Raw genomic sequence first — 57302 nt, 5'->3', positions numbered from 1 at the left:
ACATAGCACGATCAAAGCGTTAGATAAGCGAATCGAACGGCTCGGTAACGTCGAAAAACCACATACGACAAAGCCGATTAAAATCATCACCCCAGAAAATCGCTTAATCAAAAAAGGAAATACAATACTAAGCGCGAAAGAAACAACCTACGAAGTCGCTGGACGCAAACTCTTTGAAACAAACGCCTTTTCAATCAAAGCGGGTGACAAAGTAGCACTTATCGGTGAAAACGCAAGCGGGAAAACCACTTTTTTAAAAGAAATAATTCAAGAAAATCCAGCGCTCATATGCAATTCTCAAGCAAAAATTGCCTATTTTGACCAAGAACTGAAAGGGTTAGATTTAACAAAAACACTTTTAGAAAACATCACAGATAGAAGCGTCCAAACCAAACAAGTAAACCGAGAAGTACTTGGCAGTATGCATTTCAAAGAAAGCGACTTGCCTAAAAAAGTAAGCATGCTCTCTGGTGGGGAACGCGTAAAGCTATTTCTTAGCATGCTCCTTGTCAGTGATGCCAATTTCTTGATTCTCGATGAACCGACCAATTACTTGGATATTTATGCAATGGAGGCTCTAGAAACTTTAATCAAGCAGTTTAGTGGAACCGTCTTGTTTGTTTCCCATGACAGAACCTTTGTAAAGCAAGTTGCAGAGGAATTACTCGTCATCGAGAATAACGAAATGACGTTCCACCGCATGACGTTTGCAGAATATGAAGAAAGCAAAGCACCAAGTCGAATCACAGAAGAAGATAAATTAATTTTAGAAATGCGCATGTCAGAAATTGCAGCCAAGCTCATGCAGCCGAATTTAAAGCCCGCAGAAAAGGCTAAGCTTGAACAAGATTATCAAGAAATTATCACAAAAAGACAACAATTTAGTTAAATTGTTGTCTTTTTATTCAAGCAAAATAAAAAATATAGTCATTTATCTTTTACTTGATTTCTGCAAAAGATAGGCTTAGAATCAAATAGTTATTAAAAAGAGTACAGAAAGAAGGAATCCCATGTTTAGTCATCTACCGGATTCATTCCTACAAATGAATACCATTTTTATTTCGATTTTGATTGAGGCACTGCCGTTTGTGTTAATTGGTGTTTTTATTGCTGGCTTTATTCAAATGTTTATATCAGAACAATTCATTGCCCGAGTTATCCCGAAAAACAAATTTTTAGCCGTTATTGTCGGCTCGTTTATTGGTATATTTTTCCCTTCCTGCGAATGTGGAATTGTTCCTATCGTTCGTAATTTACTTGCAAAAGGTGTGCCGCTACACGCCGGAATTGCCTTCATGCTCACAGCGCCGATTATTAATCCAGTAGTCTTATTTTCCACCTATGTTGCCTTTGGAAGTACGTGGGAAGTTCCGCTGTTACGTGTTGCCGGAAGCTTAGTCGTAGCGCTCGTTGTCGGAAATATTATTGCTTATTTTTATAAAGGAACAGGCTTGAAAGATCGCTTTTTAAAATATGAAGCAGCCAGTGAAAAAGTCGCTGTTCCAGCTGGAAACCTAGCACTTTCTGGCGGCCCCACAGAAAGTACCACAACTAATTTTCAAGTATTAACAACTGAAGTGGCTCCCGCAGAAGTAGCGCATACAGACCATGCGCACCATCATCACGGCGAAGAGCACACACATGCAAAAATGACATTAAGCCAAAAAATCTGGCATACCGTACAACATGCCGTGGACGAATTCTTTTCAGTCGGCAAATACCTCGTTTTCGGAGCATTAATTGCCGCTGCGATGCAAACATATATTAAAACATCCACACTCGTTTCCATTGGGCACGGTCCGATTTTATCCATCTTACTCATGATGGTTCTTGCCTTTGTATTATCACTATGCTCCGAAGCAGATGCCTTTATTGGCGCCTCTTTCCGAAGCGTATTCTCCACACAATCCATCGTTGCATTTTTAGTGTTTGGCCCGATGCTCGATATTAAAAATTTAATGATGATGTTAGGAGCATTTAAAGCAAAATTTGTCTTATTAATTGTTACTAGTGTAACGATTGTCGTCTTTTTATACGCCCTAGTAATTTAACCGAAAGTAGGTGAGCAGATGTTTCGCGTATTTATTTTATTTGGATTTGGTTTTTATTTGATGCAGTTACATATTTCTGGTGATATCAGTAAATATATTAATATGAAATACGCTTATTTATCTTTTTCCGCAATGATTGCCGCATTTTTACTTGCGATTATTCAGCTAATTATGGTTTTTCGCGATGAAGATATTGGCGCGAAAACAGAACATATGGGGCATACCCATGACGGCGAAAATACGATTTGGAAAAAGATCATGGTGTACGGTTTACTTTCCTACGCCTTAATCGCTGGTTTCCTTTTTCCAGTCGCAACCCTTGATTCAACAATCGTTTCGGCTAAAGGATTTCATTTCCCAAAAAACAACGCGGCTGGAGATGACCCATACGCTCAAAATCAGTTTTTAAGACCAGATACGAGTGGCTATTTTGGAGAAACCGATTATGAAAAAATGATGGCGAAAGAGAAAGCCGAAATCATCGACCAAAATCCAATCAAAGTCAATGACAGTAATTATTTAATGACGATGGAAATTCTCTACAATTATCCAGGCGAGTTTACAGGCAAACAAATCGAATTTACGGGGTTTGTTTATAATGATGATGTCACCAAAGATAATAACCTGTTCTTGTTCCGTTTTGGAATTATTCACTGTGTCGCGGATTCAGGTGTGTTCGGAATGCTCGTTCAAATGCCCGAAAAAACCGATTTGAAAAATGATACATGGCTTTCCGTAAAAGGAACCATCACCCAAGAATACTATTCACCTTTCAAAATGAATATTCCATCTGTGCAAGTAGAAAGCTATAAAGAAGTAGCAAAACCAAAATCAGTTTATGTCTATCGTAAATATTAAATCGCTACTTGCGGATTTATGCAGCTTGCGTTATCCTTAAATAAAGCTGTTTACGTTTTCACGAATGAATTAAAGGATGGAACATTGAATGAATGATTACAACCACTACTTTCATTTCCAACGAGAAGAATGGCGCAAGCTGGAAGTGAGTAAGGACCAAATATTAACTGCAGAGGAACTAGAAGAAATACGTGGTTTAAATGACCGAATTTCTTTACAAGATATCTCTGAAATCTATTTACCACTAATAAAACTAATTGCGATTCAATACCATGAAGCGATTTTTATTCATGGCGAAAAAATGGAATACTTAAAGAAAAAAGAATCGCGTGCACCATTTATCATCGCATTAGCAGGAAGTGTAGCTGTTGGGAAAAGCACAACCGCGCGGGTTTTCAAATTAATGCTCGATCGCTGGTTCTCCAAAACGAGACAAGTTGAGCTTGTAACAACAGATGGCTTTCTCTACCCAAATAAAGTCTTAGAAGAGCGCGGCATCATGGACAAAAAAGGCTTTCCAGAAAGCTATGACCGTGACCGTTTTGCCAAGTTTTTAACCGACCTAAAAGCGAATAAAGAAGACGTCGAAGTGCCACTTTATTCGCATTTCACCTATGATGTTTTAGAAGAAACGCGGATGATGCATAATCCGGATATCGTGATTATTGAAGGAATCAACGTCCTTCAAGCCGACCAACATGAAAGTTTATTCCCAAGTGACTTCTTTGATTTCTCCGTTTACATGGATGCCAATGAAGCGGACATTAAGAAATGGTACTTAGAACGTTTCTTCATGCTTCGCGAAACAGCTTTCCAAGACAAAAGCTCCTATTTCCATCCATATACCAAAATCAGCAAACAAGAAGCCGAAACTTTTGCACTGGGTGTTTGGGATACAATCAACGGAGTCAACTTAAAAGAAAACATCGAGAAAACAAAATACCGAGCGGATCTAGTGCTTCACAAAGGTACAGATCACCTCATTTCAGATATTTATTTACGCAAATAACCGAATGCAGAAAGAAGGAAACTTCTTGCTGCGTTCGGTTTTTTCTTTACATTAGAGAAAATCGGAGTACAATGAGAAGTGAGTAATCACTCATTTAGGAAAAGGAGGGAAAGCAATGTCAGAAATAGCGATTAATGTAACGAATTTAGACGTGAAAATCGGCAAGAAACAAATTTTATCTGATATGTCACTCGAAATAGAAAAAGGGGAAATATTCGGCTTAATCGGTCCATCCGGTGCTGGCAAAACCACGCTCGTCAAAACAATCATCGGCATGGAAAAAGCCACAAGCGGCCAAACCGAAGTACTAGGAAAAGTAATGCCTAATCTGCCCGTCATTAGCAAAATTGGCTACATGGCCCAATCAGATGCACTCTACACCGATTTAACCGCCAAAGAAAACTTAGATTTTTTTGCTTCACTTTATTCTATTAAAGGTGCGGCCAAGAAAGAGCGCATGAACTATGCAGCCAATCTCGTTAATTTACAACAAGACTTAACCAAAAAGGTAACCAATTATTCGGGAGGGATGAAGCGGAGGCTCTCTTTAGCTATTTCTGTACTTGCAGATCCTGACGTCCTTATTCTAGATGAGCCGACAGTTGGAATTGATCCAGAGCTAAGAAAAACCATTTGGGAAGAACTAGCAGACTTGAAAGCAAACGGCAAATGTATCCTTGTAACGACACACGTGATGGATGAGGCCGAAAAATGTGACCGACTTGCAATGGTTAGAAACGGAAAAATAATTGCCGTAGGGACCCCACAGGAGCTCTCAAGCAAAACTTCGTCTGGTAAACTAGAAGATGCCTTTTTAGAGTTTGGAGGGAAGAACTAATGCGAATACTTGCTATCGTCAAACGAATCGTCAACCAATTTCGTCGTGACAAACGCACACTCGCTTTAATGTTTCTCGCGCCACTCTTACTAATCACACTGCTCACTTATTTATTTGAAGGCGATACAGTGAAGCCAGTCGTTGGCGTAAGTGGACTAACTGATTCCATGGTTCAAGAACTAAAAGCAAATGATCTAACCATTAAAACATACCCAGACAATACCGATGCAACAGCTAAAATTAAAGATGCCGACCTCGATGCCTTTTTCCAACAAAGTGGCGAGAAAATCGAAGTAACCTATGAAAATAGTGAACCAAGCCTAAGCAAAGAAATCGGCTTAAAACTACAAAAAGCATTGATGGCCGAGCAGCAAACACAAGTAAAAAATCAAGCAAAAGCAACCGGAGAAGCACTCGCTAAAGCTGGAATCGATCCAAGTACTATCCCGGCCCTTACACAAAGCCCAGAAAAACTAACCATTTCAACCGATTACGTTTACGGGGATAAAGACACAAGCTTTTTTGATACCATTAGTCCCATCTTCATTGGCTTTTTCGTATTCTTCTTTGTCTTTTTAATCGCTGGAATTTCGTTCTTACGTGAAAGAACAACTGGCACGCTGGAGCGACTGATGGCAACACCAATTAAACGGATTGAATTAGAACTAGGATATTTAATCGGCTTTGGAATTTTTGCCTTACTACAGTCCATTTTAGTCGCCGTATTTTCCATTCAAGTACTCGGCATGATGCAAAACGGCTCGTTATTCTACGTTTTGCTAATTACCTTGACACTCGGAATGGTTTCGCTAGCACTAGGAATTTTACTATCAACCTTTGCGAATAATGAATTCCAAATCGTTCAGTTTATTCCAATCGTTATTGTGCCACAAGTGCTATTTTGTGGGATTTTCCCGCTCGACGGCATGGCAGATTGGCTCGTTTGGATCGCGCACATTATGCCACTATATTACGGCGCCAATGCATTAACGTCCATCATGGTAAAAGGAGAAGGATTTGCAGCGTTTGCGAATGATTTCTACATTTTACTCGGATTTGTTCTCGTATTCGTCGTATTAAATATTTTTGCTTTAAAAAAATATCGGAAAGTTTAACTGGAAAGGAAGAGATACCACGTGGATGCAGAAGGAGATATCATCCGTCAAATGCTTGATTTAACGGAAAAAGAAACCAAAATGAGTGAAAAGCAGCGCCGAATTGTTGCGGCTTCCATCGAACTATTTGCTGAAAAAGGCTACGCTGGAACTTCAACGAATGAAATTGCTAAAAAAGCAGGAGTCGCTGAAGGAACCATTTTTAGACATTATAAAACGAAAAAAGATTTATTAATGGCAATCACGATGCCTACGCTCATTGGTGGAGTGATACCATTTTTAGCCCAAAGCTTTGTAAAAGAAGTTTTTGAAAGTGAATATCCGGATTTTCAGTCGTTTATTCGTGAAATTATCGTGAATCGTTTTGAGTTTGCTAAAGAAAATGGCAAGGTCATCAAAATTTACTTTATGGAGTTGTTTTATCATGATGAACTGAGAGTGCAATTTTCGGAAATTTTTATGACCCATGTAAAAGGGCAATTTGACCAAATGATTGACTTTTATAAAGAACGTGGCGAAATAGTAGATATGCCAAATAGCACGATTATGCGGGCGCTTATTACTAATATAGTTGGTTTTATGCTAACTAGATTTGTTGTTATGCCAGATGCTAATTGGGATGACCCAAAAGAAATTGATGATACCGTTTCGTATATTATGCGAGGATTAGCCAAATAAAAAATGAGTCCAGATATTCTGGACTCATTTTTTTTATTTATTCGTTGAATCAGTTGATTTTTTCTTATTGTAGTTGTATTTACTTGGATCTACTTTTTGGAAACCATCAGGAGCATAGAAACGTAACAAGTCGCCTTGTAGTACAGAATCGGAAAGCTCTAATTCTTTCGCAACTTTTTCTTTTGTTTCTTTCATTTCCTGTGTTTCAGTAGCAATTGGTTCACCTGTTTTTTGATTATACATGTTACCACCAATCATCGAGTAAGTAGGGGTTATATAATCACCATTTCGGAATGGAACCAGTTGTTTGTGATCTTTAGAAAGTAAATCTGTACCAAATTGCAAGTACTCTTTGTTATCAACACCAAGTAAGTGAAGTAGTGTCGGTAGTAAGTCAACTTGACCACCGTATTGTTCTTGAACGCCACCTTGAACCCCAGGAACGTGAATCATTAGTGGAACACGCTGCGCTTGAGCATTTTCAAAAGTGTTGTAATCTTTACCAAGAATTTTCGTCATTGCTTCTTCATGGTTGTCGGAAATACCATAGTGGTCTCCGTACATGATAATGACTGAGTTATCGTAAAGGCCAGATTTCTTCAAGTAATCAACAAAGCTCTTAACAGATTCGTCTAAATAACGAGCTGTTTGGAAATACGTATCTACAGATGAATCGCCAGTCGTTGCCGGAGCAATCGTAGCATCTTTTTCATCAATTGGATATGGAAAGTGGTTCGTTAATGTAATAAATTTCGTATAGAACGGCTGTTGTAAGGACGATAGATATTCTTCGGATTCTTTAAAGAATGGTTTATCTTTAAGGCCATAGTTAGAAACATCTGCTTCGTTCATATCGTAGTAACTAGCATCAAAGAATTTATCGTAACCAAATTGTTTATAAATTTCATCACGATTCCAGAAGCTCTTATAGTTACCGTGGAACACAGCACTCGTATAACCTTGTTGACCTAAAATAGCTGATGCAGATTCATACGTATTTTGCCCTTTAGTAGTAAAGGCAGAACCTTGAGGCAAGCCGTAAAGCGAGTTCTCAAGTAACATCTCAGAGTCAGCTGTTTTACCTTGACCAGTTTGGTGGAAGAAGTTTGTAAAGCTTAGCGTATTCTGGTCTTTAAAGAAAGAGTTAATAAACGGCGTTACTTCTTCTCCATTTAGTTTGTAATTCACTAGGAACTGTTGGAAACTTTCTAAGTGAATGTAAATCACGTTTTTGCCTTTCGCTTTACCGAAATATTCCGGATTTGGCGCGGCGTATTTGGATTTAGTATAGTTTAAAACTTCGGTAACATCACTACTATCAGCAAGTGCACGCTGCGTAGATGATTCGGTACTTTTTACTGCGTCATAGATTTGGTAGTTAGTCATACCAAGATATTTAACAATATAATTTCTATCAAAAGTTCTTGTTAACAGTTGTGGACGATCAATTTCTGCAAGTCCTAAGTTACCAAAGAACATCGCGATACCAAGCGTTAGAACACCAACAACTTTTCTCGCACGAATACGGGCAGTTTTGTCTGGTTTTACAAAGCGGAAAGCAAGTAGTGCAATTAAAATAATAATATCCGCGAAGTAAATAATATCGTGCCAGCTGAGTAACGCTGTGATACTACTTCCCATGTCGCCCATGTTTTGCATTTGTTTTGCGTTTAGATTCGGTAGCGTAATAAAATCACTAAAGAATCGATAATAAACAATATTTGCGTAAAGAATGAAACTCATTAAAAAGTCAATAACGATAATCCAAATGAATGAACGACGTCCTTTAGCAAAAAGGGCAAGACCGATAAAGAAAATGGCCCCGCTTAATGGATTAATGAACAGCAAAATTTGCTGCATAAGATTTTCTATGCCAAGTTTAAATTCAAGTTGATATGCAATATACGTTTTTAGCCAATAAAGAATGACGGCTAGAACAAAAAATCCATAATTCTTGCTTAAAAACGTTTGGATTTTTATTTTCCAATCCTTCATGAAACACCTCTCCTACACACTATTTACTCGTTTTATTTGTTGTTTTCCTGAAATGAAAAAAGCAGCTGTACTATGTAAAAAAACAATGTCATACAGCACCCACTTTAACATAATTCTAACACAAGATTAATAAAAGGCAAGCTATAACCTATCCGTCTGAAGTCGGATTTATTCGGAAATAGGCGGATATAACTAGTCAAAAAAGAACCATTTGGAATAGAATTCTGCTAAAATAAAAAGAAAACATTGAGGTAGAAAATGAAGTCAATTATTACGAAAGATTTTTTCGAAAGGAAGACGACAATTGAACTTGCAAGGGATATTATTGGCATGCGTCTCGTGCATCAAACAAGTAATGGCAAACTGTCTGGCTTGATTGTAGAAATAGAAGCTTACCTCGGAGTAACCGACATGGCGGCACATAGTTTCCAAAACCTTCGAACAAAACGAACAGAAGTGATGTTTGAGTCGCCCGGCACCATCTATATGTACCAAATGCATCGCCAAGTCTTACTTAATTTCATCACCATGCAAAAAGGTATCCCAGAAGCCATTCTAATTCGTGCAATAGAACCTGACGAAGAGTCACTTGCACAAATGGAATGCCATCGCCACGGAAAAACTGGTCGTGAACTAACAAACGGCCCTGGAAAATTAACGCAAGCATTAGGATTAAGTATGCAAGATTACGGGAAAACTCTTTTTGATAGTAACATTTGGCTAGAAGAGGCAAAAACACCGCATATAATAGAAGCAACTAATCGAATCGGGGTACCTAATAAAGGAATGGCAACTCATTTCCCTCTAAGATTCACCGCCAAAGGAAGCCCATATATTTCTGCCCAACGAAAAAGTAGCATTTTGTCCCGGGTTTGGGAGTAATTTTACAATTTTGTCACAGGTGAAGAAAATACTTTAAGCAAGTTACTGATTTTCTTTGCTTCAAAGGGAGAGCTACTATATAATGAAATAGTTACAAGGAGGAATTATATGTTAAAGAAAACAATCGCAATAATTATTTTAATCATCGGGTTACTATTAATTTTTTCCCCATTCATCAAAAACGGTATCGTGAAATACATGAGTGGTCATGAAACAATCGAGCAATATAATGCATCAGATATAAAGAAAAATAATAAAAAAGACGCTACATTTGATTTTGAAAGTGTGCAACTACCATCAATGACGTCCGTTCTTCAAGGCGCAGCGAATTATGACAAAGATGCAGTTGTCGGCGCGATTTCCGTTCCATCTGTAGACGTGAGCCTACTAGTATTCAAAGGAACAAATACAGCTAACTTGCTTGCAGGTGCAACAACTATGCGTTCTGATCAAGCTATGGGTAAAGGGAATTATCCGCTCGCGGGACATCATATGCGTAATGAGTCGATGTTATTCGGCCCAATCATGAAAGTCAAACAAGGCGACAAGATTTATCTAACAGATCTTGAGAACTTATATGAATACAAAGTCACTGAAACAAAAACAATTGATGAAACAGAAGTAAGCGTTATTGACAATACAAAAGACGCTAGAGTGACACTGATTACATGTGATAAGCCAACCGAAACAACGAAACGATTTGTTGTCGTTGGTGAACTAGAGAAAACCGAAAAACTAACAAAAGAACTAGAGGATAAATACTTCCCTAGTAAATAAAAATAATCCCCACAGAATTTATTCTGTGGGGATATTTTTTATGGAAAGAAAGCGAACCATTATAATCACTTATTAGACTATTGTATTCCTTTATTAATTTTTCTGGCGTTCCTTCTATTGTTTCAATAAAGATAGGATTTTTTAGCTCATCTTCAGGTATGGCTTGTTTCTTTTTCGCGCGGTCGAGTATTAACGTAGCTTCTGCTTTTGTGCTTGTCACTTTTTTTACTAAGAAAACAAGGTCATTACTCGTTAATTTTTCTTTTTCTAGTTGCGCTTCATCTGTACTTGCTTTGATGAATGCCTCATAAGTTTTTGTTAAATGGCTATATTGCTTTTCGTAAGCTGCAATATCTAGCTCCGTTACGTTAGTTGCATTTATTTGTTGGTTGCGAAGTTCTGCGACCAGCTTTTCACTAGCAGAAATAAAATTATTTAAGGCAAGGCACGTCAGACTGCCAGATTTTTCCATTTCTTTCGCTGCAAAATCTTGTTGCGCGGTGTTTAGTTTTTGCATTGCTTCATTAAATGATTGTATTTCTTTATTCGAATTTTGGATGGAAGTAGTTAATTCTTTATGGAGTGTGGCAGCTTTTGCATAATTATCATCCAAATAACTTTTAGAAGTGAAGTAAGTTTGTAATTCATTAAGTATGTGGATTTCATTAGTTATTTCGTTGGAAAGTTTTTCAAAATTTTTATCCATTGGAAGTGATGGTGCTTTACTCACGGAATCTTCCATAGCGATAATAGCATTGGCTGTTCCAGCAGGATTTCTAATAGGTGTTAAGAAATCGTTATTGCTCGGTATTTTAAAATTGCCATTTTCATCAGAATAACTTTTTAAATAGTTCGCTCTTGCGTTTACAAAATCATAATTAATAGCGTTACTTAGTTTTACATAATCGTTATACTTTACTAATTCTTCTTTGGTGTATAGGCCGTTATCGGTTGCGGAATTTTCTTTTTTATCACTACCACAACCAGCAAGTAAGCTGACGGAAAGCGCGATAATGAGTAAACATAGGCCGGACTTTTTAAAATAATTCAATAGTTGATCATCCTCATCTGTAAATTTAAAAAGGTGCTTTCTTAGTGTAGCATTTTTTCTGGATGATTTCTCCTTTTATTGTAAATGTTGTATCATAGACATGAGGTTTACTTTGAGAAAGGAAGTGCAGTGATGAAACTAACCGTTTTTGGACATTGGGGTGGCTATCCGGTAGCAAATGAAGGAACATCGAGTTATTTACTAGAAGAAGCTGGATTTAAGCTATTAATTGACGTCGGAGCAAGTGCTGTTTCGATTATGCAAAACTATATTGATCCTGATGATATTGATGCGGCAATTATTTCTCATTACCATCCAGATCATGTAGCAGACGTAGGGATTTTGCAACACATTCGACTATTATCACAAAAAAAGGAAAAACCGCCAGTCTTGCCGATTTATGGGCATAAAGAAGATAAACGCGGCTATTCTTTTTTAGAAATGGCAGGCGTAACAAAAGCAATCGAGTATAAAGCGGACGACACACTGGAAATTGGACCGTTTAAAGTAACTTTCTTAAAAACAGTTCATCCGGTGCCTTGTTATGCAATGCGAATTGAAGCTGGCGGGAAAGTTTTCGTATACACCGCAGATAGCGCTTATCAAGATAGCTTTATTCCTTTTGCGGAGGGCGCAGATTTATTAGTAACCGACACGAATTTTTTCCATGATTTAGCGGGGAAAACGAAAGTCCATATGGCAAGCACAGAAGTCGCGAAAATTGCCAAAGAAGCTAGTGTGAAATCATTACTACTAAGCCATTTACCCGAAGTTGGCGATTTAGAAGTATTGAAGCAAGAAGCAGCAGCCATTTACACTGGAGAAATCACGCTTGCATCAAAAGGTTTGACGAAAACATTTTAATATAGAAGAAAAGGGGTAGGGGTATGTATTTTGTAGATAATAATAATGAAAAAGATCCTCGTATTAATTTGGCTGTGGAGGAGTTTATTTTAACGGAATTGAAGCTAGATGAGCCGGTTCTGTTGTTCTACATCAACAAGCCTTCGATTATTATTGGGCGCAATCAAAATACTGTAGAAGAAATTGATACGGAATATGTTGAAAAAAATGACATTATTGTTGTGCGCAGACTTTCCGGTGGTGGCGCAGTTTATCATGATGAAGGAAACTTGAATTTCAGTTTTATCACAGAAGATGACGGAGATTCGTTCCATAATTTCGCGAAATTCACCCAACCGATTGTGGAAGCTCTTAAACGTTTAGGCGTCAATGCGGAACTAAAAGGGCGCAATGATTTGTTGATTGATGGCTTCAAAGTGTCTGGAAATGCCCAATTTGCAACAAAAGGCAAAATGTTCTCACACGGGACATTGATGTACGATTTGAACATAGATAACGTTGTGGCATCGCTAAAACCACGGAAAGATAAAATCGAATCAAAAGGTATTAAGTCCGTTCGTAGCCGTGTAGCAAATATTTCTGATTTTATGGATCAAGAAATGACAACCGAGGAATTCCGCGATTTACTATTACTTTACATTTTTGGTGTGGATAAAGTAGAAGATTTGAAAGAATACAAATTGACTGCGGCGGATTGGGAAAAAATCCACGAAATTTCTGCTAAACGTTATGGCAATTGGGATTGGAATTATGGGAAATCACCAAAATTCGACCTAACGCGCACCAAACGTTTCCCAGTTGGCGCAGTGGATGTTCGCTTAAATGTGCAAAAAGGGATTATTACCGATATCAAGATTTTCGGAGACTTTTTCGGCGTGAAGAATGTAACGGATATTGAGGAGAAATTAATCAATACAACTTACAAACGGGAAGCTTTGGCCGAGGCTTTAGCGGATATAGACGTTAAAGAATACTTTGGTAATATCACAAAAGAGGAATTTTTAGATTTACTTTATTAAAAAAAACGGAAAGCACGCATAAGGCGTGTTTTCCGTTTTTTTATTTGAGATTTTTTCCTGACATCCAACGTTCCAGCCGTTTTCCGACAAACCATAAAATGACGACGGAAAGAGCTAAGATGGCCAGTTTAAGCGGTTGGTGAATTAAGTCGACGAAATCATAGCCGATATAGCTAATCGCAAAAACTTTAATTAATTTCCCACCAACAAGCGCTAATATAAATTGATATACTTTTATTTTAGAGAGACCTGCAACGATATTTACGGCTGAAGATGGTGTAAAAGGCATTACAAGTAAAATGAAAATCGGACTAAAACCATGTCTATCAATCCATTCCATTACACGTTTGATTTGTTTATGACCCGAAATAAATCGTAAAAATCGTGTCTGCCCAAATTTCCGTGCGAGCAAGAATACACATAAACTACCTGCAATTGCTGCTGTCACTGATATTAAAAAACCGCCAAGTAGTCCGTAGGCATTTACATTAACTACAACGAATACTATAAATGGTAAAAATGGTAAAAACGCTTCAATAAATGGTAAGAAAAAAGCTAAAAGTGGACCTAAATTCCGATATTCACTTAGCCAATACATTAAGTTATCATAAGAAAAGAAATTCATCATATCCTGCCAAAATGTCATAAGCAAGCCTCCTGTAGTCTTTAACAACATACTTTATTTTCTCACATAAAAATGATAAAGCGCTAATAAAACAGCTTGAATATCGTTAAAATCCTAGTTTTAAACCAGGATTTTAACATTTTAACGATGAACTTCATTTTCAAAGGAATTATTTTAATTGATAAAGCGTTCCTTCCCCAGAGCCATTCATTCCGGGAGCGCCGCCGTTTGTATTTTGAGAAGCGCTTGAAGTAGTATCGTCGTCCGTGGAAGTGGAACTGCTCCATTCTGATTGATCAATCTCGGTACCATTTTCTTGAATCCATTTTACCACATCTGAGTCGGAAGCTTTACTATTTGATGGAAGATAAAAATATTTTATTTCGCCAGATTTAATCATTTGTTTTAGCTGTTTGACCGTGAGCGTTGGGTCTGTACCGTTGAATCCTCCGAGGGCCATAACAGCCTCTTTGGTTTTAATAATATAAGGGCCGGCTGTCGTGGCGTCCGTTGTGCCAAATAAATATGTTTCGCCGGTATTATTTTTTTGTAAATAACTAATCAAACCACTATCAACTGAGGCATCAGCAAAACCGCCGCCACTGGATTGTTTTAATTGTGGTCCAGCTTCAGGCAAGGAACTATTTCCACCGTATAAAAGGGGTGTCAAGGACCAATAAGTTGGTGCGATAAGCAGAATTGCTAAAGCTAGCGCTGTTATTTTCGCCGCGAATTTTGGCTGTTTTTGTCTAATTGCAATTAACAAGGCGGAAACCCCAAGTGCAGCAATCCCGATAACAGCTGCTAAAATTGGCAAGTAACTAGCCACAAAGAAAGCTTGAAGTGCGCCAGTTAGTGTAAGTGTAGTTGGTAAAAGAAATTTTTGCCAATTATCTTTATGACGATATAGGCGGAAGAGTGCGACCAAGCCTGCGCCGCTCAGTACTGCAATTGGTGGAGCTAGCATAATTAAATAATAATGATGGAAAAATCCAGCAACACTAAAGAATCCGGCGACTGGAATGAGCCAAGCTGCCCAGAAGACCATTTCTTTTTGCTTAGAGTTCAATTGATAAATTCGCTTGTTTTCATTTCGATAAGCTAGGAAAATCGCTAACATTCCGATGATAGCCAGTGGTAAAAACCAACTAATCTGATCACCAAGTGCGGTTTGGAATAAACGAAGCGGTCCAGCATTTCCTGTGCCAAACATGCCTGTGCTACCAGTCATTTTCGAGCCTGTTCCGCCATTTGCAGTGTTACCAGGACCTCCAGTTGGTGGCGTGCCGTTATTACCTTGAGGAGGCGTTCCAGCATCACCATCTGCACCGCCTTGCATATTTCCACTTGGAGGCGTTGGCGGTGTCGCATTGCTAGAATCCGTGGAATTATTGCTTGGTGGCCCACCCATCTCCATATTGCCACCGCTACTACCAGTACCAGTTTCCTGACCAAGTAGCCGCTCCATGCCGTTATAGCCAAATGCAAGCTCAAGCACTGAATTCGTTTGACTACTACCAACGTATGGGCGTTCAGACGCAGCAGTTTGATCCACCACGACTGCCCATGAAACAGACACGCCAAGCATTAAAATGAGCGCGACCACTAATTGAATAAGCTTTTTTCGCCAGCTTAATTTTACCGCGATAAAGTAAAATAAGAGGAATGCTGGAACAACCATAAAAGCTTGGAGCATTTTCACATTAAATCCAACGCCAATCAATCCAAAAGCAAGCAGAAGCCAACCAAATTTAGCACGATAAACCGCTTTAAAAAGGAAATAGGTTGCCAGTAATAAAATAAATACCAGAATCGCATCCATGTTATTCGTGCGTGTTACTGCTACCGCGATAGGCGTAAGTGCCATGATTAACGCGGTAATTCTTGCAGCCCAAGTACCAAATCTAGGTTTAACGAGCACGTAAAGCAAAATTACCGAACCGACACCAGCTAAGGCTTGCGGCAAAATAACGCTCCAACCATGCACGCCAAAAATCAGCGCACTAATCGCTTGAAGCCAAAGTGCAACAGGCGGCTTGTCCACAGTAATAAAACCAGCAGGATCAAAAGCCCCGTAAAAAAAGTTGTGGAAGTTTTGCACCATACTTGTCACAGCAGCCGTATAATAAGGATTTACCGTATCATCATTCCAAATACCATAAAAATTAAAAAAGATAGCAATAACAATAATCCCAACAAAATAAAAATCCCAACGTTGTATCCATTTCTTCATAGCTTTCACTTCTTTCCATTAGATAATACCTTTTATTCTAGAGTCAAAATATGAAAAAAACGTGAATAAATCTAGAAATAAAGTAGATATTTAATTTTTGGAAAGAAATTTCGGAAAAAGTCTTGTCAAAACTTACATAGAATGGTATTATATAAAAGTTGTTAAAACACTAAGAACTACTTACCGTGCGGGTGTAGTTTAGTGGTAAAACTACAGCCTTCCAAGCTGTTGTCGTGGGTTCGATTCCCATCACCCGCTTTATATTTTTTATAAATCCTGTTATCAACGCAGTGTTTCGACCTTTTTAAGCGAAGCATTGCGTTTATTTTATTGCCTGAAAATAAGGAGAGAGGGGATGAAGATAGTGAAGCCAGAATCGGATTATGCAACATTAAAAGAAGAGCTAATTGCCTATGCACATGAAATTGGTATTCAAAAAATTGGTTTCACCACAGCAGACCCTTTTTTATTTTTAAAAGAACGGTTACTGGAAGCCGAAGCATTAGATCTCTTTACAGGTTTCGAGCATCCGGTAATTGATGAGCGTGTTTACCCAGAGCTAATTTTCAAAGAACCGCAGTCGATTATCGCGATTGCTCTTGCTTACCCGTCTAAATTAAAAGAAGCACCCGTCAGCAAAAAAGAAGCAAGACGTGGCGTTTTCGCACGTGCTTCTTGGGGCATCGATTATCATACCGTTTTACGAGAAAAATTAGCATTATTGGAACAATTTTTAAGCGAACGGTTACCTGATGTGCGGATGAAATCGATGGTAGATACCGGTGAATTATCAGATGTTGCTGTGGCAGAACGAGCTGGCATTGGCTGGCGCGGAAAAAACACTTTACTAATAACGCCAGAATACGGCTCTTGGGTCTATTTAGGCGAAATGATAACCAATATACCTTTTGAGCCAGATACGCCAGCAAGCGACCTGTGTGGCAGCTGTAACCAATGCGTTAAAGCATGTCCAACAGGTTCCTTACTAGGTGAGGGCAAAATGAATCCGAAAATTTGTTTAAGCTATCTTACCCAAACAAAAGACTTTCTAGATGAAAAATATCGCGAAGTGTTGCATAATCGTTTGTATGGTTGTGATACTTGTCAGGTTGTTTGTCCTTATAATCGTGGACATGATTTCCACTTTCATGAGGAGATGGAGCCAGATGCAGAACTTGTTCGTCCAGAATTAAAGCCACTTCTACATATTTCCAACCGAGAATTCAAAGAGAAGTTTGGCGATATGGCAGGCTCGTGGCGCGGCAAGAAACCAATCCAGCGCAATGCTATTATTATTTTAGCGCGCTATAAAGATAAAACAGCAGTGCCAGATTTAATCGACTGCTTGCAAAATGATCCGAGGCCAGTTATCCGCGGAACAGCCGGCTGGGCGCTACGCAAAATCGGCGGGGCTGACGCAGAAGCCGCTGTCCAAAAAGCGCTTCAAACCGAACAAGATGAACAAGTACTACAAGAATTAACTGCGATACCAAATTAATAGAAACCAGGTGAAAAGAAATGCCAAATCATATCGTACTATACCAACCAGAAATCCCTGCAAATACCGGAAATATCTCCAGAACTTGTGCTGGAACAGATACTTATTTACATTTAATTCGTCCACTTGGTTTTTCAACCGACGATAAAATGCTCAAACGCGCCGGACTCGATTACTGGGATAATGTCAAACTTTCTTATTACGATTCTTTAGATGAATTTTTTGAAAAAAATGCTGGCGGAGAATTTTTCTACATTACCAAATTTGGCCGTCATGTTTATAGTGACATTGACTATAGCGATCCAAACAAAAACTATTTCTTCGTTTTCGGAAAAGAAACTACAGGTTTGCCAGATGAACTTTTACAAGATAATGAAGAAAACTGTTTACGAATTCCGATGACGGACCATATTCGCTCGCTGAATTTATCGAATACAGCAGCAATTTTAGCTTATGAAGCATTACGTCAGCAAAGTTTTGGCGCGCTTTTACAAGAACCAAATTATGATCGGAAAATATTTCAAGACTAAGGGGGAGTTAGGATGAATCAGGCGATCGATGCCATTCTAGGCCATTACTCTGTGCGAAAATTTGAAGACAAGGACTTAACGAAAGAAGAGTTGAGCTTACTTATCAAGAGCGCACAAGCCGCTTCTACATCCAGCTTTGTTCAAGCATACTCCATCATTGGAATAACAGATAAAACACTTCGCGAACAAATCTCAGCAATTGCGGGAAACCAACCGTATACCGTACAAACAGGACAATTATTTATTTTCGTGGCCGATTTAGCGCGCCATCATGCGATTTTAGAAGAACATCAAGTAAATACAGAAGCACTTGAAACCTCTGAGAAATGGCTTGTTTCTGTGATAGATGCTGCACTTGCTGCACAAAATATGGCTATCGCTGCAGAATCACTAGGACTAGGCATTTGCTTCATTGGCGGAATTCGTAACAATGTCGCACAAATCGCCGAAATTTTGGATTTGCCACCATACACCATGCCACTATTCGGCTTAACCATTGGCCATCCAGCGGCAGACAGCGAAAAAGCCAAGCCAAGATTGCCTCAAGACTTGGTATATCATGAAAATACCTATCAAAAAATGGACTCAACCATTTTAGCAGAATACGATGAACAAATTAAAATGTACTACGACGAAAGAACAGCTGGCAAACGCGTCGAAGGCTGGTCCGAACAAATCGCCCGCGGACTTGGAAAAACAAGCCGACTCGACTTAAAAGCATTTTTAGAAAAACAACATTTAAATCAAAAATAAAAAGAGCGGTTCGGCACATTGTAATAATGCGCCGAACCGCTCTTTTTATTTATTTCTTTTTATTCCTAGCCATTTGAATTAGATTCCAAATAACGAGAATTAAAACGATTACTAGCAAGATATTAATTAATCCACCCGCAATATGGAAAATAATTCCAAGTAACCAAACCGCTAATAAAACAACGATTATTCCCCAAATAATTCCTAACATGTAAAAAACCTCTTTCTGAACTTTTGATTGTACTCTTATATATTCCCGCAAGCCCAGTCTTTAAACATATTAACTATTATTTTTGTGTAATATAAGCTAAAAGTGCCGTTACACCTTCCGTTATCATCCGCTCTGTTTCATCAAAATCCCCTGTATAATAAGGATCCGGAATATCTTTATCCTCTTGACCAGGCACAAAAGACATCAGCGATCGAATGGCTACATTAGGATTACTATTAAGCTCATTTAAATCAGCTAAATTTTGCTGATCCATCCCAATAATAAAGTCTGCCTCATTAAAATCCGTATCAGAAATTTTCCGAGCGCGCATTCCCTGATAATCAACACCATGCTTTTTCAAAACGGCTTGTGTTCCGCGATGAGGTGGTTTTCCTAAGTTCCACGTACCCGTTGCAGCTGAATCAATTTCGATTTCATTCGTTAACCCAGCTTCCGTGACTTTTTTACGAAAAAGCCCCTCCGCCATTGGTGAACGACAAATATTTCCTAAACACACAAAAACAACTTTAACCAATTAAATTCCTCCTTAGTTCCATTCTTTATATAATGCAGCAACAGCTTCTTGATTTATTCCATCACTAACTTGAAGCAACTCGAAAATCTGCTCCACAAGATCCGGAACGAGTTTTCTCCGGAAATAAAGCAATTGATTTTCAAATAAGTTATACACGACTAAATTATAAGGGATTTCCTGCTTTTTAAGTAAACTTATTAGCGTTTCTAAATACCACTTTTTATCCGAATAATCCTCTAATAACTCCAGCAATTGCTTTGTTTTTTGAACATTACTCGAAGCCAGAATTTGTTCTAATTTTTTTACCGGAAATTGTTCCGCAAAATCAATTGGAAAAGGACTAAAATATAATTCCTCTAAAAATGTTGCCATATTTTCCGCAACAATGAGTGTTTGCAACGTTTCAAAGTCCACATAAATAATACTCGGCTGAGACGCATCATTTGGATAAGAAAAGCCGATATAGCGCGATTCATCTCGGTGAAAGTAAACTTGTTTTCCCGCAAGATCAACATCTTTTTGTTCCGGGATATTTGTTAATAATTCATCCAAGCTCGCCAAATAATAAATTTCAGCAAAATCAAGCCCATAAGAAGTTGGCTCTGTAGTCGGGAAATGATTTTTACGAATCAATCCACCATTTTGCTTCAATAGTAATTGTTTATATGCAGCTGGCAAAATCAAGCCAAGCGCCGTTTCTTTTTCATGTATAGCTTGTTCAGTCGCAGCTTTATTCCCATTTTCTACCCAAATTGTCATCATCTTCAACTCCTCCCTGTATTATCCTAAAAAAAGCGATTGAGCGCAAATAAAAGAACATAGCTAGGCGATTTTCCTAACTATGTTCCATACATTTATTTTAAAAGATCCTGATAATAACTATTTCCATTACGCGCATCAAACTTGGCTGTTAAAGTTTCTGTCATTTCCACCAAATCTGCTTCCGTTTCTCTATCAAAAAGAGGGTAGGCAGCTTGTAAGAAAATAAGACGGTCTAATCCACTTTCAGATTGAAGAACCATTTCCTTATTCACATCAAGAACTTCGCGTGCTTTCTCGGTTTGATTACTAAGCACTAAGTATTTAAGAAGATCGCCAAGTGGAGGAATTAACCCGCTTTGTTTTTCGACCATTGGATAGCCTTTATCAAAGCATTCTTGCGCCATTTTCTCCTCACCAAGTTCCAAATAAGTCAGCGCCATCAGGCCATACGTCAGATGAGGAACTTCCTGGCAACTTTGATTTCCTTCGATAATTGGTTTCGCTTTTTTCTTCGCATTTTCAAAATCTTTTATGAAACAATAATAGTGGACCTGATCCTGCGTTTCGCAAGCGGCACAGTCATTTAAGTAATCTCCTTGTGTCGAAATCCATTGTTCGAAAAATGCTTTGGCTTCGTCCACTTTTCCCATCCGCATTGCAGCAAGGGTGGAAACTTTATAGAAAGGGCGGAGAGAGTAATTTTGCTGCTCATATTTTACTTTCATATCGTTTAAAAGTTGATCAATTTGTGCTTTCGATACTTCTGCAAAAGTGGGAACATCTTCACTAATCCATTTATATTTCCAAAGAAGATCCTGTGTGTCGTAATTAGATGCATCATCTTCCCATAATTTCGCTAACCAGCTAAAAGCTTGTAATTGTTTTTTGGGGAATCCGACCGCGGAACATGTATCAATTAAGATATCGCGTGCTTCAATCGCTGTGTCCATATCATTATGCGCATCAGCCCCAGCAATTACTCGTTCCAATAATTTAATTCTTTCCGGTCCATCTTCTAAATCCCAAGACATATCAAAATCTACTAAATAATCCATTGTTGTTCCTCCTGTAGTATCTCTAAATTTTGTGAAACATTTTTAATAAGCATTCAAACAATCTTGATAATAACTATTTCCATTCCGATTGTCAAACTTCGCCGTCAAAGCTTCCGTCATTTCCACCAAATCAGTTTCTTTCTCCCGGTCTAAAAGGGGATAGGCGGCTTGTAGGAATAACAGACGATCCATTCCGCTTTCTGCTTGAAGAACGATTTCCAGATTGGTATCGATGACTTCGCGTGCTTTTTCTGTTTGGTTTGTCTTCACTAGATATTTAAGCAAATAGCTGAGTGGTTGGATTAAGGCGCTCTGTTTTTCCACAAGCGGATAACCTTTATCAAAGCATTCTTGCGCCATTTTCGCGTCGCCGAGTTCCAAATAAACAAGCGCCATTTCCCCATAAGTATAATGAGGAACTTCAGCGCATGCTAATTTTCCGTTAATAATCGGGGTAGCTGTTTCTTTAGCTTTTTCATAGTCTTGAATAAAGTAATAGTAACTAACTTGAGCACTCGTTTCGCAAGCACGACAATCATTTAAATGATCAGCTTTCGTGTTTATCCATTTATCAAAGAGTTGTTTTGCTTTTTCGACATCACCCATCCACATGGCACTAATTGTAGAAACATTATAATAAGGACGTAGTGAGTAATTTTGTAGCTCAAATTTCACCTTCATATCCTCTAAAAGATTGGCAATTTGCGTTTCTGATATTTCATCAAAAGTGGCAATTTGTTCACTAATCCATTTATAATCCCAAAGCAAATCAAAAGTATCTACCGAAGAATTATCGTCTTCCCATTTTTTTACTAACCAACCAAATGCTTTCAATTGTTTTTTTGGAAAACCTGCTGTTAAGCAAGTTTCTATCAATAATTCCCGGGCTTCAACAGCACTTTCGACATCATTATACATATCAGCACTAGCGATGGCTTGTTCCAATAATTTCACTTTTTCAGCATTATCATCCATTCCCCAAGCTTCTTCTAGTGCATTCAAATAATCCATGGTTCCCCTCCAGTAGAATCTTTACAAAACTTGTTAGTAAGATTCTAAAATACTTTGATAATAACTATTTTCATTACGCGCATCAAACTTCGCCGTTAAAGCTTCCGTCATTTCCACTAAATCAGCTTCTTTTTCCCGGTCGAAAAGGGGATAGGCTGCTTGTAAGAAAATAAGACGGTCTAATCCACCCTCGGCTTGGAGAACGATTGCCAAATTGGTATCAAGGACTTCACGCGCTTTTTCTGTTTGCTTAGTAAGCACTAAATACTTAAGCAATTGGCCAAGTGGCGGAATTAAGGAACTTTGTTGTTCCACAAGTGGATAACCTTTATCAAAGCATTGTTGTGCCATTTCCGCATCTCCAAGTGCTAAATAGGTAAGAGCCATAATACCATATGTTAAATGAGGAACCTCTGCGCAACGCTGTTTTCCTTCAATAATTGGTTTCGCTTTTTTCTTTGCTTGTTCATAATTTTTTACGAAATAATAATAATGTATTTGGTCTTGCCGTTCACAAGCAGGGCAATCATTTAAGAAATCTTCTTTCGTATTGCTCCATTTTTCAAATAGTTCTTTTGCTTTTTCCACATCACCCATCCGCATTGCCGCAAGAGTACACACTTTATAGTAAGGTCGTAGCGAATAATTTTCTTGTTCGAATTTTACTTTCATATCATTCAAAAGTCCGTCAATCTGAGCTTTCGATACTTCATCAAAAGTCGGAACATGTTCGCTAATCCATTTATATTTCCAAAGAAGATCTTCTGAGTCAATATAGACATCGTTGTCTTCGTCTTCCCATTTGCTAATTAACCAACTAAAAGCTTGTAGTTGTTTTTTCGGGAAGCCGACAGTTAAACAAGTTTCAATCAACATATCACGAGCATCTATGCCAGTTTCTACATCATTATGCGCATCTGCGCCAGCAATGATTCGTTCTAGGATTTTAATTTTTTCAGGCGAATCTTCCATGCCCCAAACTGTTTTCATATCTTTTAAGTAATCCATCATTTTTCCTCCTATAGCATCTCTAAGATTCGTAACATATTTTGATTCATTAATTCCATTTCTTTCCGTTTAAGCGGGTAATGCCCTAACAGTAAGGCTTGGATATAAAGTACATTCACAATCACGGACAATTCATCCACACTTTTTCCAGAGCTGAAAAGTCGTTTAATCAACTCATTATCTAAATTTAAATATAAGTGAGCGAGCGGGGCAGGTTCTTGTTCTTTTTGAATGCTCTCTAAAATATCACTGAATACGGAAGTTGTTTCTTCTACTGCGCGTTCTAGTTCGCGTAACTCTTGTGTTGCCGTAGAATGGATGAAAATAATTGGTAAATCTTTTGGCTCAAAATGTTTGATTAGCACATCGGTGTCAAACTCAGCCATCATATTGTTCATTTCTGTCAAAATAGGTTGGTACGCTTGTTTTTCATCCGCTGTCATTGGACGCAATTTATCCGTCATTTCTTCCGGTTGGATTAAAACAAATTCAGTTCCTTCCACAAAATAACTTAACTGCGCTAAAATTGGCGAGTCGTAGGAATAACCACCATTAATCAGTGTCATACCGCTCGATCTCGCAATATCTTTAATTTGTCTAAAATCATCGACCGAATAAGTGTAATAGATGACATCGTTTTTTGCGATAATATCACCTAATTTTTCTTCACCATTCAATGTTCGAACTGGAAGATAAGGATAGATTAATTTTAAAAATGGTGCATCTTCACTAGCAAGTGCTTTAAAACCAAGATAATGTGTAGCTAATAATTTCATCAGCGCTTCTTCTGGAAGTGTTTCAATTCCTTTTTTCAGTGCAACGCCAAGCTCATCGGCAACACTCGTTAACCGCTCATTTTTATAAAACGCTTCACGGGAGGCAACAGGTTGAAGCTCATCCGTCCAAATTATACATTTAGCAAAGAAAGACCAATCCGGTAAAATATTATTTGCTTCACTTGTGACATACATATTATTTAAAAATACCGTATTTTTCCGGATAGCATTCATTTGCACAGCATGAGGAATCATATAAGCAATCCCAAATGTTCTACCAGATTCATTTTCAATTAAGAAATAGTCTTGGAAATGCGTCCCAAGGATATATTCGCCGTACTGAATAATCTGCTCTTTAGACAGTTTAAATAAGGTTTCTTTATCAGAAAACTTTTTGGTCCAGCTATTGATTTCTTCCTCTAAACCATTAATTTCTACTATTATATTACTTTCCAAAGAAGCACCATATTTTTTCAATGTATTGATTAAATATTCGACTTCCTCGCATTCAGGATGATCTTCTAAACCAGCGCGCAAACGTAAATAAACTTGCGTACCAGGTTCGCGAGTATCCGTTTCTATTTTGCGAACGGAATAAGTACCATCCGCTTTTCCGCGCCACTCGGTTGTACCGCCATCTTTTTGAGAGGTGGAAATCATCACAATTTCATCACTCACGATAAAGCAAGAAAGTAAGCCAATCCCGAAACGACCGATAAAGTCATTGGAGCTCTCGCCATCAAAGTTTTTTTCGCCTTTAGATGAATTAGCAATAGTAGCAAGAAAAGCATGAACCTCGTCTTCTGTTAAACCAATTCCATTATCTTCTAAAATTAACGTTTTTTCATTAATATCCCCGATTAGGGAAGCGTGAATTTTACCTTCTAAAGTTGGATCTATTTTTTTTCGGGCGCGAATGGCATCGGTTGCGTTTTGCAACAATTCGCGAATATAAACATCTTTTTCGTCATAAAGGTGGTTTGAAAGAATGTCAATCATACCAGCCAAGTTCACCTGAAAGCGGTGAGAATAATTTTCCATAGTCCGGGCCTCCTAGTTGTGTAAATCTCTTTTTTATTCTATCATAAAAGGTGAGATAAATAATGAGAAAACAGTAATAGATGTTTAAGAAATTTTATCAGTGGTAAATACTTTGTGATGGTTTCCACACTGGACATTGTGATGGAAATAGATTATACTTATTATTAAGAGATAATCATTACAAAATAGGAGGAAGATAATTATGAAAACAATCAACTCAGTAGACACAAAGGAATTTTTGAATCACCAAGTAGCGAATTTAAACGTATTCACAGTAAAAATTCATCAAATTCATTGGTATATGAGAGGCCACAACTTCTTCACTTTACATGAAAAAATGGATGATTTATATAGCGAATTCGGCGAACAAATGGATGAAGTAGCAGAACGTTTACTTGCTATTGGCGGAAGCCCACTATCCACTTTAAAAGAGTTTTTAGAAAATGCGAGCGTGGAAGAAGCTCCTTATACTAAACCTAAAACAATGGATCAATTAATGGAAGACTTAGTTGGTACACTGGAATTACTTAGAGACGAATATCAACAAGGCATCGAGCTAACTGACAAAGAAGGCGACAATGTAACAAACGATATGCTAATTGCTTTCAAAGCAAGCATCGACAAACACATCTGGATGTTCAAAGCATTCTTAGGAAAAGCGCCATTAGAATAAAATAAAATAAAATAAACCCAAAACTGTGTAGGCTATTTTGCTTACACAGTTTTTTTGTGCAATTTCTGTTATAGTACAATATTCTTATTTTTGATTTGTTTTAACACAATGTGGTTTAAAGCAACATAGAAAGAGGTATATTATCTTCATAACAAAAGCAGAAAAAATGATATTCACTGTAAAATCTGCTATTCTTGAATAATAAGCATCAGGTACAAAAATTGGAAACGAGGAGTGAAAAGTATGAATATCGAGGTAACGGACCAAGCAAATAAATGGTTTCATGATGAATTTGATGTAGCTAATGGTAATGGAATTCGACTTTTTGCCAAGTATGGTGGTTCTAACAGTTCCTTGCATCCTGGTTTCTCTATCGGTTTAACTGCCGAAAAACCGCAAGAAGCAGCAGTCGCTGAGGAGAAAGAAGACTTAATTTTCTTCATTGAAGATCATGATTATTGGTATTTCAAAGACCACGACTGGAAAATTGACTATGAACCAAAAACGGAAGAAGTATCCTTTTCCTTTAAAGAAAAAGTGAAATGAATCCAACATAAATGACCGCGTGTAATCAATTTGATTCCAGGCGGTTTTTGTTTTAAAAACTTTACTGTTTCGCCTTCCTTTGCTATTCTACTAAGAGAGCAGGAGGAGAAAGATGACAAAAAAATTAGTAGTATGTATAAGTTTAATCGCGATTATTTTAAGCGGTTGTAGTTTTTCAGAATCAACAACAAAAACATCCAATATCACCGAAAAAACTCTAAATGGTGCAAGTTTTACCTTTTTTGATGTTGGCCAAGGGGATAGCACACTTATTCAGGCAGAGGATGGCACGACCATTTTAATTGATACCGGTCGGCAAGATGATGACCGGATTTTAACGTATTTAAAAGAAGCAAATATAAAGAAAATTGATTTGCTCTTGCTGACTCACCCACACGCCGATCACATTGGTAATGCCGATAAAGTAATTGCTACATATAAACCAAAAGAAATTTGGATGGACGGCTTAACTTTTTCTAGTAGTATTTATGAAAAAGTAATCGATGCAGCACTAGCTTCAGATGCGAAATATAAAGAACCAAGACGCGGCGAAAAAGCCACTTTTGGACCATTTAATATAGAAGTTCTCAGCCCCGATAAGTTAGAAAACGAGGCAAACAACGATTCTATCGCAATAAAAATGACCTATAAAGATATTTCCGCGATTTTCACAGGCGACGCAGAAAAAGGTCGTGAAAGGGAAATGGTCGATAGTGGCGCCCATTTAGAAGCAGATATTTTGGACTTAGGGCACCACGGTTCATCTACATCCAACCAACCATTTTTCCTAGATAAAGTAAAACCACAAGTGGCTGTTTACTCGGCTGAGAAGGCAAATAGTTATGGACATCCGCACGTGGAAGTACTGGAATGGCTGAAAGAACGGGATATTAAAACATACGGAACCGATGTAAATGGAACAGTTATTATCGAAACTGATGGCGAAAAAATTCACGTTCAAACGGAAAAAGAAGGTACACCAAAATCAGGAAGCAGCTACAGCAAAGGAAGTAGCACACAAAAAACCGAAGACGCTAGCTCAAAAGAATTACCTAAAAGCATTAATTTAAATACGGCTTCTAGTGAAGACTTGCAACTATTGCCACTAATTGGGCCAGCGCTTGCAGATAAAATTATTGCAGGGCGCCCATATCAATCAATAGACGATTTGAAAAAAATTAACGGCATTGGCGATGGCATTGTGCGCCAAATTAAAGAACAAGGCATTGCCGTAACAAAGTAGGTGATTAGGGTGAAAAAAGCAATTTTAGATCGGATAGAAGATGGAAAAGCAGTTTTTCTCATGGAATCTGACCACAAAGAATGGCTCATAGACCAAGAAAAGCTCGATTCAGGCATAAAAGAAGGGGATGTTGTCACTATTTCAGATACAAATGAAATAGTACAACACCCCCAAGAAACGGACGAAATGAAAAAACGAATTGCGGAAAAGCTGGAAAGACTAAGAGAAAGAAACTGAGAAAAACTTTTTTAAACTCTCATGAAATTATCATCTTTCTTTCAGCACATTCTTTTTTAGAAAAGTTATTATATGTATAAGCTAACAACAAGCAAAACATTTTCATTTCTTTCCCTTTTTAGAATGAAAATCCCAAACTCCCTTTTAGCTAGTGCGGTTTACTCCCTTTTTCCGCACTAGTTTTTTTGTGCGTAAAAATCACTTTTTCGGCGGGAAAAGGAATTTATTGCGTCCAGCATCTAGGCCGCAATACAACATAATTAGCGTAATACCGATTAAAACATACAAGGTCGGTTGCCAACTGCCGAGCGTATCGTGTAGTGTACCAAATAATATCGGACCAGAAGCAGCAAACAAGTAACCAATTGATTGCGCCATTCCAGATAAATCCGCTGATTCGGTCGCGCTTGTTGTTCGCAAATTAAAGAACATCATCGAAAGACTAAACGACATCCCCGAACCAATCCCATATAAAATAATCGCAGTAGATAAAATCGCCACATTACCAGAAGCAAACATAATTCCCAAAATCCCAATCAAAAATAACGAAACCGAAATTCCAACAAGAAGCTGCTGATTTTTCATCCGCCCAGCGATAATCGGAATAATAAACGTAATTGGCATAACCGCAAATTGCATCAAGGAAAGCATCAGACCACTAGAAGTACTAGATAATCCTTGGTCAGCCAAAATATTCGGCAACCAAGCAATCGAAATATAATAAATCGCCGACTGCGAACCCATAAATAATGAAATCTTCCAAGCAAGTGGCGATTTCCAAACCGAAGTAGTAACCAAATGTGTCGCAACTTTCTCTGTGCTACGTTGATTAAATTTCAACTGTGGCAGCCAAATAACTAACGCCAAAACTGCAAGCATTGCCCAGAAAACCATACTTCCATGCCAGCTAAAACGATTATTCATTGCGATTGGAACTGTTAAACCAGCCGCAAGTGTCGCACATAAATTCATCGAAATCGAGTAAATCCCAGTCATCAATCCCAATTTAAATGGAAATTCCTTCTTAATCAAACTAGGCAAAATAACATTCCCGACCGCAATGGCAAGCCCAATTAGAAACGTCCCAGCGAACAAATTAAGTTCGCCACCAAATGGACGCACCAAGCTACCAATCACCAGCGTCAAAAGAGCCACAAAAATTAATACTTCGATCCCAAGTGCCCGGCTTAACTTCGAAACAAACGGTGATAACCCCGCAAATGCAAGCAACGGAATTGTCGTTAGCAACCCAGCCATCGTATTCGTTAAATGTAAATCGGTTTGAATCATTCCAAGTAACGGACCAACAGACGTGATAGGCGTCCGTAAATTCGCCGCAATTAAAATAATTCCTATAATAAGCATCGCCTTACTTGAACGCGTAAGGATTTTTTTATTGGTTAAATCTGAGTTCATTTATTTTCTCCATTCTTGGCAGCAATTCGTTTGAAAAGAGTAATATACTCTGTAACTTCATTTGCTGCTTGTTCTTTGTTTCGTTTTTCGATTGCTGATACAAGCGCCGCATGCCCACCGTGTTGATTTGCTGCTGGTTCCATTTCCGTCGTACTTGTAATCGAAAACTGTATTTCTTCTAAAATATTTCCATACATATCTATCAACAAATCGTTATGAGCTGCCTTTACAATAGCTAAATGAAGGGCTGAATCAGCTTTGACAAAAGCCGCCACATCATTGTTTTCATTCGCTACATGACAAAGCTGGCGATATTTTTCCATTGTCGCTAAATCTTCTTTTGTACGTCGTTCGCAAGCTAAAATAACGGCTTCCCGGTCAAGCGCATGTCGAATTTCAAGGATTTCCTGAACAGACGATTCGCGAACACGTTTTTGCATAATCGCATGTAGCTCACTATTATTTCGAACAAAAGTGCCATCGCCTTGCTTTGTTTCTAGCAAACCAATATGCGCCAATGCACGAATGGCTTCACGTAGCGTGTTGCGACTGATACCAAACTCTGCCATCAAGTCAGCTTCTTTCGGAATACGTTCGCCAATTTTCCAAGTGCCGTTCGTGATTTCTGCCTTTATTTGATCGTAAACTTGTTCCGTAAGTGATTTCCGTTCAATTTTTTCTACCATGTTGTCACTCCATTTCTAAAGGTAGGATGATTGGTTCTATTTTACAGAAGAAATGATTTTTTGTAAACCTTATTTTACTAAGTTGTGATAAAATGGAGAAAGAAAAGGGCAGGTGACGAAATGAATTGGTTAGAGAAACTAAAAGAAAATGACACGGCGAGACGGGTGCTGGTGTTTATCCTGCTGGGTATCGTTTTATATTTACTCAGAAGCATGATTGATTTAATATTACTAACTTTCATTTTTGCATTTTTAGTGACACGATTAGAGAACGTTATTTTAAAAAGAATACGAATACCACGAAAATTAATTGTAATAGTCTTGTATTCGTTAGTTGCGATATTTTTATACATCGCGATTGTACATTTTTTACCAATTTTAATTGATCAAATCTCCCAGTTAGTAGATTCACTTGTAAAAATTTATAATAATCCTAGTGATAACACGATTGTGCAATGGATCGTTGGGTTTTTAAAAGAATCTAACATTCAAAAGTACTTACAAGCCGGCGTTGATTTTATTATTGCATCACTTTCAGGCATTGGCTCGGTTGGATTATCTTTCTTTTTAGCGCTAATCCTTAGCTTGTTTTTCTCCTTGGAAAAAGAACGCGTGACTTCCTTTACCGGACAATTTATGACGAGTAAAGTTGGTTTTATTTTTAAAGAAGCAGCATTTTTCGGAAAGAAATTTGTGGCGACTTTCGGTGTTGTTTTAGAGGCACAACTAATGATTGCGCTAGTAAATACGGTTATCACCACGATAGCGCTGTATTTGATGGATTTTCCGCAGTTGCTTAGTTTATCGATTATGGTATTTGTTTTAGGACTGATTCCTGTTGCGGGTGTAATTATTTCCTGTATTCCGCTAGTACTTATCGCTTATACTGTCGGTGGATTCCAAGATGTTGTTTATATTTTAATTACGGTTGTTATCGTCCACGCAATTGAAACGTACATTTTAAATCCAAAACTAATGTCATCGAAAACCAATTTACCTGTATTTTACACATTCATTATTTTAATATTCTCAGAAACATTCTTCGGGGTGTGGGGGCTCATTGTAGGAATTCCAGTCTTCGTATTCCTGCTAGATATTTTGGAAGTAAGAAATGCAGATGATTTAAAGAAACGTACGATATTTGGACGCAAGAAAAAAGTAGATTAGGCATATGCTTAATCTACTTTTTCTTTACCCCATAAAAAGTCGGCTACTTCCGCATCGACGTCTGTATTTTCGTGGAGTTTACTGTGAGCGGCATTTTTTCCAGTGAAGGTTTTTTCTTGATAACTCTCTGCTTGGCCTTCAAAAATGAATTTACCAGATAAGGCACTTGCGACAGAAACACTGCCGTCACTTTTCGTTCCATCTAAAGTATCACCTGCAATATTCAGCACACGTAAATGAGTAGGGATTTTTTGTTTGTTTTTCATAAATTCGCTATAACGGTCGGTGGATTGTTTGGGTCCTTTATCTGTAAGGTCGTACGCCGTAACACCATCATCCCCAATAACTAATCCATTGAGCGGGGAGCCGATTAACACTAGTTTTTCAAGAATAGGATAAGCTTTGTCGCTGCCGACTTTTTCAATATAACTTGTTAAACTAACGCCACCCATGGAATGACCGACTGCGTATACTTTCTCAATGTGATAATTATTCTTCAGCTCTTTCATCACATTTTGAATCCACTGTGCTTGATTATCCATTGAGCTCTTGTTATCTTCAAAAACGACTTGAATTGTTGGGTTATTACTAAATTTATCGTAGTTTCCGTCTGTACTTACTGTTCCATCAGCGGCTACGGTCATTACGAGTGATTTAGTCACATCGCCCTCATCGGCAAGACGATCAATCATTCCACCAAATGAATTCGCGGTTCCAGAATAGCCATGGACAAAAAGTGTAGGGATAGCAATTTCAGAAACAGGATTGACTGTTTTTTTCGTTGTTTTATTCGCTGTTATAGTAGGTTCTTTGGCTGCTTTTTTAGTCGGTTCAAATTGAAGGAAAATTATCCAGAAGCCAGCAACAATAATGGCTAAAACGATAATGGCAATTATAACTTTTTTCATTCGAAACATCCTTTAATATTTATTTCTCTCCCCATAAAAATTGGCCAACATACTTATCAACGACAGTAGACTCATGCATGCTACTGTGCGTTGCTTGCGGTCCTTTGATGACGTGTGTAATTACTTTTTGATGTGCAAATAATTTCTCGCCATATAAGACGCTATCTAATTTTACTTCACCATCACTATTCGAGCCATCTTCCAGATTACCACCAATAATCATAATTTCTGTATTATCGGGTAAAACTTTCGCCATTTTTTCAGCAAATTTTGCATGAACATTATTGGCATTTTTAATATCCACTTGCTGATCACCATTAACGTATTCTTCCGGATAAAATGGCACGGCAAGGAAAACAATTTTGTTTACTTGTGGATAAGATTTATTTTTTTCATAACTTGCTAAATACGCCACCCAAGCGCCACCACCCATCGAGTGACCAATTGCATTGAATTTTTTAATTCCATAATTTTGTTGTAAATAAGACATGACTTTTTTTGTCCACATGGATTGTTGGGGGAGCGTCGCCCGATTATCTTCAAAAACAATGTTGATAAGTGGATTTTTTTCATTTTTATTATAAGTTCCAGTAGTAGAAATATCGCCATCTGGGCTTACATTAACCGTTAATGATTCCGTACCCCAATCATACTTTTGATCAAAGCGACGTATCATTCCATGAAGCGAACGGTCTGTCCCGCGATAACCATGAATAAAAATGGTCGGAATGGAATCGTTGGCTGCTTTTGGATATGACGTGTTAATCGTTAGTAAAATAAATATAGCTCCAACTAAACAGCCTAATGGTAAGATAATGGAGAAGAACACGCGCTTTAGCATTATTTTACGCCCCTTTAAATTTCGTTATGAACAAATTATACATTTTTTTAAAGGAAAACGCACGATTGGTCTTCTTTTTCTAACAATTTAATAGTTTATTCTCATGAAAACATATAGTATACTGGAAAAATAAGCGAAGAAACGGAGGCATTTTTACATGATTAAACGAACTGGTGAGATAGTACTCGCTATTATAGGTCTTATTTTTAGTGTACTTACACAAGCAGCTATTGCTATTATAGGTCTTTTAATGACAAGTGGTTCAAAAGGAAAAGATGGTTTAGCGACATTTTACAATAATTACTACCAAACAATGACAGAACGGGAAATTCCAAAAAGTGAAATTCCTGACCCTGACCGTGTGCTAAATTTCGTCCAAACATTATCTTGGACAACATTAACAGGTGGACTGATTACGCTTGCTCTTGGCGGATTTGGTATTTATTACATAATGAAAAATAAAAAGCCAGCCTTTGCGGGATATTTATTCTTAGCAGCAGGTATTGTATCGCTACTTTCAACGGCACTGATTACTTTTATTCCTGCGATACTACTGATTGTCGCAGCAATTCTTTGTTTTGTTCGTAAACCTAAAAGCACTTTTTCAGGATTATAATTCGTAACGAGTTTGAATTTTTCAAGCTCGTTTTTGTTTTATTGGTCGTTTTTTAGGGAATAAAATAGTGGATTTCAAGAGGAGGTTGATAGTGTGAAAAATAAAGTAGGGATTATTGCCGGAGCCGTCGCTGGAGTTCTAACCTGCGCAGCAATTTACGTAGTGAAAAAACAGCAGCCACCTACGCCTTTTGATGAGGTAAATGATATTCGAACACGTTATGCGGACAAAGAAATTTCAGAAACAGAGCTGGAAGAGAACAACATGATTTCAGAAGGTGGCGTTTCTTCTATTCAATATGAAGAAAAAGTAAAATAAACGAAAAGCAGTTTGTATCTTGCGTTGTGCAGGAAGCAAGCTGTTTTTTGTTTGTAAAAAACTGCTTATTATAGTAGATATATGTTATCCTGTAGTTAGACAATAGGGCTCAAGTTGTAGGTGAATTTCCTTCTACAGCGGGTTATTATACTTGATACATAGCGTTATGATAGGTACAGTAATAAAAGAAAATATATCAGCGACATTTGGAAGTTAGGAGGTAGACGCATGAGAGCAATATTCCTTGGCATATTAATCGTTTTACTAATAGCGATGATACTTATCGTCTTATGGCCAGCAATCATGGCAACTATTGGCGCAGTACTCGGCTTTTGGTCACTAAAGAAATTACTTGAAGCAAGATCTGTAAGCGAAAAAGTTATTTATGGTGTTCTAATCGGCGTGGGTGCCTTAATAATTCTAGCTAACTTAAAAGGAATTTTGGTTGTTGCAATTATCGGAGCAATCATTTACTTCCTAACTAGAAATAAAAATAAACCAAGAAAAAATGATGACGTATTCGACTACCCATACAATAAATAATTGGAGGAGAAAAAAATGGCAAACCTTTTTGAAAAAATGAAACAATGGAATAAAGAAGTTAGTGAAAAAATCGAGAAACGTGAAGAAAAACGTCGTAATTCAGTAAGTTACTATATGGATAAAACAAAACAAGAAATGAAAGACGCAGAACGCATGGTAGAAAAACAACGCGAACTAAAATCTCTTTTCTATAAAGAATATAAAGAAATGGAAGTTTATGTTGAAAAACGTCGTCGCCAAGCAGAAATTGCTAAAGAAGCTGGCGAAACAAAACTAGCTGAGTTCGCTTTAGAAGAAGTAGCTCAATACGAAGAACAATTAGAAGCTACGAAAGGACACTATGACCAAGCGTCCGAACAACTAGACAAATTAGAACTACGCATGCACGAAATGCGCTTAAAATGGAAAAACCTTAAAACACAACATTTAGCTGAAATGGCTGAAAAAAATGCAACTGAAACATCCGAAAAAATGGATAAAGTTATCCATGATATGAGCTGGGGCAGCGTTAGCGACTATCATGAAGCGCAAAAACAACGTGACTTAGCGGAAGAAGCAGAGAAAAAAGCCGACATGAACAAAGAACTATCTCAATCATTCGATGACTTAATGGATGAACTTGAAAAGAAAACAAAGAAAAGTAAAGAAATCATCAAAGATAAAGCACAAAACTTTACTACAATGGTAGATGAAATTATCGAACGCGAAAAACAAAATTTCAAAAAACCAGAAAAAGCTTCGATGGAAGATCAATTAAATGAACTTGAAAAAGAAGCAGCAAAAGAACAACCAAAAGAAGACAAAGAAGTACTGATTCCAGAACTAGAGAAAAAAGAAGAAGAGAACGAAACAGATAAATAAAACCGTAAGCGCAGAATTAATATTCTGCGCTTTTTTAATGCGTTCACCATTTTTTTGGTTATTTTACTTTTTTTTGGGTAAAGAGGAAAAGATAAGTTGCATTTTAATAGATACATGCTATAATAATTGGTATAGACCGATTTAATGAGGAGGCAAATTGTAATGACTAACAAAGTAATTACTAACGCTACAATTTATACTGGTAAAGGTGTTCTAGAAAATGCTTTCGTACGTTTTGATAAACAAATTTTAGAAGTTGGCTCAATGGCTAATTTTCAAGCGGACAAAGCGGAAGAAGTAATCGATGCAAAAGGACAAAAACTTGTTCCAGGTTTCATTGATGTTCATTCACATGGTGGTTATAGTTTTGACGCAATGGATGCGGATCCAGACGCACTTAGAAAACAAGTAAATGGTATGTTAAATGAAGGGATTACTACTTACTTCCCAACAACGATGACGCAATCACACGAAAATATCGAAAAAGCGCTAAAAGTGATTAACGAAGTCGCGCAAACAGAACCTGTTATTGGCGGAATTCATTTGGAAGGCCCATTTGTTTCCAAAGTCTTTAAAGGAGCGCAACCAGAAGAATACATCCAAGCACCTGACTTGGAACTTTTCAAAAAATGGTTTGATATTTCTGGTGGCTTAATTAAATTAGTAACATACGCGCCAGAACATGATACTTCTGCTGATTTTGAAAATTTGTGTTTCGAACTAGGAGTTGTTCCAAGTATTGGTCACTCCAACGATGTGCGCGAACACTTGAAAACAAGTAAAGCGACACATGCGACACATTTATATAATGCATGTCATCGTATGACACACCGCGAGCCAGGCGTTCCAGGTCACGTTTTACTAGAACGAGGCATTAATGCAGAACTAATTGTTGATGGTATTCACGTTCATCCTGATATGGTGAAATTAGCCTATCAAATGAAAGGGCCAGAACATTTATGCATTATCACTGACTCCATGCGAGCAAAAGGTATGCCAGAAGGAAAATCCGAACTTGGCGGCCAAACAGTTATCGTAAAAGATAAACAAGCTCGTTTAGAAGATGGAACTTTAGCCGGAAGTGTACTTACTTACGACGACGGTTTCCGCAACATGATTAAATTCACAGGATGCTCAGTTGAAGAAGCAGTTCTTATGTCTTCTGGAAACCAAGCACGCGAATTTAATTTAACACAAAAAGGCACAATTGAGGCTGGTAAGGATGCAGATTTCAACTTACTAGACGAAGATTTACACATTACAGCAACATATTCATTCGGAAAAAAACATTCTTGAGAGGAAGATATTAATATGCAACTTATCACAACAGAAAATAAATTAGCAGGTTCCAAAAAAGCGTTAGAAATTATCGAAAAAGGCATTACATCAGGCGAAGTAAACACACTTGGCCTAGCAACAGGAAGCACACCAGAAACACTTTATGCTGAGCTTGTAAAAAGTGATGTTGACACTAAAAATGTAACAACAACGAACCTAGATGAATATGTAGGTCTTGCAGCAAACGACCCAAACAGTTATCATTACTATATGAACGACTTGTTATTCTCTAAAAAAGCATTTAAAGAAAGTTTCTTACCAAACGGAGAAGCGACAGATGCAGAAGCAGAATGCGCACGTTATGAAGAAATTTTATCTGAGCACCCAATTGATATTCAAGTGCTTGGAATTGGAACAAATGGCCACATCGGTTTTAACGAACCAGGAACTTCTTTTGATTCGTTAACACATAAAGTCGTTTTAACAGATTCTACTCGTGAAGCAAACAAACGCTTTTTCGAAAGAGAAGAAGATGTTCCAACACATGCTTATTCTATGGGAATTAAATCAATCATGAATGCGAAGAAAATTATCCTACTTGCTTTTGGTGAAAACAAAGCACAAGCAATCAAAGAAACTATTAAAGGACCTGTAGATGTGAATTGTCCTGCTTCTGTTCTTCAAAATCATCCAGATGTTACCGTGATTCTTGACAACGAGGCGGCGTCACTTCTATAAGAAGAGGGCGGGAAAATGATCGATAAACAATCAGGAATACCGATTTACATTCAGATTCAAAGTGAAATTAAAAAGAAAATGGAAGATGGCGTCTGGAAAGTTGGCACATCGATTCCAGCTGAACGTCAACTTGCGGAAATGTTTCATGTCAGCCGAATGACTGTAAGACAAGCTATTCAAGGCCTTGTTGATGATAACATTTTGCAAAGACGTGTTGGTGCTGGTACTTTTATTGCGGAAAAGAAATTAACGGAACGACTAGAAGCGGTTACGAGTTTTACGAATTTGATGTTACAAGAGGGCAAAGTTCCTTCGACGCGAATCGTAGCGTACGGTATTCGTCCGGCAAGTACGCAAGAACAAGAGGCTTTACAACTACCAGAAAACAGTAATGTAATGAAAATTGAGCGGATTCGTTACGGCGATCGCGTGCCAATTCTTTATGAAGTTGCTGCCATTCCAGAAAAAATTGCTTCACTGCTAACAAAGGAAGACATAATGGATTCCCTTTATAAAGCGATTGAATTAAAACTTGGTCAAACAATTGGAGAAGCAGAACAAATTATGGAGGCTTCTTTAGTATCAGAAAAAATTGCGCCATATCTTGATGTAAAACTCGGATCACCGGTTATGAAACTCAGACAAATTACAACATTAGAAGACGGTCGACCATTTGAATTTACTCGTTCCCAGTATGTAGGTAGTAGATTTCAATTTGTAGCTAGGATTAAACAATAAATTAAAAGCTTGAGGTAGCATGCGTGCGCTTCAAGCTTTTTTTGCTTAATGATTTTCGTTGTCTTTTTGCAAATAAAAAAGTATAATGAGATGAGTAAAAAATTTGCGGGGAGGACTAGCCATGAGCTGGATGATTATTTTTATATGTTTTGGCGCGTCCGTACTACTTACACCGCTAATTCGAAAAATAGCACTTTACTTTGATATTACAGATAAACCAGATCAACGTCGCATTAATGTTAAGCCAATTCCGAGCTTGGGTGGACTAGCAATCTTCATTAGTTTCGCTATCGGAATGTTTTTACTTCCAATTGAAAACGAATTCTTATGGCCGCTGTTGATTGCGGCATTTGTCATGGTTTTGACTGGATTATTAGATGATATTATGGAATTTAAAGCAAGATATAAATTAATTGGCCAAATCGCCGCTGCCTTTATTATTGTATTTTGGGGCAATCTTAGCATCGACTTTATCAACTTACCATTCGGTGGAGAAATTCATTTTGGAATATTAAGCATTCCACTAACGATCATTTGGATTGTAGCGATTACGAATGCTATTAATTTAATCGATGGACTGGACGGTCTTGCTGCTGGTGTTTCGACAATTGCTTTACTGACAATTTTAGGAATGGCATTTATCATGGGCGATGCACTTGTTATTATGATAGCAAGCGTACTAATCGCTGGGACACTTGGATTTCTACCGTATAACTTTAATCCTGCCAAAATTTTCATGGGGGACACGGGAGCACTTTTCTTAGGTTTTATTATTTCCGTTTTATCTGTGATGGGATTCAAAAATGTCACGTTTATTTCTTTAATTGTACCGATTTTAATCTTAGGAGTACCGATTTCTGATACACTTTTTGCAATTATCCGCCGTATGGTAACGAAACAACCAATCGCGATGGCTGATAAATCGCATTTACATCATTGTTTATTACGACTTGGCTTTACGCATCGTCAAACCGTTATTTTGATTTATGCGATTGCGGCATTGTTTTCTTTATTCGCATTTATTTTCACGATGTCGACACTTTGGGGCTCGATGATTTTAATCGCCGTACTGCTTGTTTTAATTGAAGTTATGATTGAGACACTTGGGCTGGTAGGAAGCTCGTATCGACCATTACTGAATTTATTTAAACTAACAAAAGAAGATAAAATAGATTAGAGATTAGTTACTTAGGCTAGTCTCTTTTTTGTGCCAAAATTCTTATTGAGTAACAAGTCTTCTTGTGATACATTTATCAAGTAACGTTTTTGTAGAAATGAGGAGAAAAACATGGAAATCATTGCGACAGCAGATTCAATGAAACAAGCTGAACAATTGCTTCGCGCGGGGGTAGACAGATTATACGTAGGTAATAGCCAATTTGGTTTAAGATTGCCGTATTCGTTTTCTGTCGAAGAATTACGTGAAATAGTTCATTTAGCGCACCAAGAAGGGAAAAAAGTAACTGTAGCAGTAAATTCGTTAATGCACAACGAACATATGGAAGGGTTGCCGGGCTTTTTAGAGCAACTTGCAGATATGAAAGTGGACGCGGTAGCATGCGGCGATCCAGGTGCAATTATGCTTTTAAGTGAAATGGCTCAACCAATCCCATTTATTTACGATGCCCAAACATTTGTAACTAGCGCAGAACAAATTTCGTTTTGGGAACAACAAGGAGCGGTCGGAGCAGTACTTGCAAGAGAATTAACAGAAGGCGAAATTAAAGCTATTGCGAAAAGCCTCACTATTCCTGTAGAAGTACTTGTTTACGGGCCTACTTGCATCCATCAATCCAAACGTAGACTAGTAACAAACTATCAACGTATTGTTGAAATGGAAGATGATACATCGAAGGAACGCGGGCTTTATTTACGTGAACCTAATGATGAAACAAGCCAATTGCCAATCTATGAAGACGAGTCTGGAACGCATATTTTTGCTTCTGAGGATGTTTCGCTTGTGCCGTATTTGGCTGATTTATATGAAGCTGGTTTAAAAACGTGGAAACTCGATGGCGTTCTTGCAGAATCGGATAATTTCGTCCAAATTGCAGCTTTGCTCGTTGAGGCGAAAGAAGCCGTTATAGAAGGCCAATTTGTTGCGGAGTATTTTGTGAATAAATTAACGGAATTACAACCTAAAACTAGAAATTTAGACGCTGGATTTTACTTGAAAAATCCGGATGATGTGAAGTAGGGGGAATAGCATAATGAGTAAAGTATTAAAAAAACCAGAAGTGCTAGCTCCAGCTGGTAACTTAGAAAAATTAAAAATTGCGATTCGCTATGGTGCGGACGCTGTATATATTGGTGGACAAGCTTTCGGGCTTCGGTCACGTGCAGGAAATTTTAGTTATGAAGAAATGGAACAAGGTATTGCTTTTGCGCACGAACGAAATGCGAAAGTATATGTGGCAGCGAATATGGTTGCGCATGCTGGTGATACAGAAGGTGCTGGTGAATTTTTCCGGACACTTCGCGATATTGGCATTGACGCAGTAATCGTTTCTGATCCAGCCTTAATTAGCATTTGTTTCCAAGATGCACCAGGTTTACCAGTCCACTTATCCACACAAGCTTCGGCAACTAACTATAAAACTTTAGAATTTTGGAAGAAGCAAGGTCTTGAACGAGTTGTGCTTGCACGTGAAGTTAGCATGCAAGAAATTCAAGAAATTGGCGAAAAAACCGATGTTGAAATGGAAGCTTTCATTCACGGTGCAATGTGTATTTCTTATTCCGGCCGTTGTACGTTATCGAATCATATGGCGAACCGTGATGCGAACCGCGGAGGATGTGCGCAAAGTTGTCGTTGGAAATATGATTTATTTGAAATTGATAATGGTGTTTCGAAAAATTTAGTTGATACCGATGAAGAACCATTTTCGATGAGTGCGGTCGATTTATCGATGATTAAATATATTCCAGATATGGTCGATGCTGGCGTAGATAGCTTGAAAATCGAAGGACGAATGAAGTCGATTCATTATGTTTCAACGGTTGCAAGTGTCTATCGTCGCGCAGTCGATGCTTATTGCGCGGACCCTGAGAACTATGTGTTTGACCCGGCTTGGGAAGAAGAATTATGGAAAGTTGCACAACGCGAATTGTCTACAGGCTTTTTCTATAAAGAACCAACCGAAGACGAGCAATTATTCGGGAAAACGCGGAAAATTCCTCAATATGCTTTTGCGGCGCAAGTGCTGGAATATGATGAGGAAACAAAAATCGCTACTTTACAACAACGAAATAATTTTGGTGTAGGGGAAGAAATTGAATTTTATGGCCCAGGAGATACTGGATTTAAGCAAGTCGTAGAAGTACTTTGGAATGAACATGGTGAGGAAATTGACCGTGCGCCCAATGCAATGATGACAATTAAAATGCCAGTAGACAAACCTGTGAAGCCGTTTTATTTTATGCGAAAGAAAAAATAAAATCTCATGCTGCAGTAGGATTGTCGTGTACTCCCTAAGTAAGGTATAATGGGGTTAGTACATATGAAGGAGGAGATTAATTATGATAGGATGGATTATTGCTATCGCTGTTGTTGTTATTTTAGTATTGATTTATTTCGGACTATACAACAGCCTTGTAAAATACCGTAACCGTGTGGATGAAACTTGGGCACAAATTGACGTACAATTAAAACGTAGATTTGACTTAATTCCAAATTTAGTTGAAACAGTTAAAGGGTATGCAAAACATGAAAAAGAAACATTGACACAAGTAATTGAAGCTCGTAACAAAATGATGGAAGTTCCTGCTGACAACCTTCAAGGACAAATCGAAGCAGACAATATGCTAAGTGGAGCACTTAAATCTATTTTTGCATTAGGGGAAGCTTATCCAGACTTAAAAGCAAATACTTCTTTCATTGAATTACAACATGAATTAACTACTACGGAAAACAAAGTGGCTTATTCTCGCCAGCTTTATAACACAACCGTAATGACTTATAACACAAAAGTACAATCAGTACCAACTAACATCGTTGCAAAACTGCATAACTTTACAGAACGTGACATGCTTTCTATTCCAGAAGTAGAGCGCGTTGCACCAAAAGTAGAGTTTTAAGCCATGAAGGAGAGCGAAAATTATGCTATTCGAACAAATTGCAGCAAATAAGCGAAAAACTGTTTTTATCATTCTTGGCTTTTTCATTTTCGTTCTTATGGTTGGTGCTGCTATAGGTATTATTGTTTGGAATAATTATCTGAATGGGCTTATACTAGCAGCAGTTATTGGTGTATTTTATATTTTGATTATGGTGATGAGCAGTTCGTCAGTTGTTATGGCGATGAACCATGCGAAGGAAGTCACCTCAAAAGAGCAAGCACCAGTTTTGTGGGATACCGTTGAAAGCATGGCAATGGTTGCTGGTATTCCGATGCCCAAAGTATATATTGTTGAGGATGCAAGTCCAAACGCTTTTGCGACAGGAATTTCTCCGGAAAAAGGAGCAGTGGCTGTCACTAGAGGATTACTAAATAAATTAGAACGATATGAATTAGAAGGCGTTATCGCGCACGAAATTTCTCATATTCGTAATTATGATATTCGGTTATCAACAATCGCTATTGCGCTTGTGGCGGTAATTGCGATTCTTAGTGATATAGCAATGCGAATGATTTTCTGGGGAAGCCTAACTGGCGGCAGAAATAACCGTAAAAGTGACAACAATAACAGTGGCGGGGCGCAAGCGATTATCTACATTGTCGCGCTAATATTTGTTATTTTGGCACCAATTATTGCAACAGCTATTCAATTTGCGCTATCCCGTAACCGGGAATATTTAGCTGATGCAAGCGCGGTAGAACTAACACGAAATCCAGATGGACTTATCCAAGCATTGAAAAAAATTAGCGGTGATTCGAAAAAAATGGAAGAAGTTAGCGCTTCTAGTGAATCAATTTACTTTTCATCACCACTCAAGTCTAAAAAAAATAAGCCGGGTCTTTTCGACTCACATCCGCCAATTAGTTCGCGGATCGAACGCTTAGAAAATATGTAATAAAAAAAGTAGCAGCCTAGGAAATAGGTTGCTACTTTTTTTATTATAAGTTACCGATATACTTCCAGTGCGACTGGCCAGCTGGAGCATCAATTAATTCTACTTTTTGTTGGAGACGCCATTTTTTCATTTGGCGCTCGATTTGTTGTTCAGAAACACCATAAAATTCTGCCATCGAAGCGGAAGAAGTTACTTTTACTTTGGCTAAATATTCTTCCATTTGAGGGCGTGCTTCTGGTTCTGGGGAATCATTTAAAAGCTCAGATAAAACGTGCACATAAACTTCATAACGATGAAGTCCACTTAGTTTTAATCCGGCATCTTCTATATTTTTATTGAAAAATACTACGGTAGGATTTTCGTGAATTTCCATTTCTTGTGCTACTTTTTGGTCGCCGATATAAGCGCGTTTCGCAACAGTAGAAGCTAAATCTTTTTTGAATTCTGGAAGATCTAGGCCGGTGGAAATGGCAATATCATGAAGTACTTCTTCACTAGCGATATCTTTATTTTCAAGGAAATAGGCTGCTTGAATCTTACGTAAAAATGTAATGCCTTGTTTTTTTCCTTGGAGTTCAGCGGCTTTGACTGCAAGACAAGAAATATAGGAAAGGTGCGCCCCTATTTGTTGTTCTTTTAAGCTTAGGTTACTATTTCCGGCGCGCTTTTGTTTACAAACAAATGTCTGCAAATTATTATGCAGAACATAACGCAATTTGAAATAGTTCCCGTACTCCATTTGTAACCGGAGCATGTTCGCTTCAATATTCCAACAGTCATCACAAGCTGGATCGAAAAATAGATAAATTTCGATTGGCTTGGCATTTGCTACTGACTGATAATATAAATTTTGGTTAATCATTTGCTATCACCTGATTTTCAAATTCTAAATATCTTTAAACAGATACTCATTTCAATGTACCAGTGTGAAAAGAAATAATTCACTGCTCAGTAAAAGCTGATACAAAATTGGGTTTTGCAACTTACATATCTATTTTATCAGCGTAATGTAAATTTAACAAATAATTGTCATTGGCTTAACATATTTATTCGCTGTTTTTTAAGATTTTGTGTCATTTTACTGCAAATTTGTACAAATTTACTCATTATCTCCATATACGTGATGATAAAATCTTGCCACTTTGTTTTCGGCTGGTTGATTAGTTATTTGATATTCTTTCAGTAACTTATCAAAAATTTCTTTTCCTTTATCATAATCTGCCACTTCATATTCTAAATCAAAATCAGATATCGTACCATAAAAGTTCTTGTCAAAAACGAGCAAGCCTTTTTTATAGTCTTTTTCAGCGCGGATTGTTTTGAGCGAACCGAAAACTTGTAAATCTTCATGGTTGATGCCGATTTCTTTTAATGTATCGCGAACAGGGCCAACTGGAATGTTAGCTCCGGCAATAATCGCGGTTGCTTGGTCGGCACCAAGGATTTGTGTTGTTTCCATTAAGCCGCGCGATTCTGGGGTTTTAAGTGTTAATTGATATTGCGATTCTAACTGACGAATACGAAGCGCGGAATGACGTTCTTTTAAGCCGAAATCAGCTGTATCTAAATAATAATTCGTTTGCTCGAAAAAATCTTCTTCTTTCACGCGGAAATTTTCTGTTAGAGTATCGTATTCTTCTTTTGTTAATAAATTACGGAATTCGATTTCTAGTTCTTTTACCATGGAAAATCAGCTCCTTTTAATGAAATGTTGCATCTAAATCTTGTGCGTAAAATTGAATCGCTTTTTTGTAGCTTAAAATATCTTTGTCGTTTGTAGTATTTGTTAGTAACAGCAAGGTTTCTTGGAGTGCTTCTTTTTCTAACCCTTGATTATACTTAGCCATAATCGAAAAAGTGCGTAAGGCATTGTTCTCTGGGAATTCTTGCAGCGCTTTTTGGAAAAGGGTGCTTGATTTCTCGGCTTGACCTGTAATGCGGTAAGTGCTGCCGAGGCCAATATAGGCTTCTTTACGATCAGCGGCGGGAAGACCAAGTTCAAGTGCTTTCTCGTAAAAAGGGATTGCCGCATCTTCTTTGCCAAGCGCGTCGTGTGCCCATGCGGCAAAATAATGAAGTTCAGCGCTTTTTGGATTGTTTTTTAGTTCGTTGAGTGCCTGAGTACGCGCAGTTTCGTAATCGCCATTTTGAAGTAAAGTAAGAATCATTTTTATCATCCTTTTTATTATCGTTTGAGGGCTTCGGTTTTATTTTAACATGGGATTGAAAAAAAGGTTACTTTAAGCAAGGTGGATTAACGGCTTTTGTGTTAAAATATAACTGATGTTGCATAAATTTAATCATGAATATACTTGAGGTGAGCGATTTGAATCATTGGGAAGACTTTTTAGCGCCTTACAAACAGGCAGTGGAAGAACTTAAAATTAAACTTAAAGGAATGCGTTCACAATTTGAGCTTGAAAATAATCATTCGCCAATTGAATTTGTTACAGGTCGAGTGAAGCCGGTTGCGAGCATATTAGACAAGGCTAATCAAAAACATATTGCGCTAGATCATTTAGTAGAAGAAATGCAGGATATTGCGGGACTCAGAATGATGTGTCAATTTGTAGATGATATTGAAGTGGTAGTTCGTCTTTTAAGGCAGCGGAATGATTTTCGAATTGTAGAAGAACGCGATTATATTACCAACAAGAAACCCAGTGGATATCGGTCGTATCACGTCGTTATCGAATACCCAGTGGAAACTATCCAAGGGGAAAAGAAAATTTTAGCTGAAATCCAAATTAGGACGCTAGCGATGAATTTTTGGGCAACGATTGAACATTCGGTAAACTATAAGTATCAAGGTGAATTTCCAGAAGCAATCAATAAACGACTAAAACGCGCTGCGGAGGCGGCTTTCCAATTAGATGAAGAAATGTCGCAAATTCGTGAAGAAATCCAAGAAGCGCAAGTCTATTTTTCACAAAACAAAGATGCATCAAAGGACAAAAAAGCGGTACATCAAGTGATGCCAAAGAAAAATAAGTAACTAGTTGTAGGAATAGGGGCGAATAGAAATAATGAAATATATGATTACTTCAAAAGGAGACGAAAAGTCTGATTTGCTGCGACTAAATATGATCGCGGGTTTTGGGGAACATGACATGGAATATGATGAGGTAGAACCTGAAATTGTTATTTCTATTGGCGGAGACGGAACTTTCCTGTCTGCGTTTCATCAATATGAGGAGCGCTTGGATGAGATTGCCTTTATTGGGATTCATACTGGGCATCTTGGTTTTTATGCAGATTGGAGACCAGCAGAGGCAGAGAAATTAGTGCAACTTTTGGCAAAAGGGGAATATCAGAAAGTTTCCTATCCTCTTCTTAAAACAACCGTGAAGTATGGCATTGGTAAAAAAGAAGCAACGTATTTAGCGTTAAATGAATCTACGGTCAAAAGTTCAGGCGGGCCGTTTGTTGTTGATGTAGTCATTAATGATATTCATTTTGAACGATTTCGCGGTGATGGACTTTGTATGTCAACGCCTAGTGGCACAACGGCATACAATAAATCACTTGGTGGGGCGTTGATGCATCCATCGATTGAAGCAATGCAGTTAACGGAGATGGCGTCGATTAATAATCGTGTTTACCGGACAATTGGTAGCCCGCTTGTTTTTCCTAAGCATCATGTCGTTAGTTTGCAGCCGGTCAATGATAAAGACTTCCAGATTTCGGTGGATCATTTAAGCATTTTGCATCGTGAAGTACAAGAAATCCGTTATGAAGTATCTGCCAAAAAAGTTCATTTTGCCAGATTTAGATCATTTCCGTTTTGGCGTCGCGTACACGATTCGTTTATTGAAGATTAAGCTAGCAGGAGGAAGCATGTGTTTTTAGAATGGGAAGTAGAAACAGAAGAAAATGGGCTTTTACTTCGGACTTTTTTGAAGAGCAAGCACATTTCTAAACAATTATTAACCGCTGTGAAATTTAGTGCAGACGGAAAAATTGAAGTAAATAATGTCGAACAAAATGTACTTTATCACGTCAAAAGTGGCGATCAGGTTAGACTAACGTTTCCAACAGAGCAACAAAATGAACGTTTGCTTGCTGAGCATACCGAGTTGGAGATAGTTTTTGAAGATGATTTTCTATTAATTATTAACAAACCGGCCGGAATGGCTTCGATTCCATCGCAGTATCATCCACACGGATCAGTCGCAAATTTTGTCAAAGGGCATTATGAGGCGCAAGGCCTTACGAGTGCCATTCATATTGTAACGAGGCTTGATCGTGAGACTTCAGGACTAATGCTAATTGCTAAAAATAGGTTTGCCCACGCTAGACTCAGCACCTTTTTACAGCAAGGATTGTTAAAACGACGCTATCAAGCTTTTACAGGTGGCGTTTTAGCAGAACAAGAGGGATCGATTGAAGCGCCAATAGGGCGTAAAGAAGTGAGCATAATGGAACGTTTTGTTACTCCTGAGGGAAAATATGCCAAAACAAATTACACGGTTCTCGAGCGTTACAGAGCGTTTGATCACGTAGCCATTCAACTGGAAACTGGACGGACGCATCAAATTCGCGTGCATTTCTCGTACATCGGTCATCCGCTTATTGGCGATGATATGTATGGTGGGGATACTACTTTACTGCAAAGACAAGCACTACACTCGTGTCATCTGCATTTAGTCCATCCTTTGACAGAAGAATATATGGCATTTGATCTGCCTTTACCAGCAGATATGGAAGAGATAATTCAAAAATCGAAGTAATAAGTGTTTTAAAAAGTTATTTGGTCATGTAAAATGGAAGAAGCGAACAAATCGCATCAATTTTAGGAGGAAAGAACATGAATTTATCATTAGAGGGAAAAACATATGTTGTAATGGGAGTAGCTAATAAGCGTAGTATCGCTTGGGCAATCGCTCGTTCACTAAATGAAGCTGGGGCAAAACTTGTATTTACATATGCCGATGAGCGTGCGAAAAAAAGCATTACAGAACTAGTACCTTCACTAAACGAAGAAAATCAAAACCCGCTTATTCTAGCTTGTGATGTATCAAGTGAAGAAGCGATTACAGAAACATTTGAAACAATTAAAAATAAAGTTGGTAAACTTAGCGGCTTAGCACACTGTATTGCTTTTGCTAACAAAGACTTTTTAACTGGGGATTATTTAGAAGTAGATCGTAAAAGCTTCTTACAAGCGCATGAAATTAGTGCTTATTCGTTTACAGCGGTTGCTCGTGCGTTAAAACACTTGGAAATGTTAACAGAAGATGCAAGTCTATTAACACTAACTTATCTTGGTGGGGAACGTGTAGTAGAAAACTATAACATTATGGGTGTTGCGAAAGCTTCCCTTGATGCAAGTGTTAAATACCTTGCTATGGACCTTGGAGCGATCGGTGTGCGTGTAAATGCGATTTCAGCTGGACCAATCAGAACAGTATCTGCTCGTGGCGTTAGCGGCTTCTCTGACTCTATTTCACTAATAGAAGAAAAAGCTCCACTAAAACGTGCGACACAAGCGGAAGAAGTTGGCGATACAGCTTACTACTTATTCAGTAACTTATCTCGAGGCGTTACAGGCGAAGTTATTCACGTCGATAGCGGTTATCATATTATTGGATTCTAAAGAAAAAACCAGAAGTAGTTTAAAACTACTTCTGGTCTTTTTTTGGTCCGTCTTCTGGATGTTCTTTAAAGTAATAATCTTTTGGTGTTGGTTTATAATTTGTTTGGACCGGTTCTTTAACGAAATCAGCCAGTGCTTGGTCGATTTTAACCCAACCGCGCCAGCTTAAATGAATCGGATCTTCTAAGAAGAACGCTTCATTTTGATATTCTTCTAGAGAGTAATAGCGGAAGCCTTGGCTCTCGATTTGTTGTTTTGTTTTAGCGTAATAACCGTCTAATCCTTGTTTGTTCATACCAATGTAATCAATCCATTTTCCGTTGATAGGAGGATTAATGAAGATGACATCTGCGCCAGCTTTTTTGAATGCATCCATAAGTAGTTGCAAATCAGCAAACTCTGGAGATTGGTCATAACGTAAATCTTTACGACTATCTTTTAGTTCACCTTCAATAGGTTTGATTTTTTTCTGGTAATAATGTTCTTTCACTTGGAATGGGTTATCACCAATACTTTTCTCACCAGTTTCTTTCGCTAGATCGTCAAGTTGTTTGTAATCTAAATTATCTGGAAGAGCTTTTAGGCCCTTATCTACGCGATCTTGTTTAGAACCAGAGACAGATTTTGATTCTAAATCGTCTTTACGTTCTAAGATTTTCAGTTCGATATTTCCAGCAACTTTTAGAAGTTTTGGATCATGCGGTTTTTTAGGTCCTTTTGCAACAATATTTTCAAGTAATTTCTTTAATGTAGAGTCGCTTTGAACCACTTGGAAAGTAAGTAAACGTTTTGCAGCGTACCGACGTTCAGGCGTGTTTTTCGTATCTTCAAGTGCAAATTTGTATGCATGAAGAGGGGAGAAGTTAGCGCCAAACGATGGATCAGAAACGCCTTTAGGTTGGAACCACTGCGGAGATAAGATTACCGCTACTTTTTTGCCTTTTAAATCATCACCAAGTGCATTTACATCTAAGAAATGACTTAATGATTGTGTACCAGGACGACCAAGTAAGAATGGTGTATAGCCCTGATCATATTTTTTTGATACTACGCTAGGATGAAATGAATCGACACGAGAAAGCTCTGATGAACCATAAATTGGTAAATAGTTTCCTTCTTTTAAAGCTTCTTTCTGGATGTCTAAGCCTTGGATGACGTATTCGTTCATAGACGTAGCGCTTTCCTCTACCGTTTTAGAAGAAACGTGAGAGAATAAGCTGCTAGGTCCGAATAGAACGAAAAGGAAAACCGCGAATGCGACCATTAAAGGCCCAAATGTCATCCACAGCTTTTTTTTCATTATTTTAGCGCCTCAAGTTGAGTAATGATCATTTCAGGAGTAGCCCATTCGTCGCGGTCAAATTCGGAAACGGGAACAGTAATATCTAGTTTTTCTTCAATTTCGATTAATAGTTGAACAGTAGCCATAGAATCAAGCAAACCTTCATCAAATAATTTGATGTTTGTATTTTGTACTACTTCATCAGTTTCTGTAATTTCTTCTAAGATTTCTAATACGTTTTCGCGAAAAGCCATTTTAAATTACCACCTTTAGTTAGTTTTAAAAATTAATTTTATCTAAAATACCTGAGAAAATCAGGAATCCGAAACAAACAAATTGGAATGTAATGATAACGCCGATTACATAAGTTATTTTGTTTTTTGGATAGAATTTGTGTTTCTTGTTGAAGCGTTCGATTAGGTCAAATCCGACAATTAGTGTTGCTTGATATAGACCATAAACGATGTAATACCAGTGAAGTCCGTGCCATACACCCATGATGAAAAAGTTAACGAAGTAAGCTAGGTAGGCAACAGTGAACTTGCTTTTAAACCATTTCTTTTTTGTTACCCATAATACGAAACGCATAAATACATAATCACGGAACCAGAATGAAAGCGTCATGTGCCAACGATTCCAGAACTCTTTAATATTTCGCGCTGCAAATGGTTTGTTAAAGTTCATCGGTGTTTGAACGCCGAGCAGGTAACTAACACCAACTGCGAAGGCACTATAACCTGCGAAGTCAAAGAATAAGTACATACTATAAGCATACATATAACCGATTAAACTCTTTGTTGTATCTACATTGTGTGTAATCGCGATGTCTAGTGGAACAACAAAATGTTTGTTTACTAAGTAAGCGATAATGAATTTGTAGAGAAATCCGAGGAAGATAAGGAATATTCCTCGATTTAATAACGCCACATAAGCTTCTTTGCTAGGCGGATTATCAATGTCTTTTTTAAAGCGACGGAACCGGTCAATCGGTCCGGATGAAATAGTTGGGAAGAATAGTAAGAAGTTAACAAAATCCCACGCGTTATACTGTTTAATTAAGTTATCGCGTATTTCAATAATCATTTGCGCCGCTTTAAATGTTAGGTACGAAATTCCTAGGAAACCAACCATTGTTACATTGTCACCTAAAATTGGAACAACTTTAGAAATGACAAGTGGAAGGATGGAGAGAACTACTGCAATGACGAATACGCCACCGTGATTCAGCTTTTTCTCCTGCCTGTAATGGAAGTAAAGTCGTACAAGTGCAAGTTGCCAGAAGACGAAGAAGATAAAAGTAGCTCCTTGGACTGGGCTTGCAGAGAACATAAAGTATAAAAATACAAGTGTTACAAAAGCATTATAAATTGGTAGTCTTTTTCCTAACAAACCAGCTACTATGATAGGAATTAAAAATAGTACAAGTACACCAAAATAAAGGATTGTACCGTATGGTAAACTCACTTGTTAACCTCGCTGTTAAGCGCTTTGCGGTCAATTTTGCCATTCATCGTTAACGGGAACTCTGTCTTATAAATCCATTTTCTTGGAATCATGTATGCTGGCATAAATTCTTTGAGTTCATTTTTGATAGCTGCACTTAGCTGGTATTCTTTTTCGAAATCATTGGCAGTTGGGATGACCTGAGCGACCAACATATCTACCTTTTCGTCTTTCATTTTAGGAATAATAGCGCAGTTTTGAATGTAACTTACTTTTTTAAGATTGTTTTCAATATCTTCTAGTTCGATTCGATAACCGTGAAGTTTAATTTGGAAATCTAGGCGTCCTTGGAAGAATAGGTAACCATCCTTGATAATACCGGAATCTCCAGTATGATAAGCTTGGTAGCCTTTATAGTCAAAGAATACTTGCTCTGTTTTTTCAGGTTCATTTAAATAACCTTTGGAAACACTAGCACCGATTAGGATGATTTCTCCTTTTTCACCATCTGGAAGAATTTCGCCAGTTTCTTGGTCTACGATGTGTAAACGCATATCTGGTTTAATTACGCCAAGTGGTAAGCTTGGATAAGCATCGATAAGCTCACGAGTTACTTTTACTTGCGTTACAGCAACGGTTGCTTCAGTAGGGCCGTAAGTGTTGTAAATGACTGCATCTGGGAAACGATCAAGTAGTTCAGTTGCTGTTTTCTTAGCAAGTACTTCACCGCAGAATAAGAAGCGAGTCAAACTAGGGTTATTTTCTTGGTTAAAGTTCTCATCTAGTAAACACAAGTCTGCGAAAGAAGGAGTGGAAACCCATACGTCAAAGCTTTGCGCAGGAATTTCACGGTATAAATCTTTCATATTAGCAGTAATTGTTTTATCAAGCGGTACGAGTGTTCCACCGGATAGTAAGCTTGGATATAAATCCATCACAGATAAGTCAAACGAGAATGGCGCTTGGTTTAAGAAGCGTAATCCTTGTCTTAACGAAAAGTCTTGTAAAATCCAGTTGCTAAAGCTTACTAGGTTGTTTTGGCTGATTTGAACGCCTTTAGGATTTCCAGTACTTCCGGATGTGTAAATAATATAGTAGTTATCATCATTTTTTACACATTCAGCTTTATCTGGCACTTCTTCAAAATGTTTTTCTAAAGCGTCCATTAGTTGTTCTTGTGATAGCACAGGGCAACCAGTAATTGTAAGGTTGCTTGGTAATTCTTCTGTGCAAATAAACATAGAAGGATCAGCTGCTTTTTTAATTTGTTCTATACGTTCAACTGGCATAGAAACATCTACTGGAACATAAGCTCGACCTGATTTGATAGCGCCTAAAAATGCAACTAGCATTAATGGAGACATGTGTCCGTAGACGATAATAGGTTTTTCTTTGTCAGTATTTAGATTTTTTAGTAGAAAAGAGCCAAATGCATCCGACTGCCGTTTTAGTTCTTTGTAAGAAAGACGTGTGCCGGCATATTCGTAGCAAGGGAAATCCGGTGTCTTTTCTGCCCATGCATCAATTCTTTCGATGATACTCGTTGTCATAATTGATATTCCCATTTTTTAACAGTCCTTTCTTTTTTTAGAATTCGTTGTAAATGAATTTCGCACCTTCAGGGTTTTTGAAACCATAAAACCAAAGCAATCCAAGCAGAATAGCTAAGTAGAAAACAGTTTTCATAGTAAAGATAGTCGCTGGATGATGCAAAAATAGTTTTACTCTGTTCATAAATCCACCTCTTTATTATTTCAGTTGTGTTACAAATATTAAAAATAAACGTTTAATACTTACTTACTGTAATACATCTGTCTTTAAATGTCTAATTACATTTTTGTAAGGTTAGAAAAATAAACATATTTTGAACTTAAAAGTGTCGGCGAGTATAATGAAACTATAGATATAGCAAGGTTTTAATGCTAAGAGTGGAGGAGGAGAAATGATGAATCAAAAGAAAATAGCTGGAGAAAAAGCATGCGAATGGATTAAAGAAGGCATGATTGTGGGGCTTGGGACGGGAAGTACGGTATATTACACGATTGAAAAACTAGGTGACATGGTCGCGAAAGGCTTACAGGTTACTGGGGTTGCCACTTCGGAAGAAACTGCGAAACAAGCAGAAAAGCTAGGAATTCCTTTAAAATCGCTAAATGATGTGACAGAAATTGATGTCACAATTGATGGTGCAGATGAAATTGATGCCGACTTTCAGGGAATCAAAGGTGGAGGAGGTGCACTTTTGCGTGAAAAGATGGTTGCGAATGCTAGTTTGAAAAATATTTGGGTTGTTAGCGAGGAGAAGCTTGTAAGGGACTTGGGTGAATTTCCGTTACCTTTGGAAGTAATTCCATTTGGTTGGAAGCAAATTCAGCGTGAACTTGAAAAAGACGATATTGAAACGAACTTGCGGAAACAATCTTCTGGTGAAGTGTATGTGACAAACAATGGGAACTATATTTTGGATATTGTTAATCAAACATTTACGGATACGGCAATGTGGCAAGAAAAGTTAGCGCAAATTCCAGGGGTCGTGGAACATGGTTTATTTCTTGATTATGTGGATATGATTATTTGCGGCAAAGCGAACGGAGAAATTGAGCTCATAAAAAAATAGCTATTTCTTCTATATAAAAGAAATAACTATCTTCGTATCATATTGTTTTTTTCATTTCTTTGTGTTCAATGCCTGCATCAAGGAATATATCCGAGCAAGTTTCGTAGCCGAGTTTTTCATAGAAGGGGATAGCAGTTACCTGTGCGCCTAATTTTAACTTAGTTAAGCCGCGCGTTTTAGCTTCTGATTCAATGGCTTCCATGATTCTGCGGCCGCTACCAGTGCCACGAGCTATTTTCTGAGTGCAAATGCGTTCGACCTTGCCGTAACCATCTGTCACGCGAAATCTACCTGTTGCAAGCGGTGTGCCGTCCTCTGCGTAATCAACAAACATGACAACGGAGTCCATTTTATCGAATTCGTCCCATTCTAATGCGGGATCAACATGTTGTTCAACGACAAATACGTCGTTTCTAATTTTTAATGCGGCTTGTTTGCCGAGCTCATCTGTTACTTTCTTTACGGTCAAGATATTTTCGTCCTTTCTTATGCGCGCATACTTTCTAAATCAAATGTATTGACTGGAAGCATAAATTGCAAAGAATCTTTGATAAATGGCTGCCAGTACTTCCAGCGGTGATCGCCGTTAAATACATGGAAATAATAATCAAATCCGCGAGCGCTTAAAATTTGTTCTAATGATTTATTTGGTGATAGGAAATCGAGCACTTCATTTCCAGTAGTTTCGACAGCGGTTTCTTGGTCGCCAATTATATGGAAGATTTTCACTTTTGCAGGGTCGACTTTTTCGGCAAGTGTAAGGATTGTGTCATCCACATATGGTGAATGTAAAATCACGTTGCCGAATGTAAATGGAAATAGTAGCGCTGCTTTTAAGGAAACGGATGCTCCGAGTGAGTCACCCATCAGGAATCTACTCGTTGGCATTTGGAAAGAAGGGAAGCGTTCTTCAAGATAAGGAACAAGTTCAAATGCTAAGAACCGGATATATGCGTCATTTTGTTTACCATCGGGATGATATTTTTCGCGCCGATCCATGACAGTTTTGTAAGGGATACCAATGAAAATGGCTTTTTGAATCTGCTCGGTTACCGCTAATTCTTCGGAGTGGCGCGCAAGTTTACCAAATTGAAAATAATCTTTTCCATCTTGTACAATAAAAAGTGGATATTTGTAAAGTGGCGAAAAATCAGGTGGCAAGCAAATAATTAAATCAAGTTCCTCTCCTAGCGATTTACTATAAAATTTCTCATCCAACATTTTGTGAGCTGTCATTTTCATTCTCTCCTTTCTTGAAATCATTCCTTCTAAGTTGATTGTTTTTTGAAAAGTTACTCTATTTTAGCATGGATTACGTTAAAAGAAAGAACATTTTGCCTATTTATTAGAAAATTTTTCTTTTTCACGTGACATCACTGCAATAATGCTGTTTATTGTGCTATACTGAAACATACAATAATTCTGTTTAAAGATAGAAAGTGGGGATTTTGAATGAGTAAAGATATTGACTGGAGTAATTTAGGATTTAGTTATATTAAAACGGACAAACGTTACATTTCTTATTGGAAAGACGGGGAATGGGACGAAGGTGCGCTAACAGAGGACAATACGCTACACATTAGCGAAGGTTCGACAGCACTTCACTACGGACAACAATGTTTTGAAGGTTTAAAAGCATATCGTTGTAAGGACGGTTCGATTAATCTTTTCCGCCCAGATCGTAATGCTGCGCGCATTCAAAAAAGTTGTGAGCGTTTATTAATGCCACACATCCCTACAGAAAAATTTATTGATGCAGTGATGCAAGTTGTTCGTGCGAATGAAGAATTTGTGCCGCCATATGGTACAGGCGCAACGCTTTATCTACGTCCATTTGTTATTGGCGTTGGTGATAATATTGGTGTTCATGCAGCGCCAGAGTATATTTTCTCTATTTTCTGTTCACCAGTTGGACCATATTTTAAAGGTGGAATGGCGCCGACCAATTTTGTCGTGTCTGATTTTGACCGTGCCGCTCCAAATGGTACAGGTGCAGCAAAAGTAGGCGGAAACTATGCCGCAAGTTTGCTACCGGGTCAAGCTGCCAAAGCACGTAATTTTGGCGATTGTATTTATTTAGATCCTGCAACACATACAAAAATTGAAGAGGTTGGTTCTGCTAATTTCTTTGGTATTACAAAAGATGATAAATTTGTGACACCGTATTCTCCTTCTATTTTGCCAAGTATCACGAAGTATTCGCTACTTTATTTGGCGGAGCATCGTTTAGGCTTAGAAGCAGTGGAAGGCGATGTGTATATTGATAAGCTCGATGAGTTTAAAGAAGCTGGAGCATGTGGAACAGCGGCCGTTATTACTCCGATTGGTGGTATTCAAACGAAAGATGATTTCCATGTATTCCATAGCGAAACAGAAGTAGGACCAGTAACAAAACGTTTATTCGATGAACTTTGTGGCATTCAATTTGGAGATATAGAAGCTCCAGAAGGCTGGATTTATAAAGTAAAATAATGACAAGCCGTCCGTTTAAGCGGGCGGTTTTTTTGTAGAAGTCATTTCCGATATTTAATTGGAAGTGGCTTTTTTATTGACAACATTGCAACTCGGTGTTACTATGTAGTAGTAATAAGTGATACAGAATACCCGTGTTACTGAGTAGTGGGGTTTAATAAAAAATGGAAAGAAGGTTGTATTCAAATGAGTGAAGTGATGATTAAAGCCACGGGTTTGGAAAAATCATTTAAAAAAACAGATGTCTTAAAAGGTGTAGACTTTGAAGTGAAACGCGGTGAAATTTTTGCATTGCTTGGTTCGAATGGTGCAGGCAAGACGACAACCATCCAAATTTTAGCGACTCTTTTAAAAGCAGATAATGGAAATGCAAGTGTCTCTAGTTTTGATGTGGGAAAAGAGGCTGAGAAAGTTCGCGAGCATATTAGTCTGACAGGGCAATTTGCGGCTGTGGATGGTCTTTTGACAGGGCGAGAAAATATTTTATTAATTGCTAAACTGCGAGGTGAAAAAAATCCAACGCAGACTGCGAATGATTTATTGGCACGTTTTGGACTCGAAAAAGCGGCGGATCGTCGTGCGGACACTTATTCTGGAGGGATGACGAGGCGACTGGATATCGCTATGAGTTTAGTTGGTGCACCGGATGTGATTTTCCTTGATGAACCGACAACTGGACTTGATCCTGAGGGGCGAATTGAAGTTTGGAAAACGATTAAGGCACTTTCGGATGGAGGTACAACAATCTTACTAACCACTCAATATTTAGATGAAGCAGAACAGTTGGCTGATCGAATTGCTATTCTTCACGGCGGAACGATTATTGCCAACGGGACTTTGGATGAGCTTAAAAAATTGTTCCCGCCTGCTGAAGTTGAATATGTCGAAAAACAA

The 57302-nt window shown here is 37.9% G+C and carries 63 protein-coding genes and 1 tRNA gene (2 of these 64 running past the window's edge); 39 read left to right on the top strand and 25 right to left on the bottom strand.

The window, feature by feature from the left end; translation table 11 throughout:
• The 7 genes from HCJ55_RS04220 to HCJ55_RS04190 all read left to right on the top strand — a co-directional run.
• A protein-coding gene (locus HCJ55_RS04220; RefSeq protein WP_185502490.1) for a Vga family ABC-F type ribosomal protection protein crosses the window boundary here: on the top strand, positions 1–889 show its 3' portion. It extends 683 nt beyond the left edge of the window; 889 of the gene's 1572 nt are visible here — the last part of the coding sequence; its start codon lies beyond the left edge, outside the window; the stop codon is at positions 887–889.
• Positions 890–1010: 121 nt separating this feature from the next.
• Complete coding sequence (locus HCJ55_RS04215; RefSeq protein WP_185517152.1) at positions 1011–2051, top strand: permease; 1041 nt, start codon at positions 1011–1013, stop codon at positions 2049–2051.
• An 18-nt stretch (positions 2052–2069) separates the two neighbouring features.
• Positions 2070–2909, top strand: a complete 840-nt coding sequence (locus tag HCJ55_RS04210) for a TIGR03943 family putative permease subunit (protein ID WP_008947304.1) — start codon at positions 2070–2072, stop codon at positions 2907–2909.
• Between the two features lie 88 nt (positions 2910–2997).
• Positions 2998–3918 carry a type I pantothenate kinase gene (gene coaA, locus HCJ55_RS04205; RefSeq protein WP_185503783.1) on the top strand — a complete coding sequence of 307 codons (921 nt, stop codon included), beginning with the start codon at positions 2998–3000 and terminating at the stop codon, positions 3916–3918.
• Between the two features lie 115 nt (positions 3919–4033).
• The gene (locus HCJ55_RS04200) at positions 4034–4756 is read left to right on the top strand and encodes an ABC transporter ATP-binding protein (protein ID WP_185517150.1); all 723 of its coding nucleotides are present in this window, start codon (positions 4034–4036) and stop codon (positions 4754–4756) included.
• Positions 4756–5871, top strand: coding sequence for an ABC transporter permease (locus HCJ55_RS04195; RefSeq protein WP_008947307.1), 1116 nt, complete (start codon positions 4756–4758; stop codon positions 5869–5871). The genes HCJ55_RS04200 and HCJ55_RS04195 overlap by 1 nt, the downstream gene beginning before the upstream one ends.
• Positions 5872–5892: 21 nt before the next feature.
• A complete protein-coding gene (locus HCJ55_RS04190; RefSeq protein ID WP_185480220.1) occupies positions 5893–6549 on the top strand; it encodes a TetR/AcrR family transcriptional regulator in 657 nt (218 codons plus the stop codon).
• A gap of 33 nt (positions 6550–6582) precedes the next feature.
• Here HCJ55_RS04190 and ltaS read toward each other — a convergent pair whose 3' ends face one another.
• Positions 6583–8544, bottom strand: coding sequence for a lipoteichoic acid synthase LtaS (gene ltaS, locus HCJ55_RS04185; RefSeq protein WP_008947309.1), 1962 nt, complete (start codon positions 8542–8544; stop codon positions 6583–6585).
• Positions 8545–8802: 258 nt separating this feature from the next.
• Here ltaS and HCJ55_RS04180 point away from each other — a divergent pair, with 258 nt between their 5' ends.
• Together HCJ55_RS04180 and HCJ55_RS04175 are read left to right on the top strand one after the other, a co-directional pair.
• Entirely contained in the window at positions 8803–9426 is a 624-nt protein-coding gene (locus HCJ55_RS04180; RefSeq protein WP_185517148.1) for a DNA-3-methyladenine glycosylase, read from the top strand.
• A 108-nt stretch (positions 9427–9534) separates the two neighbouring features.
• Entirely contained in the window at positions 9535–10203 is a 669-nt protein-coding gene (locus tag HCJ55_RS04175; RefSeq protein ID WP_008947311.1) for a class A sortase, read from the top strand.
• Here the strand turns inward: HCJ55_RS04175 and HCJ55_RS04170 are convergent.
• Positions 10193–11254 (bottom strand): DUF3829 domain-containing protein, encoded by a 1062-nt coding sequence (locus HCJ55_RS04170; protein WP_185517146.1) that lies wholly within the window; start codon positions 11252–11254, stop codon positions 10193–10195. The two genes, HCJ55_RS04175 and HCJ55_RS04170, sit on opposite strands and share 11 nt — an antisense overlap.
• A 132-nt stretch (positions 11255–11386) precedes the next feature.
• On the opposite strand from HCJ55_RS04170, the gene HCJ55_RS04165 reads away from it, so the two are divergent.
• Both HCJ55_RS04165 and lplA1 read left to right on the top strand, forming a co-directional pair.
• On the top strand, positions 11387–12118 hold the full coding sequence (locus HCJ55_RS04165; protein WP_185517144.1) for an MBL fold metallo-hydrolase: 732 nt from the start codon (positions 11387–11389) through the stop codon (positions 12116–12118).
• A 23-nt stretch (positions 12119–12141) separates the two neighbouring features.
• Positions 12142–13137 carry a lipoate protein ligase LplA1 gene (lplA1, locus tag HCJ55_RS04160; RefSeq protein ID WP_185517142.1) on the top strand — a complete coding sequence of 332 codons (996 nt, stop codon included), beginning with the start codon at positions 12142–12144 and terminating at the stop codon, positions 13135–13137.
• Between the two features lie 40 nt (positions 13138–13177).
• Here the strand turns inward: lplA1 and HCJ55_RS04155 are convergent, their stop codons facing one another.
• Positions 13178–13783: a TVP38/TMEM64 family protein gene (locus HCJ55_RS04155; protein WP_008947315.1), complete on the bottom strand. Its 606-nt coding sequence runs from the start codon at positions 13781–13783 to the stop codon at positions 13178–13180.
• A gap of 148 nt (positions 13784–13931) precedes the next feature.
• Entirely contained in the window at positions 13932–15995 is a 2064-nt protein-coding gene (locus HCJ55_RS04150; protein ID WP_185517140.1) for an ArnT family glycosyltransferase, read from the bottom strand.
• Between the two features lie 187 nt (positions 15996–16182).
• Here HCJ55_RS04150 and HCJ55_RS04145 point away from each other — a divergent pair.
• The 4 genes from HCJ55_RS04145 (at position 16183) to nfsA (ending at position 18776) form a co-directional block, all read left to right on the top strand.
• Positions 16183–16253: transfer RNA gene (locus tag HCJ55_RS04145), tRNA-Gly, on the top strand.
• 97 nt (positions 16254–16350) lie between these two features.
• Complete coding sequence (queG, locus tag HCJ55_RS04140) at positions 16351–17493, top strand: tRNA epoxyqueuosine(34) reductase QueG (protein WP_185502500.1); 1143 nt, start codon at positions 16351–16353, stop codon at positions 17491–17493.
• A gap of 20 nt (positions 17494–17513) precedes the next feature.
• Positions 17514–18023 carry a tRNA (uridine(34)/cytosine(34)/5-carboxymethylaminomethyluridine(34)-2'-O)-methyltransferase TrmL gene (gene trmL / locus HCJ55_RS04135; RefSeq protein WP_185502501.1) on the top strand — a complete coding sequence of 170 codons (510 nt, stop codon included), beginning with the start codon at positions 17514–17516 and terminating at the stop codon, positions 18021–18023.
• A 12-nt stretch (positions 18024–18035) separates the two neighbouring features.
• The gene (gene nfsA / locus HCJ55_RS04130) at positions 18036–18776 is read left to right on the top strand and encodes an oxygen-insensitive NADPH nitroreductase (protein WP_185503773.1); all 741 of its coding nucleotides are present in this window, start codon (positions 18036–18038) and stop codon (positions 18774–18776) included.
• Positions 18777–18825: 49 nt separating this feature from the next.
• Here nfsA and HCJ55_RS04125 read toward each other — a convergent pair whose 3' ends face one another.
• The 7 genes from HCJ55_RS04125 to HCJ55_RS04095 all read right to left on the bottom strand — a co-directional run bounded on the left by HCJ55_RS04125 (position 18826) and on the right by HCJ55_RS04095 (position 25175).
• A complete protein-coding gene (locus HCJ55_RS04125; protein ID WP_008947320.1) occupies positions 18826–18987 on the bottom strand; it encodes a lmo0937 family membrane protein in 162 nt (53 codons plus the stop codon).
• Between the two features lie 76 nt (positions 18988–19063).
• Entirely contained in the window at positions 19064–19522 is a 459-nt protein-coding gene (locus tag HCJ55_RS04120) for a low molecular weight protein-tyrosine-phosphatase (protein ID WP_008947321.1), read from the bottom strand.
• A gap of 12 nt (positions 19523–19534) precedes the next feature.
• Positions 19535–20281, bottom strand: a complete 747-nt coding sequence (locus HCJ55_RS04115; RefSeq protein WP_185517364.1) for an SMI1/KNR4 family protein — start codon at positions 20279–20281, stop codon at positions 19535–19537.
• A 95-nt stretch (positions 20282–20376) separates the two neighbouring features.
• Complete coding sequence (locus tag HCJ55_RS04110) at positions 20377–21339, bottom strand: hypothetical protein (protein WP_185503772.1); 963 nt, start codon at positions 21337–21339, stop codon at positions 20377–20379.
• Between the two features lie 42 nt (positions 21340–21381).
• Entirely contained in the window at positions 21382–22350 is a 969-nt protein-coding gene (locus tag HCJ55_RS04105; RefSeq protein ID WP_185517138.1) for a tetratricopeptide repeat protein, read from the bottom strand.
• A gap of 33 nt (positions 22351–22383) precedes the next feature.
• Positions 22384–23358 (bottom strand): tetratricopeptide repeat protein, encoded by a 975-nt coding sequence (locus HCJ55_RS04100; protein WP_185503888.1) that lies wholly within the window; start codon positions 23356–23358, stop codon positions 22384–22386.
• 11 nt (positions 23359–23369) lie between these two features.
• Positions 23370–25175 (bottom strand): HSP90 family protein, encoded by a 1806-nt coding sequence (locus HCJ55_RS04095; RefSeq protein WP_185517136.1) that lies wholly within the window; start codon positions 25173–25175, stop codon positions 23370–23372.
• A gap of 202 nt (positions 25176–25377) precedes the next feature.
• Between HCJ55_RS04095 and fri the strand changes: the two genes are divergently transcribed.
• From fri to HCJ55_RS04075, 4 genes are all read left to right on the top strand, one after another.
• On the top strand, positions 25378–25848 hold the full coding sequence (gene fri, locus HCJ55_RS04090) for a non-heme iron-binding ferritin Fri (RefSeq protein ID WP_008947326.1): 471 nt from the start codon (positions 25378–25380) through the stop codon (positions 25846–25848).
• A 243-nt stretch (positions 25849–26091) separates the two neighbouring features.
• Positions 26092–26394 carry a HesB/YadR/YfhF family protein gene (locus HCJ55_RS04085; RefSeq protein ID WP_185480206.1) on the top strand — a complete coding sequence of 101 codons (303 nt, stop codon included), beginning with the start codon at positions 26092–26094 and terminating at the stop codon, positions 26392–26394.
• 112 nt (positions 26395–26506) lie between these two features.
• Positions 26507–27637 carry an MBL fold metallo-hydrolase gene (locus HCJ55_RS04080; RefSeq protein ID WP_185517134.1) on the top strand — a complete coding sequence of 377 codons (1131 nt, stop codon included), beginning with the start codon at positions 26507–26509 and terminating at the stop codon, positions 27635–27637.
• Between the two features lie 9 nt (positions 27638–27646).
• Complete coding sequence (locus tag HCJ55_RS04075) at positions 27647–27874, top strand: DUF3006 domain-containing protein (protein ID WP_185517132.1); 228 nt, start codon at positions 27647–27649, stop codon at positions 27872–27874.
• 198 nt (positions 27875–28072) lie between these two features.
• On the opposite strand, the gene HCJ55_RS04070 is transcribed toward HCJ55_RS04075, so the two are convergent.
• Together HCJ55_RS04070 and HCJ55_RS04065 are read right to left on the bottom strand one after the other, a co-directional pair.
• Positions 28073–29290, bottom strand: a complete 1218-nt coding sequence (locus HCJ55_RS04070; protein WP_185517131.1) for a CynX/NimT family MFS transporter — start codon at positions 29288–29290, stop codon at positions 28073–28075.
• A complete protein-coding gene (locus tag HCJ55_RS04065; RefSeq protein WP_185517129.1) occupies positions 29287–29976 on the bottom strand; it encodes a FadR/GntR family transcriptional regulator in 690 nt (229 codons plus the stop codon). Before HCJ55_RS04065 ends, HCJ55_RS04070 begins: the two co-directional genes overlap by 4 nt.
• 120 nt (positions 29977–30096) lie before the next feature.
• Between HCJ55_RS04065 and HCJ55_RS04060 the strand changes: the two genes are divergently transcribed.
• Positions 30097–31143, top strand: coding sequence for an AI-2E family transporter (locus HCJ55_RS04060; protein WP_008947332.1), 1047 nt, complete (start codon positions 30097–30099; stop codon positions 31141–31143).
• 8 nt (positions 31144–31151) lie between these two features.
• Here the strand turns inward: HCJ55_RS04060 and HCJ55_RS04055 are convergent, their stop codons facing one another.
• Together HCJ55_RS04055 and HCJ55_RS04050 are read right to left on the bottom strand one after the other, a co-directional pair.
• The gene (locus HCJ55_RS04055) at positions 31152–32051 is read right to left on the bottom strand and encodes an alpha/beta hydrolase (RefSeq protein ID WP_185517127.1); all 900 of its coding nucleotides are present in this window, start codon (positions 32049–32051) and stop codon (positions 31152–31154) included.
• 19 nt (positions 32052–32070) lie between these two features.
• Entirely contained in the window at positions 32071–32892 is an 822-nt protein-coding gene (locus HCJ55_RS04050) for an alpha/beta hydrolase (protein ID WP_185502512.1), read from the bottom strand.
• A gap of 157 nt (positions 32893–33049) precedes the next feature.
• Here HCJ55_RS04050 and HCJ55_RS04045 point away from each other — a divergent pair, with 157 nt between their 5' ends.
• From HCJ55_RS04045 to htpX, 12 genes are all read left to right on the top strand, one after another.
• Positions 33050–33508 (top strand): DUF4064 domain-containing protein, encoded by a 459-nt coding sequence (locus tag HCJ55_RS04045; protein WP_008947335.1) that lies wholly within the window; start codon positions 33050–33052, stop codon positions 33506–33508.
• A 93-nt stretch (positions 33509–33601) separates the two neighbouring features.
• A complete protein-coding gene (locus HCJ55_RS04040; protein ID WP_008947336.1) occupies positions 33602–33826 on the top strand; it encodes a hypothetical protein in 225 nt (74 codons plus the stop codon).
• A 228-nt stretch (positions 33827–34054) separates the two neighbouring features.
• A complete protein-coding gene (locus HCJ55_RS04035) occupies positions 34055–34369 on the top strand; it encodes a lmo0954 family membrane protein (protein ID WP_008947337.1) in 315 nt (104 codons plus the stop codon).
• Positions 34370–34384: 15 nt separating this feature from the next.
• A complete protein-coding gene (locus HCJ55_RS04030) occupies positions 34385–35230 on the top strand; it encodes a PspA/IM30 family protein (RefSeq protein WP_185503766.1) in 846 nt (281 codons plus the stop codon).
• Between the two features lie 162 nt (positions 35231–35392).
• On the top strand, positions 35393–36526 hold the full coding sequence (gene nagA / locus HCJ55_RS04025) for an N-acetylglucosamine-6-phosphate deacetylase (protein WP_185517125.1): 1134 nt from the start codon (positions 35393–35395) through the stop codon (positions 36524–36526).
• 15 nt (positions 36527–36541) lie between these two features.
• A complete protein-coding gene (nagB, locus tag HCJ55_RS04020; protein WP_069892045.1) occupies positions 36542–37246 on the top strand; it encodes a glucosamine-6-phosphate deaminase in 705 nt (234 codons plus the stop codon).
• A 15-nt stretch (positions 37247–37261) separates the two neighbouring features.
• Positions 37262–37984 carry a GntR family transcriptional regulator gene (locus tag HCJ55_RS04015; protein ID WP_008947341.1) on the top strand — a complete coding sequence of 241 codons (723 nt, stop codon included), beginning with the start codon at positions 37262–37264 and terminating at the stop codon, positions 37982–37984.
• A gap of 121 nt (positions 37985–38105) precedes the next feature.
• Positions 38106–39161, top strand: a complete 1056-nt coding sequence (locus tag HCJ55_RS04010) for a glycosyltransferase family 4 protein (protein WP_185503765.1) — start codon at positions 38106–38108, stop codon at positions 39159–39161.
• 111 nt (positions 39162–39272) lie between these two features.
• Positions 39273–40181, top strand: a complete 909-nt coding sequence (locus HCJ55_RS04005; protein WP_008947343.1) for a peptidase U32 family protein — start codon at positions 39273–39275, stop codon at positions 40179–40181.
• 13 nt (positions 40182–40194) lie between these two features.
• Positions 40195–41421, top strand: coding sequence for a peptidase U32 family protein (locus HCJ55_RS04000; RefSeq protein ID WP_185517124.1), 1227 nt, complete (start codon positions 40195–40197; stop codon positions 41419–41421).
• An 82-nt stretch (positions 41422–41503) separates the two neighbouring features.
• On the top strand, positions 41504–42061 hold the full coding sequence (locus tag HCJ55_RS03995) for a LemA family protein (protein WP_185517122.1): 558 nt from the start codon (positions 41504–41506) through the stop codon (positions 42059–42061).
• A 22-nt stretch (positions 42062–42083) separates the two neighbouring features.
• The gene (gene htpX / locus HCJ55_RS03990; protein WP_008947346.1) at positions 42084–42998 is read left to right on the top strand and encodes a zinc metalloprotease HtpX; all 915 of its coding nucleotides are present in this window, start codon (positions 42084–42086) and stop codon (positions 42996–42998) included.
• 43 nt (positions 42999–43041) lie between these two features.
• On the opposite strand, the gene yjbH is transcribed toward htpX, so the two are convergent.
• From yjbH to HCJ55_RS03975, 3 genes are all read right to left on the bottom strand, one after another.
• Complete coding sequence (gene yjbH, locus HCJ55_RS03985) at positions 43042–43860, bottom strand: protease adaptor protein YjbH (protein ID WP_008947347.1); 819 nt, start codon at positions 43858–43860, stop codon at positions 43042–43044.
• A gap of 237 nt (positions 43861–44097) precedes the next feature.
• Complete coding sequence (locus tag HCJ55_RS03980; protein WP_185502517.1) at positions 44098–44682, bottom strand: CYTH domain-containing protein; 585 nt, start codon at positions 44680–44682, stop codon at positions 44098–44100.
• Positions 44683–44698: 16 nt separating this feature from the next.
• The gene (locus HCJ55_RS03975) at positions 44699–45166 is read right to left on the bottom strand and encodes a tetratricopeptide repeat protein (RefSeq protein ID WP_185517120.1); all 468 of its coding nucleotides are present in this window, start codon (positions 45164–45166) and stop codon (positions 44699–44701) included.
• A 158-nt stretch (positions 45167–45324) separates the two neighbouring features.
• On the opposite strand from HCJ55_RS03975, the gene yjbM reads away from it, so the two are divergent.
• The 4 genes from yjbM (at position 45325) to fabI (ending at position 48594) form a co-directional block, all read left to right on the top strand.
• Positions 45325–45993 (top strand): GTP diphosphokinase, encoded by a 669-nt coding sequence (gene yjbM, locus HCJ55_RS03970; protein WP_008947349.1) that lies wholly within the window; start codon positions 45325–45327, stop codon positions 45991–45993.
• 31 nt (positions 45994–46024) lie between these two features.
• The gene (locus HCJ55_RS03965) at positions 46025–46819 is read left to right on the top strand and encodes an NAD kinase (protein WP_185502519.1); all 795 of its coding nucleotides are present in this window, start codon (positions 46025–46027) and stop codon (positions 46817–46819) included.
• Positions 46820–46837: 18 nt separating this feature from the next.
• A complete protein-coding gene (locus tag HCJ55_RS03960) occupies positions 46838–47728 on the top strand; it encodes an RluA family pseudouridine synthase (protein ID WP_185517118.1) in 891 nt (296 codons plus the stop codon).
• Positions 47729–47805: 77 nt separating this feature from the next.
• Positions 47806–48594, top strand: coding sequence for an enoyl-ACP reductase FabI (fabI, locus tag HCJ55_RS03955; RefSeq protein ID WP_185502520.1), 789 nt, complete (start codon positions 47806–47808; stop codon positions 48592–48594).
• A gap of 25 nt (positions 48595–48619) precedes the next feature.
• Here fabI and dltD read toward each other — a convergent pair whose 3' ends face one another.
• Genes dltD through HCJ55_RS03930 form a run of 5 tightly spaced genes read right to left on the bottom strand, consistent with a single transcriptional unit; the run spans position 48620 to position 53053 of the window.
• The gene (gene dltD, locus HCJ55_RS03950; protein WP_008947354.1) at positions 48620–49894 is read right to left on the bottom strand and encodes a D-alanyl-lipoteichoic acid biosynthesis protein DltD; all 1275 of its coding nucleotides are present in this window, start codon (positions 49892–49894) and stop codon (positions 48620–48622) included.
• Complete coding sequence (gene dltC / locus HCJ55_RS03945) at positions 49894–50130, bottom strand: D-alanine--poly(phosphoribitol) ligase subunit DltC (protein ID WP_003722794.1); 237 nt, start codon at positions 50128–50130, stop codon at positions 49894–49896. The genes dltD and dltC overlap by 1 nt, the downstream gene beginning before the upstream one ends.
• Positions 50131–50155: 25 nt before the next feature.
• The gene (gene dltB / locus HCJ55_RS03940; protein ID WP_185502521.1) at positions 50156–51340 is read right to left on the bottom strand and encodes a D-alanyl-lipoteichoic acid biosynthesis protein DltB; all 1185 of its coding nucleotides are present in this window, start codon (positions 51338–51340) and stop codon (positions 50156–50158) included.
• The gene (gene dltA, locus HCJ55_RS03935; RefSeq protein ID WP_185502662.1) at positions 51337–52869 is read right to left on the bottom strand and encodes a D-alanine--poly(phosphoribitol) ligase subunit DltA; all 1533 of its coding nucleotides are present in this window, start codon (positions 52867–52869) and stop codon (positions 51337–51339) included. The genes dltB and dltA overlap by 4 nt, the downstream gene beginning before the upstream one ends.
• 37 nt (positions 52870–52906) lie before the next feature.
• Positions 52907–53053, bottom strand: a complete 147-nt coding sequence (locus HCJ55_RS03930) for a teichoic acid D-Ala incorporation-associated protein DltX (protein WP_008947356.1) — start codon at positions 53051–53053, stop codon at positions 52907–52909.
• Positions 53054–53261: 208 nt separating this feature from the next.
• On the opposite strand from HCJ55_RS03930, the gene rpiA reads away from it, so the two are divergent.
• Positions 53262–53936 (top strand): ribose-5-phosphate isomerase RpiA, encoded by a 675-nt coding sequence (gene rpiA, locus HCJ55_RS03925; RefSeq protein ID WP_185517116.1) that lies wholly within the window; start codon positions 53262–53264, stop codon positions 53934–53936.
• 37 nt (positions 53937–53973) lie between these two features.
• Here the strand turns inward: rpiA and HCJ55_RS03920 are convergent, their stop codons facing one another.
• Positions 53974–54405, bottom strand: a complete 432-nt coding sequence (locus tag HCJ55_RS03920; protein ID WP_008947358.1) for a GNAT family N-acetyltransferase — start codon at positions 54403–54405, stop codon at positions 53974–53976.
• A 17-nt stretch (positions 54406–54422) separates the two neighbouring features.
• Entirely contained in the window at positions 54423–55172 is a 750-nt protein-coding gene (locus HCJ55_RS03915) for an alpha/beta hydrolase (RefSeq protein ID WP_185517114.1), read from the bottom strand.
• 216 nt (positions 55173–55388) lie between these two features.
• Here HCJ55_RS03915 and HCJ55_RS03910 point away from each other — a divergent pair, with 216 nt between their 5' ends.
• Complete coding sequence (locus HCJ55_RS03910) at positions 55389–56408, top strand: branched-chain amino acid aminotransferase (protein ID WP_185391037.1); 1020 nt, start codon at positions 55389–55391, stop codon at positions 56406–56408.
• Between the two features lie 186 nt (positions 56409–56594).
• A protein-coding gene (locus HCJ55_RS03905) for an ABC transporter ATP-binding protein (protein ID WP_008947361.1) crosses the window boundary here: on the top strand, positions 56595–57302 show its 5' portion. It continues 57 nt past the right edge of the window; the window shows 708 of its 765 coding nt (coding positions 1–708); it begins with the start codon at positions 56595–56597; the stop codon falls past the right edge of the window.

Source organism: Listeria marthii (assembly GCF_014227425.1).
Taxonomy (GTDB): Bacteria; Bacillota; Bacilli; order Lactobacillales; family Listeriaceae; genus Listeria; species Listeria marthii.
The sequence above is the reverse complement of the archived record's forward strand: the minus strand, read 5'-3'. Positions and strand labels throughout refer to the sequence as shown.

Excerpts from the sequence above, each read along its gene's own strand:
- HCJ55_RS04215 (WP_185517152.1), top strand. The coding sequence starts at position 1,011 with ATGTTTAGTCATCTACCGGATTCATTCCTACAAATGAATACCATTTTT.
- HCJ55_RS04210 (WP_008947304.1), top strand. The coding sequence starts at position 2,070 with ATGTTTCGCGTATTTATTTTATTTGGATTTGGTTTTTATTTGATGCAG.
- coaA (WP_185503783.1), top strand. The coding sequence starts at position 2,998 with ATGAATGATTACAACCACTACTTTCATTTCCAACGAGAAGAATGGCGC.
- HCJ55_RS04200 (WP_185517150.1), top strand. The coding sequence starts at position 4,034 with ATGTCAGAAATAGCGATTAATGTAACGAATTTAGACGTGAAAATCGGC.
- HCJ55_RS04195 (WP_008947307.1), top strand. The coding sequence starts at position 4,756 with ATGCGAATACTTGCTATCGTCAAACGAATCGTCAACCAATTTCGTCGT.
- ltaS (WP_008947309.1), bottom strand. The coding sequence starts at position 8,544 with ATGAAGGATTGGAAAATAAAAATCCAAACGTTTTTAAGCAAGAATTAT.
- HCJ55_RS04180 (WP_185517148.1), top strand. The coding sequence starts at position 8,803 with ATGAAGTCAATTATTACGAAAGATTTTTTCGAAAGGAAGACGACAATT.
- HCJ55_RS04175 (WP_008947311.1), top strand. The coding sequence starts at position 9,535 with ATGTTAAAGAAAACAATCGCAATAATTATTTTAATCATCGGGTTACTA.
- HCJ55_RS04165 (WP_185517144.1), top strand. The coding sequence starts at position 11,387 with ATGAAACTAACCGTTTTTGGACATTGGGGTGGCTATCCGGTAGCAAAT.
- lplA1 (WP_185517142.1), top strand. The coding sequence starts at position 12,142 with ATGTATTTTGTAGATAATAATAATGAAAAAGATCCTCGTATTAATTTG.
- HCJ55_RS04155 (WP_008947315.1), bottom strand. The coding sequence starts at position 13,783 with ATGACATTTTGGCAGGATATGATGAATTTCTTTTCTTATGATAACTTA.
- HCJ55_RS04150 (WP_185517140.1), bottom strand. The coding sequence starts at position 15,995 with ATGAAGAAATGGATACAACGTTGGGATTTTTATTTTGTTGGGATTATT.
- queG (WP_185502500.1), top strand. The coding sequence starts at position 16,351 with ATGAAGATAGTGAAGCCAGAATCGGATTATGCAACATTAAAAGAAGAG.
- trmL (WP_185502501.1), top strand. The coding sequence starts at position 17,514 with ATGCCAAATCATATCGTACTATACCAACCAGAAATCCCTGCAAATACC.
- nfsA (WP_185503773.1), top strand. The coding sequence starts at position 18,036 with ATGAATCAGGCGATCGATGCCATTCTAGGCCATTACTCTGTGCGAAAA.
- HCJ55_RS04125 (WP_008947320.1), bottom strand. The coding sequence starts at position 18,987 with ATGTTAGGAATTATTTGGGGAATAATCGTTGTTTTATTAGCGGTTTGG.
- HCJ55_RS04115 (WP_185517364.1), bottom strand. The coding sequence starts at position 20,281 with ATGACAATTTGGGTAGAAAATGGGAATAAAGCTGCGACTGAACAAGCT.
- HCJ55_RS04110 (WP_185503772.1), bottom strand. The coding sequence starts at position 21,339 with ATGGATTATTTAGTAGATTTTGATATGTCTTGGGATTTAGAAGATGGA.
- HCJ55_RS04105 (WP_185517138.1), bottom strand. The coding sequence starts at position 22,350 with ATGGATTATTTGAATGCACTAGAAGAAGCTTGGGGAATGGATGATAAT.
- HCJ55_RS04100 (WP_185503888.1), bottom strand. The coding sequence starts at position 23,358 with ATGGATTACTTAAAAGATATGAAAACAGTTTGGGGCATGGAAGATTCG.
- HCJ55_RS04095 (WP_185517136.1), bottom strand. The coding sequence starts at position 25,175 with ATGGAAAATTATTCTCACCGCTTTCAGGTGAACTTGGCTGGTATGATT.
- fri (WP_008947326.1), top strand. The coding sequence starts at position 25,378 with ATGAAAACAATCAACTCAGTAGACACAAAGGAATTTTTGAATCACCAA.
- HCJ55_RS04085 (WP_185480206.1), top strand. The coding sequence starts at position 26,092 with ATGAATATCGAGGTAACGGACCAAGCAAATAAATGGTTTCATGATGAA.
- HCJ55_RS04080 (WP_185517134.1), top strand. The coding sequence starts at position 26,507 with ATGACAAAAAAATTAGTAGTATGTATAAGTTTAATCGCGATTATTTTA.
- HCJ55_RS04070 (WP_185517131.1), bottom strand. The coding sequence starts at position 29,290 with ATGAACTCAGATTTAACCAATAAAAAAATCCTTACGCGTTCAAGTAAG.
- HCJ55_RS04065 (WP_185517129.1), bottom strand. The coding sequence starts at position 29,976 with ATGGTAGAAAAAATTGAACGGAAATCACTTACGGAACAAGTTTACGAT.
- HCJ55_RS04060 (WP_008947332.1), top strand. The coding sequence starts at position 30,097 with ATGAATTGGTTAGAGAAACTAAAAGAAAATGACACGGCGAGACGGGTG.
- HCJ55_RS04055 (WP_185517127.1), bottom strand. The coding sequence starts at position 32,051 with ATGAAAAAAGTTATAATTGCCATTATCGTTTTAGCCATTATTGTTGCT.
- HCJ55_RS04050 (WP_185502512.1), bottom strand. The coding sequence starts at position 32,892 with ATGCTAAAGCGCGTGTTCTTCTCCATTATCTTACCATTAGGCTGTTTA.
- HCJ55_RS04045 (WP_008947335.1), top strand. The coding sequence starts at position 33,050 with ATGATTAAACGAACTGGTGAGATAGTACTCGCTATTATAGGTCTTATT.
- HCJ55_RS04035 (WP_008947337.1), top strand. The coding sequence starts at position 34,055 with ATGAGAGCAATATTCCTTGGCATATTAATCGTTTTACTAATAGCGATG.
- HCJ55_RS04030 (WP_185503766.1), top strand. The coding sequence starts at position 34,385 with ATGGCAAACCTTTTTGAAAAAATGAAACAATGGAATAAAGAAGTTAGT.
- nagA (WP_185517125.1), top strand. The coding sequence starts at position 35,393 with ATGACTAACAAAGTAATTACTAACGCTACAATTTATACTGGTAAAGGT.
- nagB (WP_069892045.1), top strand. The coding sequence starts at position 36,542 with ATGCAACTTATCACAACAGAAAATAAATTAGCAGGTTCCAAAAAAGCG.
- HCJ55_RS04015 (WP_008947341.1), top strand. The coding sequence starts at position 37,262 with ATGATCGATAAACAATCAGGAATACCGATTTACATTCAGATTCAAAGT.
- HCJ55_RS04010 (WP_185503765.1), top strand. The coding sequence starts at position 38,106 with ATGAGCTGGATGATTATTTTTATATGTTTTGGCGCGTCCGTACTACTT.
- HCJ55_RS04005 (WP_008947343.1), top strand. The coding sequence starts at position 39,273 with ATGGAAATCATTGCGACAGCAGATTCAATGAAACAAGCTGAACAATTG.
- HCJ55_RS04000 (WP_185517124.1), top strand. The coding sequence starts at position 40,195 with ATGAGTAAAGTATTAAAAAAACCAGAAGTGCTAGCTCCAGCTGGTAAC.
- HCJ55_RS03995 (WP_185517122.1), top strand. The coding sequence starts at position 41,504 with ATGATAGGATGGATTATTGCTATCGCTGTTGTTGTTATTTTAGTATTG.
- htpX (WP_008947346.1), top strand. The coding sequence starts at position 42,084 with ATGCTATTCGAACAAATTGCAGCAAATAAGCGAAAAACTGTTTTTATC.
- yjbH (WP_008947347.1), bottom strand. The coding sequence starts at position 43,860 with ATGATTAACCAAAATTTATATTATCAGTCAGTAGCAAATGCCAAGCCA.
- HCJ55_RS03980 (WP_185502517.1), bottom strand. The coding sequence starts at position 44,682 with ATGGTAAAAGAACTAGAAATCGAATTCCGTAATTTATTAACAAAAGAA.
- HCJ55_RS03975 (WP_185517120.1), bottom strand. The coding sequence starts at position 45,166 with ATGATTCTTACTTTACTTCAAAATGGCGATTACGAAACTGCGCGTACT.
- HCJ55_RS03965 (WP_185502519.1), top strand. The coding sequence starts at position 46,025 with ATGAAATATATGATTACTTCAAAAGGAGACGAAAAGTCTGATTTGCTG.
- fabI (WP_185502520.1), top strand. The coding sequence starts at position 47,806 with ATGAATTTATCATTAGAGGGAAAAACATATGTTGTAATGGGAGTAGCT.
- dltD (WP_008947354.1), bottom strand. The coding sequence starts at position 49,894 with ATGAAAAAAAAGCTGTGGATGACATTTGGGCCTTTAATGGTCGCATTC.
- dltC (WP_003722794.1), bottom strand. The coding sequence starts at position 50,130 with ATGGCTTTTCGCGAAAACGTATTAGAAATCTTAGAAGAAATTACAGAA.
- dltA (WP_185502662.1), bottom strand. The coding sequence starts at position 52,869 with ATGACAACGAGTATCATCGAAAGAATTGATGCATGGGCAGAAAAGACA.
- HCJ55_RS03930 (WP_008947356.1), bottom strand. The coding sequence starts at position 53,053 with ATGAACAGAGTAAAACTATTTTTGCATCATCCAGCGACTATCTTTACT.
- rpiA (WP_185517116.1), top strand. The coding sequence starts at position 53,262 with ATGATGAATCAAAAGAAAATAGCTGGAGAAAAAGCATGCGAATGGATT.
- HCJ55_RS03915 (WP_185517114.1), bottom strand. The coding sequence starts at position 55,172 with ATGACAGCTCACAAAATGTTGGATGAGAAATTTTATAGTAAATCGCTA.
- HCJ55_RS03910 (WP_185391037.1), top strand. The coding sequence starts at position 55,389 with ATGAGTAAAGATATTGACTGGAGTAATTTAGGATTTAGTTATATTAAA.